Origin of the sequence: Bradyrhizobium sp. HKCCYLS20291 (assembly GCF_051167715.1) — a bacterium.
GTDB lineage: Bacteria > Pseudomonadota > Alphaproteobacteria > Rhizobiales > Xanthobacteraceae > Bradyrhizobium.
Genome location: NZ_JBNPTO010000025.1, coordinates 56,946 through 108,568, shown reverse-complemented (window position 1 = coordinate 108,568; position 51,623 = coordinate 56,946). Strand labels below are relative to the sequence as shown.

Genomic DNA, 51,623 nt, shown 5'->3' with positions numbered 1-51,623 from the left:
ACGCCGGTTGTGTAGGTCCTGCCCGATGCATCGAGGCTGGTGGCCAGCGCATAATTGCCGGCGAGATTGTTGTTGACAGCTTCGACGTCGCTCATGCCGTAGAGCAGCGTGTAGCTCTGGCCGTTGAGCGAGAACGTGCCGCCCTTGTTGGTGGTTCCGTAGTCGATCGAGGCGCCCTGCGCGAAGGTCAAGCCGGTCGAGCTGATGGTCGCGATCGGCTGCGCGTTGATCACGACGCTGCCGGCGCCAGTGATGCTGACCGTGCTGTTGATCGCGACCGCGCCGCTGCCGTTGCCGCTGGTGCCGGCATTCAGCGCGAGCGTGCCGGAGTCGAGCGTGACGGGCGCGGCGATCGTGATGTTACGATAGGCATTCAGTGTCAGCTTGGCGTTGCCGCTCCAGCCGATTGCGCTGGTGACGGTAATGTCGCCCGAGCCACCGCTGCCCGAGACCGTCGTCTGTTCCGTGACGTCGGTGCCGGCATTGAGGGCAGCACTGATGCTTGCGGCGAGCGTCGCGTCGACGACGAGATCATACGGGTCGAGCAGCCAGTTGCCGCCTTTGCCGGCATCGACGCGTCCGGTGACGGCCAGCGCATGTCCGGAAGTTTCGACGAAGCCGCCGCCGACACCTGTGGCGCTGATCGTGCCGGCGAACGACGTCAGGCCGTTCGACCAGACAACGACTTGGCCGCCAGCTCCGCTCGTGCCGTCGGCAAGGACCGTGGCGCCGGCATCGATGGTCGTGGTCTGCGCGCTCGCCACGGGACGATCCAGGAATTTGAGGCTCGCATCGGCGCCGCCGCCGCGATCGCCGCCGATCAGCACGGTGCCGCCGCTGGTGCCGGAGGCATCGATCGCGGCTGATGACGTGAGGTGGACGTCGCCCCCCGTGATCACGACCGTGCCCCCGGAGCCGTCCCGGCCGCGCGCGACGACCAGGCCGCCGACGGTCACGCTGTCGCCTTCGATGACGATGTCGCCCCCGCTGAAGGATCGGCCGGCCTTGGTCGTCGTGGCGGAAGGCGAGGTGACACGTCGTGCCACGAGCTTCTGCGTCGCGACGACCGAGCCGCCCTCTGCGGTCAGAAAGATCCGGCTGCCCTTGCGGGACACGCCAGTCGCCTTGACCACGCCACCCGTATTGCCGGCCAGTGCATAGACATTGCCGCCATTGGCCCGCAACTCGACTTCGGCGGCGCGGATGGCACCTCGATTCAAGACGAGGCCGTCCTGCGCGGGCAGCCGCACCGAGACCTTGCCATTGCCAAGCGAGCCGTCGCTGATCACGACCTCGCTGCCTGACGCCATGGCCGCGGTGCCGTTCCTTGCCGACAGGGTGCCGTCGTTCTGAACCTGGCGAGCGATCAGCACCACGTCGCCATGCGAAGACCCGATCTTGCCGAGATTGACCACCGAGGCCTTGCTCGTTCCGCCGAAGGTCTGCTCGCCGCCATTGAGAAAATTGGCATCCTGAATATCCAGCGCGGAGCCTACAAAGCTGCCTCCGGTCTTGATCACGCCGGTCGGGCCGACCACGATGCCGGCCGGATTGACCAGATAGACGCTGCCGGTCGCCGTGAGCGTGCCGTCGATCGATGAGGGCACGTTGCCGGTCACCCGGTTGAGGGTCGCGCCAGCGCCGTTGTTGAACTGCACCTGGTAGTTCTGGCCGATCGAGAAGCTCGACCAGTTGATGATCGCATTCGAGCTCGACTGGGTGACCACGAGGCTGTTCGCACCGGAGGCGCCGATCGTCGCTGCGCCTTGCGTCACGGTGCCACCGGTCGGCAGCGGATCGGCCGATGCTGGGACTTTGAAGATGGCCACCGAGGACAGCAGAGCCGCCGTCAGAGTTCTCAATCGGGTACCCTGCACGCACCTCTCCCCAGACGCAGACGCCCCTCGGCCCGCACGTTCAAGTCGGTTCTCCTGACCCGCAACCCCTGTCTGATCTGCAGCAAGCCGCTTCGACGACTACCGTCCGGGAGAGCGGCTCGATTTCAACTTAGTTGGGAGCAGGCGGAAGTCCTCAAAGAACTCTCAAAATTTGCCGCTACCGTATCGTATCAGGCCCATTGCGCCAGCCGCGTGACCGGCGCGCCTCGTGCGAAGACGTGCAAAAATCGATACAAACAATCGTCACGGGAAATTTCGCCACCTATTGAACCGCCTGCCGGCCCTTCGGCTGAGCCGGCAGACCAGCCGCGAGGCTGGCCTGCAGAGCGAGTGCGGGTTCGATTTCGGGCAGTTCGGGACTTGCTGACAATCCGACGAGCGCCGGCCCAAGCACCGCATGGGCCTCGGCGCGACGGCCCGTGCCGGCGAGCCGTTGCGCAAGCGAAAAGGCCGCTCGCAGTGTGTAGCTCCGGGCTTGCTGCCGCTGCGCCGCGAGAAGCGCCGCCCGCAGCGCACCCTCCCCTGCATCCGCTGTAGCCGGACCGTTTGCCAGCAAGATCTCGCCGCGCAGACGATGCAGTTCGGCGACATACCAGAGTTCGCCGGCCTGTTCCGCGGTCTTCAGAGCCGTCTCGATCGAGCAGAGAGCGTCCTCGATCTGCCCAACCTCACATTCCGCCCGCGCGCACAGCGACAGCGACCAGGGGAGGCCGAGCGTCTGGCCGTAGGCGCACTGCTTGTCGATGGCGCGCCTGAGCTCATCGAGCGTGCCGTCGCGTTCGCCGGTGCCCCAGCGCGATGCCGCGCGGCAGACCTCGGCGTATGCAATGTGCCGCAGGCCGTGCTCGCGGCACAGCGCAACATGCTGCGGGGAGCGCAGCGCAGCCGCCGTTGCATGGCCGCGGACCAGATCCATGATGAGATGGTACATCGTGACGTACACCATCGTCAGGACGTTGCCGGTTTCCGTTGCGCGCGCAACCGCGTGCTCTCGCAGCCGTCTCGCGCGATCGAGGTCGCCCTCGCACCACAGTGTCGCGGCCAGCATCATCGAGGCCGCCGCGTCGAGATCGGGACCGAAGCGCGGATCATGACCGCGTTCGCCGATCGCGAGGGCCTGTTCGAGCTCCACCCGGGCGCCAGAGAAGTCGGCGCGGTGCCACAGCGTCGTGCCCACGATCCGATGGGCAACCGCAGTCACGTCTGGCCGTGCGCCGCTCCTGGCATCACGCATGAAGGCGTCGGCAGTCTCGCCAGCATAGGTGATTTGCGTAAAGACCAGACTACTGGCCCACAGCCCGTAATAGGTGGAGAGCCGCTCCGACAGGTCGTCGAGCTCGGCGGCGAGTTCGCGGGCGTGGGCGAATGCCTCGACCGTCTCCTCGATCGATCTCGCCCATAGCAGGGCCTGACCGTGCGCGATGTACAGCCTGACACGAAGGCTGCTCGAGGCCCAGGCAGCGCCGGTCCGAGCTGCACCGTCGGCCACCTCGATCGCCTGGCGCAGATGCACGATAGCCTCTTCAAGAGCAACACGCCGCATCGCAATGTCGGCGGCCTGCCCCCAGAGCATGACCGCGTCCTGCAGCGATCCTGCCTCGAAGCGATGGCGCGCGACGATCTCCGGCGGAGTGCCGCCGAGATCGGCTTGCTGCACACGAAGCACGTCCGCCACGCGCCGATGCAGCCCTCGCCGCGCCTCGCGCGGGAGCGTGGCGTAGGCAGCATCCTGGACCAGTGCGTGCCTGAAGAGGAACGTCAGATGCGGCGGTCCGGCATCCCGCGTCACGAGGCCGCTCTCGACCAACCGGTCGAGCATCGCGTTCAACTTGCCTGCCTCCCACCCGGTGACAGCGGCAACGAGTTCAGAGGAGAACTCGCGCCCGATCACGGCTCCGACTTGCGCCAATTCCCGCGCTGGGCCGAGCCGGTCGATGCGGGCGAGCAGCGAGCCCAACAACGTCGGAGGCACCGTCGTGGCCGAAGCGGTCGGCGCTGGCCGTGGACGTGACGGCGGCATGCCTGCCCCGGTGGCTGCCCGTGTCAGCTCCTCCAGGAACAACGGCACGCCGTCACCCCGCGTGACGAGTTGCTCGGTCACTTCGTCGGTCAATCGTGCGGGTCCCGCGATCTGGCCGATCAGCGTCCGGCACTCACCAGCGGTCAGCCGATTCAATGCCAGCTGCGTCAAATGCGCTGCCTTCGTCCAGGGCGATTTGAATTCGGGACGGAATGTCAGCATCATCAGCACGGGCAAGCGCGCCAGACCGGGAATGATCCTGCCCAGCACCTCCAGGCTGCTCGGATCGATCCATTGCAGATCCTCGAAAATGACGATCAACGGCTGCCGCCGGGACACGTTCTCGATGTAGCTGATGAGCGCCCCGATCGTGTGGTCACGCCGCTCCTGAGGCGTTCCCTGAAACGGCGGATATCGGTCGTCCGCCGGGACCGCCAGCAACTCGGCGAGCCGGGCGCGCTGATCGGCTCGCGACTGCACCAGCAGCGCATCGAGTCTGTCCAGGTGGAGCGACGGTTCGCCAGCTTCCGTAAGGCCGGCAGCGCGCCTGAGCTGGCGGATGAACGGATAAAGTGAACTGCTCGAATGCTGCGGCGAGCAGGAATACTGGACGACGGCGTGACGTTCGCCTGCGACCCGATCCAGTTGCGCGCGGGCCAATCGGGACTTGCCGATGCCCGGCTCGCCCGAGATCATCACCACCTGCCCATCGCCACCAACGGCGCGCCGCCACGCGCGGCGCAGCAGCTCGGTCTCCACGCGGCGCCCGACCAACGGCGCCAACGCGGCCCCGCGTAGCGCCTCGAACCGGCTGTCGACCTCGCTGGCGCTCACCACCTGCCATGCCTCGACCGGACCCGAGGCGTTGTCGAGCTGCACCGGCTCGGCAGCCCGGCATTCGAACAAGTCGCCGGCCAGCCGACGCGTTCGGTCATCAATCAGCACGCGGCCGGTCGGAGCCTGCGCCATCAGCCGTTTAGCAAGATGCGGCGTCGCACCCACGGCGTCCAGCTGCGTCGCTTCGCGGCTGGTCCTCTCGGCCATCAGCACCATGCCGCTCGCGACGCCGATACGCATACGCGGCGCCGGGCTTCCTAAATCCATCGCACCTGCGCCGACCGACAACGTCGACATCTCCGCAATCATGTTGAGGCCGGCATGCACCGCGTTTTCCGCATCGTGCTCGCCCGCAAGCGGATAGCCAAAGTAAATCTGCAGGCCGTCGTCCAGCTTCCGTGCGACATGACCGTGATATCGGACCGCGATCGCGGTGCACCGATCGAAGCAGTCGGCCACCGCAACTTGCAGGTCCTCCGGATCGAGCGAGGCCGACAGCGCGGCAACGTCGACCCATTCACCGGCGAGAATCGTCAGCTCACGCCGTTCGAGCCCGCCGGCCCCGGCTGATCGCCGGCCTTCTTTCGCCGGGGGGTGCCCCGCGGCAGCGATCGCGGCAATGGCCGAGCCGGCCGGCGGCTCGCTCGCAGTGCCGGATGGCGATGACAGCGACACCGGCGCCGCGAACACGTAGCCGCGTCGCGCCACGGTCTTGATCATCTGCTGGGCGTGATCACCGAGCGCCGACCGGATCTCGCTGATGCACTGCGTCAGCGATCCGTCGCTGACGGTGACACGCGGCCACACCTCATCCATGATCTCGCTCTTGCGAACAAGACGCCCGGCGTTGGCAACCAGATAGCAAAGAACCTCGAACGTCTTTGGGCGAAGCTCGATTTCACCTCTCGGCTCGAACAGACCTCCCCACCGCAGGTCAAGCTCAAATCTGTCGAACCGGAACTTCGGGCGTTCGTCCGGACGCATCAGGCGGTTCACCATATGATCGTTGTTGCGACGTCGGCGGGGGTGCCTACCTCCCAAGACAGACCAATGTGCCTTCGCTCGGAGATGGGCATCGACAGATGATCATCATCCTATTCCGCGCGGCCACGCGCAAGAGCGGAGTTCCAAACGAACGCAAGCACGATAAAAAACACAACTTTTACGCGAATTCAACGTTGGTTCGGCGTCCGTTGGTAGCCGGCGTCCATCCAACCCAGCCTCTGTCTGCGGGTGATCGCAGACATCAATGAAGACCGAAGTCATGGTCTTATAGCACGACGTGACCGTGCCGGCCCGTTAGTGGGGCGGTCGACGCTACAAGCGGCGTCCAACCCGTTGGCGGGACAAGGTCCGAAACGTTTCCATAGGCCTCACACAAACGGCCTTTCGCGTCTCCCGGATGCGCCGCCTTAGCAGGCGTAGATGCCGCTCGCCACGATATGAGCGTCTTCCAACCGCCGCTTCGCGCGCGCCTAGCTGCAATCGCTTCTAGCATGGACACCAGATGGCGCACGCTGCCGCTGAAGGCTTCACCCAAACGAATCTGTTGCGACCGCACTTCTTCTCCTGCAGAGGCAAAAGACTCGATCTCTATCGGACCGAAAGCATTGGCAATCTTGGCCGGAATCGGGGTGTTGATCAGCGATGTCACGCGAGCACGAGCTACAGTCCCTAGCTGCATCAGTGCAAACACCTCCAGCGCGCGCTGCAAATTTGAGAGTTCTTTGACGACTTTCAGACAAAGCAGATTCAAGATGCCACCCAGGCCCGAGGCTGATACGCGGACAGGGTACAGAAGTGCGTTGTCACCAAGCCACGGCTGAAATGCAGAAATCTCACGGCCTATTGCTTCTCGCTTAAGTTGTACGTGTCGAGTTGGCTTTTTGGCGAGGCGGTTCTCGCTGTGAGACCGCTTGTGAATCGGCCAATCCGGGCAGCTTCCGAGTGGGCCGCAAGGGGGAGCGATGACTGACGAGACACTCGCGCGCGAACTAGGCATCGGTGACGCCGCGCAAGACAAGCAAAACAAGCCCGAATCAAGTAACTTACCTGTCGCGCCAGCGGCGCCGGATTCGCGCAAGGACCTAATGACCGATGGCGCCGTTCCACCGGCACGATATGGTCAGGTGATGGCCTCCGATGGCCAACGCATGGTCATGTTTGGAGGGGCCGTATCAGGATCTGGTGCGACCGTATACCTGAACGATACGTGGATCTTCTCGGGCAGAGTTTGGCAACAGCTCTCGCCGACGACGAGTCCACCAGCTCGCGCATTTGGGGTGATGACTTATGACGGCCAACAGTTCGTGCTGTTTGGCGGCGCCAACGGCGAGCCATCTCATCTAAATGATACCTGGACGTTCGACGGCATCAACTGGACTTCAATCACGTCCAGCTCGAGTCCGTCGGGGCGCATGGGGGCTGGGATGATCTATGACGGCCACAGGTCGGTGCTGTTTGGTGGCTCCGATGGTAGCTTGGAACTTAGCGACACCTGGACGTTTGATGGCATTTCCTGGCGACAACTCAACCCGGTTACGACCCCTCCCGCGCGCTATAATCACGTCATGGGGTTCGATGCAGTAAGGCAGCAAACCATTATTAGTTGCGGCATCGGCTACTTTGATAAAAATGACACCTGGATATTCGACGGTACGAACTGGACGCAACTACAGCCCGTCAACGCTCCGAGCCTTCGCAGCGGAGCCGCTTGTGGTTTTGACGGACAGAGGGTCTTGATTTTTGGCGGATATTTTGGTTCCCAACCGAACTACGACGACACTTGGTCGTTTCAAGACAACGTATGGACCCAACTTGAGCCAACGAACAATCCGCCGCCCCTCTGCTTTGCGAAGATGGCTTGGGACGGACACGAGCTGGTGCTTTTCGGCGGAGCCGATAGCCTTAACCAGACTCAAAATGCAACTTGGCTTTTGAGTGGCAATACCTGGAAAGCTCTTTCGGTTGCGCTGGAATCGGTGACCTTTGATGGCCGGGTCCTCGATCTGACCTGGGCATGCCTAGGCGCCATTCCGTCAGGCACTACTTTCAGTCTCTCGATTACGTCCTTGGGGAGCACGTTGGTCGATGAGAACGTGGGGCCTGCCTATCCCGCCGCAGCTACTGAAAACGCATTTTGCTGGCGGCTTGATCTCTCGGCGCTGCCCCTCTCGGTCCTGAGTATGTCTGCCGTCACGGTCAACCTCGTCGGCACCGGCAGCGGATCGACCTCGATGCCCATCTACATATTGAAGCCACTAATCGTACGAACCGTCTATCAGGGCGGCACGTTAGCGGGCGGTCTGCAATATTTGGTCACCGCGCTGAATCAGGACTACAACGGCCAATCGCCACCGCAGTTCATCGCGACAGTGTCGTGGAACGGCACACCTTGCTACAGCACGTCGATATTGACCAGCACGATGGATCCGTCCGGCAACCCGCAGGTCATGCTGTCACTACCAGCGACGCTGCCGTTCTTCGCCGGCTCGTCCCAGATCCCTCCGGGCCTCGAGCTTGAGGTCTCGCTGGCCCAGGCCAACGGCATCAGCACCGGCCCTGCCGGCCCGGCCGCGAGGCTCCTGATCGCGACGCCGGAATTTGTCACTGTCTCGCAGCAAGACGGATCACTGGCGGTGACGCTCGCCTATCCGCCCGACGGACCGCCGCAGAACGCAGCGCAAGTGACGATCTGGCGGGGCGACGGCACGGTGCTGGCCGTGACCACTGTGGTGGGCACGACCGCGAGCATCCCGGTGGCGCTCAACGCCGGCCCCGGCTACACCGCGACGGTCGCGGCGCTGGCCGGCGAGAGCGTCGGCCCGCCCTCCACGCCGGTCGACCTGTTCTCATCCGCTCCTCAACTGACCACCGTCAGCTACGACGGCACCACCGTTCGCGCCAGTTGGAGTCCGATCGCCGGCGTCCCCGGCATGACCGGCGTCATGGTGAGCGTCAGCAGCGGCGGCGTCGTGGTCGCGAGCACCACCGTCAACGACACCGGCGCTGCCCTTGACGTGCCGGCCGGACCGGCTGGGCTAACCGTACAGACCCGGATCATCGGCCCCCAGGTGCAGGGGCCGGCGTCCCAGGCGGTCGGTGTCTGCACATTGAAGCCGCTGATCGTGCGAACCGTCTATCAGGGCGGCACGCTGGCAACCGGCCTGCAATATCTCGTCACCGCGCTGAATCAGGACTACAGCGGCCAATCGCCACCGCAGTTCATCGCGACGGTGTCGTGGAACGGCACACCTTGCTACACCACTTCGATATTGACCAGCACGATGGATCCGTCCGGCAACCCGCAGGTCATGCTGTCACTACCAGCGACGCTGCCGTTCTTCGCAGGATCATACCAGATCCCTCCGGGCCTCGAACTCGAGGTTGCGCTGGCCGAGGCCAACGGCATCAGCACCGGTCCTGCCGGCCCGGCCGCGAGGCTCCTGATCGCGACGCCAGAAATCACCGCAGCGAACTTTTCCCCATTCGCCGATGTCAAGGCCATCGGTGAACCACAGGACCGCACACGAGACATCGAAGGAACTGCCGACAGCAAGGGAATGCCTGACCACGACCGGTCGACGCCGGCCGCGCAGCCGTTGGCTGCCACCCACACCGCTGGTGCTGCTGGAGGACGGCCAGTGCCGCCGGTGCGCGCATGTCAAATGATGGCCTCGGATGGAAAACATGCTGTCATGTTTGGAGGTACAGGCAAGAGCGACACGTGGATGTTTTCTGCCGGCTGCTGGCAGTCTGTTTCCGTAGAGGCAAGTCCACCGGCCCGTGGCAATGCGGCAATGGCGTATGGCAACCAGCGATTCGTCCTGTTCGGCGGCAGCGAGAGCAGCACTTTTTTCGATGACACCTGGGCCTTCGACGGAAGCAACTGGACTGCGATCCCCACAAGCAAGAGCCCTCCTGCGCGCCACTCTTGCGCGATCGTCTATGATGGCAAGCGCTTCATCATGTTTGGCGGCGTAGGAACCAACAACTCCCTCTTCAATGACATTTGGGCCTTCGACGGGACCGATTGGACAGAGCTGCCAACTACTACACGCCCAGATGCGCGCTGGAGCTTTACAATGGGCTTTGACGGTCAGCGCTGCATCCTGTTCGGAGGCCTGGACCTTCAGGACAACATCTTCAACGATACCTGGGCTTTTGACGGCACCAACTGGACGCAACTGCACCCGCAAAACACTCCCCCGGCGCGTTGGGCATCTGCCTATGCCTGCGACGGTCGCCGCTTCGTCGTGTTCGGTGGCTGGTCGAGCGGCCCTCTGAGCGATACCTGGTCATTTCAGGAGAACCAGTGGACACAGCTTCTCCCAACGGTCAGCCCCACGGCCAACTTCAACGCGGCGATGGCGTTCGACGCACAACAGTTCGTGCTGTTTGGCGGAGAGGTCGGTGACGGCGCGACCTGGCTACTCCGTGATGACGACTGGAGCAAGTGGTGTCCGGATCCAGTGACCGGATCGCTTGCGGTGACGATCGCCTTCCCACCTGAGGGACCGCCACAATCCGCTGCGCTGGTCAAGGTCTGGCAGGGTGACACCGCGGTCATGGCAACGACAATTGTGGGCACGACGGCCCGCTTCCCGGTGACCCTCGATGCAAACGCGAACTATAGCGCGACGGCAGCCATCCTCGCCGGAGAAAGCGCCGGACCGACATCGTCGTCGATCCAGCTGTTGACGTCAAAGCCGCAGCTGACCGCCGTCAGCTACGACGGCACAACCCTCCGCGCCAGCTGGAATCCGATCTCCGGCGTTGCGGGCATGAGCGGCGTCATGGTGAACATCACCAGCGGCGGAATGGTCGTCGCAAGCACCACGGTCGACGACATCAGTGCTGCAGTGAATGTACCCGCTGGCGCGGGCAAACTCGCAGTTCAAGCCAGAATCGTCGGCGACCACGCGGAGGGGCCCAGCGCAAACGTCGAATTGATCACGGTCGTCCCTTCCAAGCTTTCCGCGATCACGGATCCAATCGCGGGTACGACGACAATTTCTTGGATCGCACCAGACGGGTTCACCGTCTTCAATCTTGCCGTGTACACTGATGGTCAACAGACCGGCCAGGTTCTGGCTATCACTGCCACGGAGTATACGTTCCCCAACGCGCTGTCCCCGAATACACACGTTGCGGTCGGGGTCGCAGCGGTCCAGACTTTAGACGCGACGACCGTAACCGGCCCCTACAGCGCCCCATACCAGCTCCCGACCGCGACGCCCGACCTCCTGAGCGTCGAATACGACGGCAACATCGCAACCGTTCATTGGTCACCGTTGGCGGCAGCCAGCGGCTACACGGTGAGCATTCTCGCTTCCGGCGCTGCCGCCCCAATCGCGAGTTGCTCCTCTGGAGCGGCGGTCACAAGCGCCGCAATCGCGCTGACCAGCCCAGACCCTTCAAGACAATACTCCGTGGTGGTCCAAGCGCTGGTTGATGGAAACAGCGGCCCGCCGAGCATTGCAAAGCCTCTTTTCTCACCGGCGCTGTTTCTCTCATCCGCCCCCGCTTCCAAACAATCGCCCTATATCTTTCCTGGGACATCGTTGGCCCTGGCACCATCGGACATACAGCTCTATCTGCCCGACCTTGGACTTGGAAAGGTTCTGACGGGACTTCCAATCACGCAGGGCGCATTTACGTTGGCAAACAATGCCAACCCAAACACCAGCAGCACGTTTCCGTATACGGTATCCATCCCGGCTTCGAGCGAAGCCTGGACATTCGCTGCTGCACCCGTCCGCAGCGAGTTGCAGGCCGATTGGGTGAGCTTCCTTAAAGCCGCCGAGGTTTCCGGCGTGGTCCCCTGGGGAATCTCGGCGCTGCAGCTCGCGGTTTCTCGAGCGATGCCGCAAACGTTCCTGGAAACGCTCTACTACGCGTACGGGCTGGACCTTGGCAGGGGCTATGCCGACCTTCGGCCCGGCATGGTGCTGCGAGTGGCATTCGCCAACTATGTCAACGTGCCGGGATCGCAAGTCCCATCGTGGATCGAAGGTTATGGCGGCGGCTCGACCATCGACTACGATGTCTCAGCTTACGTCAACTCCGGCGGCTGGCGGCTTGGCTTCGATACCTTCACCTCCCAATTGGTGGCCGCAGGCGTGCTCACCGTATCGGCGCCGCCAAGTTCTCCCGGGCCACAGACGGAAGCCGGCATCGCCAACGCGGCCGACCTGTTCTATCCAGCCTTTTGCCAGCCATTCTACCGCCTGTTCTTCCCGAGCGAACTCGTGTCGCCCTCTGGAGCGGGCACCATTCTGACGGCATCTAATTTCGTGCTCGCCGCGGCCCCGAGCTTCACCACGCTGATGAACAGCGTCAACTATCCTGGGACCAACAACGTTGTCGCTTTCTTTCGCGGCAGAGCCGTCGTCACGCTTTGCATTCGGGTCACGATCAACGATCAGGACCAGATCGTGCCGATCGGAACGACTGTAGGCAACATTCTCGAACGGTCGGCACAACGGCCTCCAGGAGCCGCACTGGCGATCAATGGTCTGCGCCTGGAGCGAGTCTGCGGACCCGGCGTGATAGATCCAAGCGCCGGATTCCAAGTTGGCAAGAGCCTCAGGGTTCGTCTCGACTGGACTACGATGTCGATCTACGGGCCAGCCCAGGATTCTCTGTCGCTGCCGCTACTGCACGGCGACCGGTTGACAATCGGGCTGTGACATGGCGCTCGAACCCCTCTATCTGCAGATGGACAAGCTCGCGCTCTACGCGCTGAGCAGCACCGCCGACGCTGGGATCCCAGGGTATTGGGCCGGCTACCGACCCGGCGCGTCGTCGGCATTGCAAACGACAGCCTCGCTGACCTCGGTCTGGCAGGACACCGGCGGGGTGTACCTGTTTCTCAACGAAGCTCTCGCGAACCCGAGCGCGTTTCTCGCAGCCTTTGATGCTCTTCGCACCAACCTGCCATCCACGACCCGGATCCTATGGCTTGCCAACCCGAACGATTCACCCGGAGCCTGGCAGCTGCAAACGCTTGGCGCGATCGCGACGGGGTCGAACAGCGCCATTGCCTGGGCCGTCAGCCGTCAGGCGATCTACGCCCTCGGCACCTATGCCGTCACTATCCAGGCCGGTGCGGCGCTTGCGCAGCTCAATCCCAAACTCGGCTTCGGCATTGGGATTGAGGCCGGCAGGATGGACTTCATGGCTCCGGGCGGCAGCTACCCAGCAGGCGAGAGTTCGGCATGCATCCCCCTTGATGGACCCTCTCTGGGAGCCCTGGTTGCGACGCTTGCGCTCGTCAATGGCGCCGCCGCCCCGCTCGACGACTTCGCCCGACTGGATGTTGGTTTGCGCTATGCCTTTCCTGCTTCCGATATCGCCAGCGGAGCCGTCGATACGTTGCGAATGCCGATCCTTCATCAGGACGGCGCCGCATTGACCGTCCATCTTTCCTTTGATCCGCTGAATCCGCTCATACCGGCACGCACCAATCTGGGATTCTTCGCCCCCGATAGCTCTGGATCGGCGGCGCCCACCCTGGGCTGTAGTCTGGTGACGACATACGGGCACGCCACGACGCTGGCGCCGCAAACCGCAGCGTCGCCGCTGTGGAATGCACGCCTCGTGTTTTGCGCCAGTCCCCAACTCATGACGGACCGGCTCGAGGACGGATACACGGATTACTACCTCGCCCCGGATGGTGCCTTTGCCCTCGCGACAACGACCGCGGCGTCTGAAGCCGCGGAACTCGGCGGTGTATACGCCGATCGATTGACCCTCGGCCTATCCGGACTGGAATATGTCGGCCTTCGCGCTGGTAGCCCAACGGTCGCCCTGTTTCAGGCGGGACAACCGGCGTTCGCCTCCAACCTGCGGAGGGGCAACAACGATCCCAATGATCATGGCGCAGATGGGCCCCTGCTCGATGCGAGCGCCACGACCTCCTACATCGCATTCCTGCCTGCGGCGTCAGGCGTCGCGGGGCTGACCTATTTTGCGCAGCCGCTGCAGGCGCCGCTGTACAAGGCTGACGCAAACCTGGGCGCGAGCTTTTTGGGCTACCATGAGATGCCGGCTGCGACGCTGCCTGCCTGGACCAGCGGCGGCACGCCTCCCGCGACCTTTCCGGTGGGTGCCTACTCCGGAATCGACGGAACGCAGGTCGATGCGGCTCGCCTTTTGGAGCAGGCTGCTCTCGCGCCGGCGCGCCGAGCCGCGATCAGCTCGTCGACGGCGTCGCCGGACGAACGCCAAGACGCGAAATCCACTTACGCCGTGACGCCACAAGGAATGGTGGCGATCCTCTCGGAGGACGGCAACACCCTGGACGGCATTGTCGTCGGGAACCTGCCGAACGCCGAAGTATCCCAACTCAAGTTCACGCGCATCGGCCCAGCCTTTCAAGCAGCTCTTCAATCCAACGAGCTGTTCTTTGTCGTTTCTAACGTCGACACATTCATGGCCTCCGGCTCGGTGGCCTACCGGCTCGACCCGGTCACGCTCGGCTTGTTAGGCCCAGCTGGCGTGCCCGACTCAGTCGTCGACGCGCTGTCCGCGCTCGTCACGTCAATGACTCCTCCATATCCGGTATTCGACACCGAGACCGACTTCACCGAGGCCATCGAGGCGACCGCAGGCGACTTCCTGTCGATCGTGCTGACCGTCGCCGGCCAATTGAAGGCCGAACTGGATGGCTGGACCTTTCAGCTCTCACCCCGGGCGTGGCGCCCGGGCTCTGTCTCGCCGACGGTGATGATCGCCAAGTTCAACAACCGCACCCTGCAACAATGCATTTCTGATGTGAGTGCGTGGGGCTGGCTACAGGCCGCCCAGGATTCGTCAGGCAGCGCGCTGCCTACCCAGAAGATCATCCAGGACATCTTTGCGGCTGCCGCGTCGGCTGCCCCCGGAACGCCCCTGGCCCGCTTCTACCGTGACGTGGTGTGTTCGCCCTACTGGAATGGGATCCTCTTCCTCAACGCACCGGTGTCGGTCGGAGAACTACCGGACGCGCTGCAGTTCCTGTCGGCGGGCATCGACCCTGGCCAATTCTACGCGCATCACATTGGCTTCTCGCTGACGCCGTTCAGCGCATCGGCTGGAACGATCACCCTCCAACAAACCGCCGTGTTCGCGCTGGTCGAGTACAGGGACCCGGAGGATCTCTGTCTCACTTCAAACATTCCATTCGCCTTCAAGACGCTTGCGCTCAGCGCCCGCTTTGCCAATGCGGCGCTGGTCGACTTCGCCGTACAGGTCGAACTGATGCTCAATCGTCTGTTCGGAGTCGAACTCTCGCGCCGCAATCCGGACCGCGGCAACAACCTAGTGCTCGACGGTTCCTATCAGCGAACATCAGGCGCGCCGGCCTACTCCTTCGTCCTGCAGGGTCAGAACATCTACGATACGTCCCGCTCGGCGCTGAAGAGCATCGAGGTGCTCGGCGCTCAGCTCCAGACCGCGACGGGAAGCGGCAATGGCGACCGCGTCGTGACGCGCTTCGTCCTCCGCGGCAATCTCCGCTTCATCGACCTCGATCGGTTCGATCTGTTCTCGTTCGGCCAGGAGCGCGTATTTCCTGCCGGGCAGGCTCCCGCGGACGGCTACCTGCGGTTCGCAAACCTCGTGGTGACAATGAGCTTTCCTTCAGCTGCGCCCACGAGCCAGACATTCAGCGTGGACGAGGCCAGTCTCAGTTTTGATCCGGCCAACAGCCGCGCCCGCCCGCTCTCGTTGGTTGCCAACTTTCCGATGCATTTCACTGCTCTCGTCACCAGCCCCAATATCGCAGCGCTGGGCGAAACACCTCAGGGACAGACCCCCGAAGATCTCGGCTACACCTCGATCTCGGCACCGCTCGCCCAGACACCGCTCTCGTCGCCCTGGTACGGCCTCGTCTTCGCACTCGATCTCGGAACGATGGGCGCACTGGCTGGAAGCGCAGGACTCGTCGTGCGGCTGCTCGCAGCGTGGTCGCCTGGCCTCACCGCCGACGACTGTCCAGTCTACCTCGGCCTTCAGCTTCCCAACGCGCGATCGCTCGGCACCGACTGGCCGCTGGAGGGGGTGCTGCGACTCGGTTTCCGCAGCTTTCAGTTCGAGGCGAACGCGCTCCAGACCGGCGGCCGCGCCTACATGCTGCGTCTGAGACGATTGGCCCTGAGCGTACTCGGATGGAGCTTTCCACCGGGCAATACCGACGTTTTCCTGTTCGGCAATCCGAACGGTGGCAGCTCGGCCGGCAGCCAGGCCGCACTCGGCTGGTACGCGGCCTACGACAATGGCAGCGACACAAACGGCACGCCTGCTGTGCCAGACTCCCGCGCAGGCACCGTAGCACGCAACGCCAGCACGCGCGATGAAGCGTCGGATAAGCGCGCTGGCCAGATTGCTAAGCGACCAGACGCCGCTCGTCGGCGTCGTTCCGGGCGACGCACTCCGCGACAAACATCGGGATTGTAAGGGAGCAAAAGATGGCGGCTGATCTAGTCGTTTGCACAGTGTACGACGTCGGCCAGGGGGCGTGCAATTTCTTCGAGATATATGACTCGACGGATCACACAAAGCCTGCACACACCATGCTAATCGATTGCGGCACCGCCGCGAAGACCTCTGCATGTAACGACGCGGTCGATAAGATCGTAAAGATACTCAAAACGATGGTGTCTCCGACTATCGACACCTTGATACTGACACACAGCGATAAAGATCACATCTCGCACATCGTGCGTCTTATCGAACACTTCAATCCGCCTGGCGGGAACAATTCAGACCTACCAACACTCAATATCAATCGCATCTATTTCGGCGGAGATAGAAATAACTATTCGCTTGGAAGACGAGGCAAAAAGAAAAATGTTGTCAACAAGGCAAGCAAGTACATCAACAAATTGACGCGCGAAGCTTCGGTGAAGAGTCCGGGACCAGATCAAACGGGATACGACGCTTCAAAGAAGACCTGGGACCCTTTTCACGATATCGACGGCGTCAAGCTGTATCTGCTGGCTGGAAACACGCAAAAATCCAACGTCACGATACTTGCAGAAGCACCAAAAGATGCAGCGGGCGGTTACTTAAAAAACATGGTTTCATTAGTTGTTATTGTGGAATTTTCAGGCGTCAAGATTGTTGGCACCGGCGATGGGACCGGCTTGACTATGGCTAGGTGCAACCAAGTACTGTCGCCTTCACCAATAGATTCTTCTTTAGACTATTCATTGCTCGATGAACCGCTAAAGAATGTGTTCATGGTGACGCTTCCGCATCACGGCTCCTCTCTCACAAGCTTTGAATTACTCGGCTTAAGCGATGATAAAAACAGCGCGAAGAAACTCGCAAAGAAAAACGTCGTAAACTTCGCACAAAACATGTCGACAGAAACGATTACCGCCAGCGCCTACAAATACGAACACCATCATCCAGGAACAAAACTAATTCAATGTTTCTCCGAAAATCTGAAGCAGACAGCAGCATATTACGAAGATCCCTGCTTAGCGAAAACGGGACGACACTTTTATACTGTGTATATTCCATCTGGAACTTATAATGCAACTATTAATCAACAAGATGAAAACGCGATGGACATTGAAAAACTCATAAAATGGCCGAACTCCGTAAACTACTTCACAGTTCAAACTCCGAACAACATATTTACAACGATGTACTTTTTGGTCGATCGCCAAAACACCTCCTCGTATGACTGGTGCGCCGTCTTCCCAGCCGGCACTGGCTCACTCTCAAGGGCGCCTCTCGCTAAAGCAAACGTGGAGAACGCTCCGCCACTGCCGCAGTCAGGAATGACCTGGAAGTTCAGCATCGACGGCAAGGGCGGGAAGACCGTCTCCACAGTACCCAATAATTTTTCGCGATTGTCACCACTACCAATTCAAACCCCCGCATTCAATGCCCCCGTCAAGATGAAGCCGGTGACGTCGTCGATGCGACCTTCTGCCAAGCCACGACTATCTTCGATTTCGACTTTCCGAGGGCTGACGTTGGTACCCTAAAATTGACCGTCAGCAAGCAGCTCGGAGGATATCGGACATGTCGCTGACTACGGTCTACGCGGCACTCAACGCCAGCCTAACTGGCAACGCTCCCAACTTTAAAATTGACCTCTACGCCGCGTCTGCGCTTCCAGCTCTGGCATCACTCCGCGGCGTGCTGTCTCTTTTCGGAATTGTCGGGTCCTACGAGCTATCGCAGGCACATCTTCGTCTGGACGTTGGCGGGGTGGTGCTCACAGGCATCGGCAAATTCTGCGTCCCCGGAGCTGACTTTGGGTTTCAGACCGATGTCACCGCGCGCGTTATGGCCACGTCTGCATCGTCCGCGGACGAGTTCGAACTCGCTCTTAGCATAGACAACCCTGGCTGGACTTTTGGACGAACGTTTCCGGTCTTGCCACCATCTCAGCAACTTGAGGGACAGTTCGCTTCCTACACAACATCCTTTTTGACGCTCATGCGCATGGACGCACCAACGTTCACTGCCAGGAGCGTGCCAGGTGCGATGGTGCGACTGACCGGATTGCTGCCATTGCCGCAAGCGCCGCCCGCGCTGCTTCAGCACGTCGACCTGCTAGCTCCATGGCCGCTCCGCGTCGATGGAACCGTTGCCATGCCGATGAACTCCACAGAGCCGCCGGAGCTCGATTTGATTGCGGTCTCCACCGGCCTGCGACTGGAGCTTGGTCCGTTATCGGTCAATGACGTCGGCCTGCAGATACAAGCCTTCCGCGGCCTCGACGAGGAAGAAGCAGGTCTGACGGCTTATTCGATCCTGAAACTCGCGGGTACGTTCTCGATCGGAAGCGGGCCCGGCATTCGCGGAAGGATCTCGACGCCGATCCTGCTCGTCGGCGAATCCTGGCATTTCCTGGCTCAATTCGAGTCCGACGCCAACAGCGAACTCAGTAAGGGTATCGAACCCATTGACGACCTAGTCGGGGTCTCACTTGGACAGTTTCTTCCTCCCGGATTTCTCGATCTTGTTGGTTTCTACGTGTCCGACATCGAACTCGTTGTCGGCCCGATTGATGCCGGCGGAGTTGCCCCTGAGTTTAAGCAGATTGGAGTGACGCTAGCTTCAAAAAAGACATGGAATCCGCCAATTCCGTTCGTGAGCCTTACGAACGTGGCAACCCGGTGGGTCGTAGGCTGGACCCCGATAGCCGGCAAACAGGAGCACTACATCACTGGCTCGATCGGCGGCACGCTTTTGATCGGCGCAGCCAACGCCGGCACGGAAGGACCAGCATCGTCTCCAGATTTGGAGACCGGCGTGTCGGCCGAGCCTACCAGCGTGGCTATCGACGTCACGGCGATGACCCCGCGATTTGTCATAACCGGTAAGTTGCAGGACGACAGCTGGATTCCGCTGGGCGCCGGATTCCGGGCGTTCTTTGGCGATGGCGGGCCTTCAACCAGCCAATCGCTCGCTATCACGGACCTTTCCGTGATGGCGGACCTTCGTAGCCAGACCTACAATGCGGAGGGCACGATCGCACTTGCCCCGCTCGGATTGGAGCTCGATCCGGCCCAGGCTCCGGCCGCCATCTGGACCATTCGGCTTGGTACCAATGTGTACTTACATCTCACATCCCTCCTATTCAAGATCGAAGCCGTCCAAGGAACCGTAACGGGCGGCATCACGGGACAAATTGTGTTGGAAGGAGGAGCTCCGGCGGGCGATCCCGACCCTTACATCGTGATATCGGCAGCTTATTGCGGTAGCGACTCACTTGATGGCTGGATATTCAGCGGACAACTCTACCCGGATTCGTTCCTGGAACTCACCAGCCTGGTATCCAATTTTCTCGGCATCCCCCCCCCCACCGACCTGCCTACGCTCTTGATCGAGCGGCTTTCGCTCACTTTCGCCACTCGCTCCGAGGCGTACTCGCTCTCCGGCACCATGGCGAGCAGATGGTCGCCGCAACTGTTCGGCAGCCAGCTTCATTTCTCGGCCGTCGCGAGCGTCGACGTGGCAAAGGCGGGCTCGGATGTCCCGGTCCGCGGGCGGCTCGAGGGGCGCTTCGCCATCGAGAAGATCGCGGTCGGCGTCGCCATCGACATCGGCGTCGAAAAGCCAACCTATCTCTTCAGTGTCGAATTTGGAGGCGCGAAGCTGTCGGCCGTCACCGGCTGGCACGGCGAGAACCCGCCTCATCAGGTGCTCTCGCTTCAGCTCACCGGCGTCACCCTCGGTGAGATCCTCGAATACCTCGTCGATCTGGCCGCTCCGACTCTCGGTTTCAAGCTCGACCCTCCGTGGGACGTCCTGAACCGGATCGAACTGTCACGTTTCGTGCTGACCATCGACCCAATCGACCGGTCGATCGATCTCGTCTACACCGTCGATTCCGAACTCGTTCTGATGTATATCGACCAGATCGGCGTGCGATACTCGCGCCGGGACGGCGAAGCTGCGGTCGAGTTGATCCTGACCGGACGGCTGCTCAACCGCACATACACCTTTGGCAAGCCGCTCTCGTGGAATGTGGTGAAGGATCCACCGCCTGCCATTCCGGGCGACGGCAATGAACTGGTCGACCTTCGCTACCTCGGCCTCGGACAGCGGATAACACCCAACAGCGAACTGCCGAACACGGTCAGCGAAACCATCACGCTGCTGCGTTCGGCGATGCGACAGCCAGATCAGGACTCGACCAACCCGCTCGATCAGCCGACCGGGGCCGCCATGCGGTTCGCGCCGGAGAGCGAATGGCTGATCGGTCTCGAGGTTGGCCTGCTTGATGCAGTCGATCTGGCTCTCGTCTTCAACGACCCGCGGCTCTACGGTCTGGCCGTTGCTCTCAGTGGGGAGAAGGTCGGGTCGGCGGCCGGACTGCGCTTCGAGATTCTCTACAAGAAAATCTCCGATACTGTGGGCATGTTCCGCGTCGAGCTCCGCCTGCCGGAGGCGTTCCGTCACATCGAGCTCGGCGAAGTGTCGATCACGCTCGGCGTCGTTGCTGTCGAAGTCTATACCAACGGCAATTTTCTGGTCGACCTTGGATTTCCGTACGACCGCGACTACGACCGCTCGTTTACGGTTCAGGTATTTCCGTTCATCGGACGTGGCGGGATCTATTTCGGCCTGCTGGACGGAACGACGTCGCGCCGAGTACCGGCCATCACGAATGGCAATTTTTCACCCGTCATGGAGCTCGGCATCGGGCTCGCGGTCGGCGTGGGGAAGGACATTTCGGTCGGACCGCTATCCGGAGGGGTTTATGTTGAGCTCGAGGTCATTTTTCAGGGCGTTCTGAGCTGGTTCAACCCTGCCAGCAACGGTACGGCCCCGGCGAAGTACTATTGGGGCCAGGGGATCGTCGCGATCCATGGCAGGCTCTATGCGCAAGCCGATTTCGCCGTCATCAAGGTTTCGCTCACGATCGACGCCTACGCGCAGGCAAGTGCGGTTTTCGAGGCCTACCAACCCACGCTGTTCCGCCTTTCGGTTGGCGTCAGCATCGAGGCATCGGTCGAGATCCTGTTCATCGAAGTCCAATTCACGTTTGAGGTCGATCTCGACATCAGCTTCACGGTCGGACGCGCCAGCCCGACGCCGTGGGTGTTGGCGTCCGGTCAGGGTACAACGACGCAGCGACGCCTGCGAAGGAACGTGTTGCCGGCCCTCATGCGTGATCCGGCCCGTCGCACCATGCATCTCCGCGCCGAACACCTCGCTGATCTTCGTCGGACCGGTCGGCTCAGTCCAGCCCTGCCGGCATCCAGATTGACCGGGGTTGACGGGCCATACCTCCTGAACTGGAATCCGAAGCTCGCCGTATTCTCGACTTCTCCACGCAACATCCCCTTGACGATGCTGCCGGCGTTCAGCCTGACCCAGGTGCCCGTAAGCTGGACGGGCGCCAAGCCGGACAACCCGAACCCAAACTATCAGGTCGCATTCCTGTTGTTCGCACCAAACGGGATCACGCCCGGCTCCGCCTCGGCACAACAGACGCTGGCACGCTCCGCCTCCTCGAGCGCACACGCCAACGAAATCGGAGAATTGAGCGCCGACCTGCTCATCGAGGCGTTCCTGCGTTGGGCGATATCCGCAGTCACAGGCTCTGCGGGTGGTGCCGGCAGCAAGATCACGGCGGGCCAGCTCGCACTGCTTGCCGAGCAGATCGATCGATCAGAAACCGCCAGCGACGGCTTCTCGTGGAGCAATCTTGCGACCTTCTTTGCGACCAACCTGACGCTTCAGATCGCTGGTGACCCTGGTGGAAGTCCGGCTGCTCAATGTGGAATGGCGATACCCATCCCACCCGCTTTGACGTGGACCTCGCCGCAGGCAAATGGCGTCGATCTCGCCCAATACAATCTGGTCGGCCCGCTATACGAATGGGGCGTGGATCAATACCGTGCGCAATTTTTTCCCTTGACGCCACAGGTCAGTCCGGCCCCGGCTGACGATCCGAAACAATATGAATCGTTCGCGACCTATCTGTTCTGCGACTGGTGTCTCATGGTCGCGAAAGCCGCTGCGAAAGCGGCTCGCGACACAATGTCCGCGTGGACCTACTCCGCCACGACGAACGTTTCACTCGCGACCGTCGCGGCAAGCTTCCCAAATGTCACCATTCCGTACGCCCTACGCAACGGGGATACAGTCGACAGCGTCGCCGCCGTCCTTGGGGGCACAGCTGCGGAACTCCTCGACCTGAATCCGGGACTGGAAACTGTGCTCCAAGGCGCCCGAGCCGGCGCCACAATTTCGGTGAAACTCGGGGTCTCCACGGAAGCCGTCGCTCTCGCCAACGCCGACGTGTCGCTCGCTCCGTCCGTTCTGCTCCCGCTTGGCGCGATCGACTACCAGGCCACTGCCAGTGACACGCTCCAGAGCATCGCCACAAGCTTTGGCTTCAACCTTGCGGCCGATCTCCTGGCAGGCACGGATCTGGCCGACCATCCTCGGCTCCTGCGCCCGGGATCGAGCTTTTCGACTCCGGCGGCAACGTATACTCCCCCGTCCGGTTTCACCCCGGTCTTGACAGCGGCGGCCTTCTACGTCCGCTGCTTCGGTCGGATCGATATTCCCTCGGCCGACTGGTATGCCCAGACGGTCTTTGATTTCAACGCAACAGCGCTCCGTGGCGTCGGCCATGACAAGCCCATCCCCGCAGGGACGAGCCTTTCTGTACCGGCTTCCAACGGAGATCCTGACCCGAAGAACGCCATCAACTATGTCACCCTTCCGGGCGACACGCTGATGCGAATCGGCGCAACCCTCTCGCTCGCCCAGAACTTTGCGAGCGGATCTGGCCCCGACGCCGATTGGCCGCAATTTCGTAACTCGGTTCAACAAGGGGCCGAAGGTGAGATCACGCTGCCGTCCATCAAGATCGTCATCCTGCCTGGAGAGACCGTCAGACTGCTGGCCTCGCGCACCATCATCCAAACCAACAACCTGAAAGGGCTGATCGGATGGCTGGCGAACGCGGCAGTCCTAGATCCCTTGGCGGTCGTCACCATAGCTGACGCCAAGGTCACGACCGGCACGTCTGATACTCTGTCAAGCGTCGCCACGGCCTACGGGCTGAGCGTCAGCGATCTCGGCCGTCGCATCGAAGCCATGGGCATCTTTTCGGGCAGCCCGACCGCACCGCTCACACTGACCATCCGTCATCTGCCTGTACAGGATATCGACGCGCTTGTTGCGCGGGTGATGACTGGTGCAGCCCCTCCCAGCATCTCAGGCCTGTCATCGAGGCTGCTGCTGTCCGGGCTTCAACTACCAGGACCGGTCGTCGATCAGGACACCAAGCAGATCACTGCCAACGGCCCATTGACGGCGCTCTATGGCCTCACCGGCCAACAATTTACCGGGCCCGCTCCGAACCTCAATCAACCGAACGACACTGCCCTCAACGTCACCTTCACGGCTGATAGCGGCTTCGGTTGGATCGAATTGCAGGATTCCACCACGGTTGGTTCGTCCGAGACACTCGACGCCCTTCTCGCGCGTGTACCACATGCGCACGAACTCAACGGCGCACTGACGCGGCCAGGCCGCGTAGCGCCAGGGCTGGTTGTCCATACGGGGGCGGTCGCCTCGCTCAAGTTCAGCTACACCAATGCAGACCTCGATAAGAGATATCCTGCCAGCGGTCTTGGTCTCTCTCCCGTTGGCGGCCCCGCCCCCTTGGCAATGGCCGGACAAACCCCACGCACTTACGGACTTGACCAACGAGTCGAATTGCAGGCGCCAGAAGCGCTGCCGATTCCAAAGGCCGGAATTACCCCGCTCACTGGCAACCCAAGTCTATGGCCGCTCCCCGATGCGTTGCTTTCTCGCGCACGTCGCTCGGATAAGACGCCCTTCGAGATTGTCAGGGCCGGCAATCGCGTCGATATGAGCGACCAATCAGACACCCTTCTCAACGCGACGTTTGCCACCCACTTCTCCTTCAGCCTTCGTCGACTCGACCCCACTGATCACGTTTATGAGCTGCGCGGGGTCAGCCCCGGCGATCGTCAGATCCTGCTTGCGCTTCGCGCCTATCTCCTCAACCCAGATACGCCATCTGCGACCGCCTACCTGATGATTGCGCCAGCGCCTGACTCCGGCAACACCAGCGGCCTTCGTGTTCTCGCGAACGATCTCAACCAGACGTTCCTGGTCAAATCCAACTTGTCGACCGAAACCGTCCCACCTGCCGCGCGACTATCGACCGATCAGTCTGCAGATGACCCAGCGCCTTTTGGCGCCAAATTGAGCGACCTCTCCGCGTTCCTGTTGCTACTCTGGGAAGGGAGCGTGGTCGGCGGAAGTGGATATTATCTGAGATTTTCGACGCGGCTCGGCGAAGATATTCCCTCCGGCGCCTTTGAGCAGAATGGCGATGTGACTTTGACCTTGCTTGCCATCGTGGGCGAGCAGCAAGTGCCAGCCCCCAGTGGAAGGCAGCTCTTCGCCTTCAATACCTGCGCCCTCGTCGGAGCGGGACTGGACGCCTCGGCACACGCACTATTCGTCGAAGCCACCGACAACTCTGAACTTGTCACCCAGGCACTGGCGCCGCCAGGCACCATCGGGTTTACTCTGGGACTACCCAAGCCGATCCAGACGCAGACCCGATCAGCAGATGTCCAACTCAAACAGCTGTTCAGTCTGCTCACCTACCAACTCTCGCCTGCCACCGGCTCGTCCTTCCAAAGCTCCAGGATCGGGCTACCCGCGGGACCGCAAGCCGATGACGGACTCCAGCTCGCAAGCTGGGAACGGCAACGCTTGGCACGCTGGAAGCGAGCCGGACGAGCCAGTTTGGATCCCCCATCTCCCGGCCAATATTGGCGGTACGATCAGGCGATCCCGATTGCCCGTTTTGGGCCTCCATCGGCAGCGCCCGCAGTCAAGGGACTGCCCGATCCGGATCTCGATCCGTATAGGGGCATCGGAGGCCAAAAGGCTCGGCAGTCGGTTCAGATCCAACTCGGCTTTGCGGATATTCTCGGCAACGTCACTGCCCCGCCCTCCAACAGCAGTGATCCAACTCCGGGCATGCTTCAGCTCATCTGCGGCTATACTGACCCTCTGACGGCACCCGGAAGCTGGCCCGCCGTCACCACTTCGTACATGGTTACAAAGACGACTGACGGAGTGACCCTTTCGATCACACTGGCCGCACAAGCAGGCGTCCTGATGCCGGGACCCGATCAAGATCCCTCAGCTGCATTGGACGCGGCGGCGCGCCAGTCGGAGCGGTCTGTCACGTCCTATTACCAGTTGATTCAGCCTGACGTGACCGCCTCAGTGTTGACAACTCTCTATCAGGCCGTTGACGGATCCCCCCAAGCGATGCCGATTGGCGTTGCACCGCTCTGGTGCTTCGCATCAGCCGGCTATTTGGCGGCGCGCGCGTCCGCGTCACTCGTGCCTGTTCGGCCGGCTGCCTTGAGCCCATTGACGTTGCAGCAGATTGCAGCGAGCTATGGGACCACCTTTGCGGCACTGGCCCAGACAAACGCAAATACCCGGATCTTCGACCTGTTTGGACCAGCAGCGCTGACAATTCCGGCATTCAGGGTTTTTGCGGCAGGCGACACACCCGATGCCCTGGTCGCCAGTCTTCCGTCCGGCTGGCCAACGCCAACAGGCGTCGCTCTCCTTGAGCTATCCGACAACGCCACGGTGCTTCCCCTGCGGTCGGGTGTCATGCTCACCATTCCCTCCCGAAAGATTACAGTTGCCCCAACCATCCCAACGGCATCTCTCGAATATGTTGCGCAGACGCATCACACATCGCCAGCGATGCTGGCCAGCGACAATGCATTCGCGGGCAACGTGCTCGCTGACGGCTTTGTCTTTGAAATTGACGGCGTGACGGTCGAAATCGGCGAGAAAACGCTTGATGGCAACTCCATAAAGACGTTCACCGACGTCGCGACGGCGTTCGAGGCGCTTGGGATCAACCGGACGCTGGGCGAAATTGCCTTCGCAAACGCACAGCGACCGGGGCTGTTCGTGTCCGGTGCCATTCTCGTGACAAATCACTACGTCGCGGCGTCGGACGATACTTTGGCCAGCAACCAAAGCGGAGCCAGCATCTCCGAGCTCGCCGCCAACAATCACAATGTCGCCGACCTGTTCGATGCTGGAGCTCTCATCAGTCTCGGTGCGTTTCCGCAAAGCGCGGTCGTCAATTCAGATAGTCGGGAGACCCTGTTGGAGTTTGCCGATCGGTTCGGTTGTCCCCCTGAGCAACTGCTTGGTGCCAATCCAACGCTCAGCATTCGTCCTGCATCAGAGCTTGTCCTGCCGGGCACACTGGCGATTGCAGGGGACACCACTGGGCTGTTCGTTCCCTACACCGTTCTGGCCGGTGACACGATTGACGAAATCGCGAAAAAATTCGACCTTCCCGAAGATGCCGAACCGACCGACGTCAATTTGGCGCACGCCAACTTGAGAATGCCAGGGACGATCGCGGGCGACCAGAACTTGAGCGTCACGGTCGAGGGAAAGACCTATCAGACGTCCACGCAGGCGGGCGACAGTTTCCAGACTGTCCTGCTTCGCCTTCAGACTCAATCCGCAATAATTCAGCTTGCGGACGTCGTCGAGGCTATCGAAGGCAAGTCCGGCTACTTGGCCGCAGGCGCCCTTCTGGTGTGTCCGCTCGCCCGCCTGCCCGCTTCCGATCAGGACCCGAACTGTGTCTCGCCTGATGCCATCCCAGCCCTCTATGGTGTGAGCGCCGTGTCGTTCGCCCAGACGAACGCGGCGCTACTCGGTTTGATCGCCAAGGGCATCAGCATCTCTGCAGCCGACGGCTCGATTTCGGTTACAACCGGTGAGCACGACACCTTGAACAGCATCCTGTCGCGCTTCGCCAGTCTAGGCATACAGATCGGGATCAAGGATGTCATAAGGGCCAATTATGACACCGCCTTCTTCAACGTAGGCGCACGCGCATTGCTGCCGCCGGCAACAATCACGCTGGCAGCCAACTTGGGTCAGGAAGTCGGCCCGTTCTCGCATCCGGCCTTCCCTCTCTCGGTGTCTCTCAGGGTCGCCCGGAACAAAGCGCTAGTTAGCCCTGAGTTCGCGACGCCAGACCATGACGGGCCTGCCGAGCGCGCCGACAGTATGGTTCCGGCGCCATTGCAGCCGGAGGGTAGCGGCACCGAGGAAGCGCTTACACTTGATGCGTTTTCTGCGTCCCTCAGAATGGCGCTGCCATCGCTCCGACTTGCTACCGGCCGGGTCAAAGGCATAGCAGCCGACCTTTGGGTCGTCGACTTCGGAGAAAAGGGAGTTTCATCAGTCACGGTTGAGCCGGGCGTACCGGCGCCGAACGAGCAGAAGAAGTGGCCGCGCTTTATGGCGCTCCGACCACTCTATAACTATCTTGTCACTCGCGATTCTATTGCGGTTCGCAAATTGAACTCGGATGGCACGCTCGCTTCGACGGCGACTCCTACAAGCTATCAGGCAATTGACATCGAACCCTGGGCAAGACGCTTTCTTACTGACGTTGACCTCTTTCTGACAGCTCCTTACGTGACCCGCACTTATCAACGCGACGGCTCGCGGGCGGCCCTTATGCAGATTCTCACCGCCAAAATGATGCTCTCGGAGGCCATACCGCGGGGACTGGACGCGGTACTAACCCTCAAGGACCCGTCGCTCGAAAGCGGCCGCAATGATGCAGTCCGTCGACTCGCACAGGAGCTGAAATCCACCTTGTCAAGAGCGTACGATACGACAGCAGTGATCCAATATGATGTGGCCGTCTCGTCACCATGGTCCGTGCCAGGCTCGAAGTTGCCACCGGCACGGTTGTTCGGGACTGCGAACCCATTCGTTGCGAGAACGGGACAAGGCGAATCTTCAACCCCGCCCTACGATCTGACGACCGCAAAAGTGTCGCTGGATGCGCCGCAATCATTCGTTACGTTTCTGATGAGGATCGCCGATCCCTCCCGCCACCGGAACGTCCCGATTGACCTCACATACGACATCCTTGATCTTGAGATGAATATCCGCCAGACTCAGGGCGCCAGCGACTATGAAGATTCTGACTGGCTGAGTTTCGCCCCGCCTATCGCGAGCCAGATCATCCCGAGCGGCGTCCAGACGTCGCTCGGCGCCGCGACCGTACCGGTTCCACTACGAGCCTTTCCAGTCCTGCCAGCGTTGTTGGGCCAATCCTATCGCGCAAGCTCTGAGATTGTTGCATCTCTCGGACAGACGATGCAGTGGACATATGGTCTGACATACTCTCATGAGCATGCTGAACAGGACGAATTGCTGGTCACGACGACCTACAACGTCCCGCCAGGGGTGCTGAACCACGCAGCCTGCGCCAAAGACGTTGCAACAGAGCTTGCGAAGTACATAGCCGTTGCTGATGAGCTTTGGGCGATCCTTTCCGGCTTCACAGCCTCAGGCGAGTCGAACAAAGCTGTTCTCGATGCGGCAAGCAAAACGTTCGCCGAACTGATCACGTCTGTGGCAGATGCCTGGGATAGCCATTGGACTGCTGCAATCGTGCCCGATCCCACCAAGAACAAGACTGGCGTAGAGGAGGACGTACCCACTCCACAGCTGACGGCTTTCAAGTTCCGCGTCCGACTCACATCCTACGAAGGCGAGGATGGCTCCTACTACTTGGACGATCTAATCTTGGTGTCAGAACAGTCCAAACCGGGTCCTTCGGGCGACTGGCCAGACGCCTATTGCCGAGCAGCCGACGGCAGCCGTATCCAGTTGGGCCAGGGTAAGGCCGATGGGCAGGTGCAAACCTACCACTTTCCAAGTCTGTCGCCGATCCCCGCCGCCATCTTGCCGCAGATCACACTTGAGTGGAGCGGCCTGGATCTTTGTACGTTCCAGAACGCCCGCGCCTCAACGAGCGTACGCCGAAATCCAAAGCTATTGGGTGATGATGGCCCGGAGACCAACGAAGGCTTTGTTTATCGAACACCGACCATCGAGGCAGCAGAGATCATCACTCCACTCAATACATGGCCAGAACGCATCGACATCACGCGTCTCGGCACATCGGTCGAGCTCGCCTTGGCGACAGCCTTCAAGGCTCTCTTCGGAGCCGCGACGAATGAGATCGTTACAATTGGTGTTTCCTATGGCTATGAGATCGTGCCACAGACGGACCAGAGTGAAGGCCTAGTGTCCTACCTACCTGTTGGACTCTTTTCGAGCCAAACTGTCAGCTCCGGCACCTCCGCCACAATCGCCAACATGTTGGCAGAGTGGGCGAGAGCGAAAAAACCCGCCACGAGGGGTGGCGAGTGGATCTTCTCACTCACCGTGTACTCCCAAATCGAGAAGAGCTGTCGCCGCCCGTTGCTATCAATAGATCGCCTCGTATATCGTCCGACGGAGGCAGGATAGACGGTCGATTCTCGCTGGCGGCAGCTGTGACCGGGTTTTATGAAGGCCTCCGTTCTGACGTCGAACCTTCCCCGCCTGCGCTAGATCCTGGCCTCATCTATCCCATTTCTAGGGCGCGCTGATCTTCGACCAACGGCAAGCTTGTCAGTGCAGAGCTCGGGTGGAAGCTTGTCCGGAATAGAGAGAGGAATTTCACGATGCGCATCGCGACACCCGATCTTCTTAGCCCGCTCGCTTACCATGCGGTTGCCCGCTGTCCTTCGGAGGGCCTCGTCGATCTCGCTGAGAACCTCGTGCAATTCTGATGATATCGACTGGTTCGTCCAGATCATGTCGAAGTCGATGCGTCCGCCAGACATCCATGAAAGACATGCGATCGACCTCATGGTCTCGCCGCACGGTATAGCGCCGCTTCGCGCCGTCAGGATTCACTTGCCAGATACGCGATACACCTTAAGCGTAGCTCTGCGGCCCTCTTGATCGACGCTTGACGTCTATTTAGCTCGCGTGGCGCGTCGCCGCGGTTTCCATTTGTCGCACAATGCCTTGACGGCGGCTTCGAGCGCCTTCCGGTCGACGACGTTAGGATCGAACTGCTCGGGGCCCCAGCGGCGCATATGTTCGTGCTCTGGATGAGCAGATGAGCAGGGTCGCTGATGGCGTCCAGACATTCTGGCATAACCCGGAGCACCGTGGACGTCTTCCGGAGGACAACGAGCGGCAGCCTCGAGCAGGAGGGGACAGGCAATAACGCGCTGCGGTCTGCGCCGCCCCAATCGAACACGTACAGCGCATTCGGTTCCTCCGGGTTTGAAAGCCCCGGGTCGAACGTTGGGTTGCGCGATATCCATTGGCGTATACCTGCGATCGCAGAGTCCGGCACGGAATGTCGACGAGTGGAGGTTTTGACCAGCATATTCCTTACCTTTTGCATGATCAGAGGTCCAGCACGTGGTTGTGGTATGCGAAAAGCCGCATCGTCGCGACGACGCAGCTCTGCTTGCAGACACCCCGAAGATGTTCATCTCGGACTGCTCCGGCGTCCTCCAAACGTTCTCGATGACCCGTCAAAGTTTCATCAAAGCTGCAAATCCTATTCGGCTGCATGACCGATGGCATCGACGATGCCGGATTGATTTGCAGACAGTGGCGCCAGGGGGGGCCTGAGAACGCTCCTGCACTTCTAAGACGCAACCATGCACAGGATGGCCTAAGCTAGTGTCCTGAACCAGAAGTTCGCAACATCGGGGGGTGTTTTGCCGGGGCATTGTAACGGCAGAAGCGCTCGATGGATGCAAGGATGTCATCGGCGGATTTGGTCCATCGGAACGGTTTGGGATCAGCGTTGTGTCGTTCGATGAAGGAGGCAATGTCCGCTCCAAGGGCGGCCACGCTGCGATAGACGCCGCGCCTGATCTTCTTGTCGGTCAGGAGCGCGAAGAAGCGCTCGACTTGGTTAAGCCATGACGAACTGGTTGGGGTCAGGTGCACGTGCCAACGCGGCCTTTTGGCGAGCCATCTCCGGATCATTGGAGTCTTGTGGGTGACGTAATTGTCCATGACCAAATGGACGTCGAGCTCGCGCGGCACGGCAGCCTCGATCTCGTCAAGGAACTTGCGGAACTCAGCGGTGCGGTGGCGCCCGTAGCACTTGCCGATGACTCGTCCGGTCGCAATATCGAGGGCGGCGAACAGCGATGTCGTGCCATGTCTTTTGTAGTCATGGCTCCTTCGGGCCGCTTGGCCGGGACGCATAGGCAGCATCGGCTGGCTGCGGTCCAGCGCCTGGATTTGGGACTTTTCATCTACGCACAGAACGATGGCGCGCTCCGGCGGCGAAACGTAGAGGCCCACGACATCCCGCACTTTGGCCACGAAATTCGGATCGGTCGAGAGTTTGAACGTCTCCATCCGATCTGGCTGGAGCCCGAAGGCCCGCCAGATACGTTGTACCGTCGATACTGATAGGCCGCAGATCTCCGCCATGTCGCGGGAGCGCTCCAATGGGTAGCGTTCTCAGGGCAGCTCTCCAACGTTCTCACGATCACGGCTTCGATGCGGGCGTCGTCGATCGTGCGCGGTGCGCCAGAGCGTGGTTCGTCATGCAGCCCGGCCATGCGCTGCGCCATGAAGCGCCGCCGCCACTTGCCTACGGTCTGCCGGTCCAGCCCGAGCTTGGCCGCCACTTCCGTGTTCCGACCACCTTCCGCACAGGTCAGCACTATACGGGCTCTCAGAGCCAGCGCCTGCGCCGTCTTCCGCCGCATCGTCAGCGACGTAAGTTCGGCACGAACATCATCGCTCAGTGTCAGTGGGGCAAGTTGCCGGATGGCCATTGGAAACTCCGTCGCCGTTTGCCTCCATCCGTGGCACGGCAACGCGAATCTACCGCGAATCTATGATTGCGAACTTGTGACTCAGGACACTAGCAGGACGTAGCCGGAGCATGACTTGCCGCATGCGCTACTACTTCCGCCGCGACGGACGGCGAACACCCTTCCCGGCTTACCCGGCTGTCGTGAATTGACACCTAAGAAATCAACAGCTTGGCCTGAAAATGGCGCTCCCTAGGGCGACCCCCTACTCGCCTTGGAGCGCGATCGCCGCATAGCTAGCCGCACCAGTTTCGCACCAGAAACGACCTGAAAAGGCCGCGACAAACGCGATCGAAACCGAACGAAAACCCAGAAGAATCATCGAACCCGATTAATATCCTCCCGCTCATAACGGTCTGGTTGCAGGTTCGAGTCCTGCCGGGCCCACCAGCGAGATCAAAGAGTTAGCTGCTCTTCAGCTCGCAGCCAGTGGGCCACCGCACCAAAAACGCCTCGCTTCGTTGTTCGAAGTTGAATTCAGCAGTCCGGAAGCAACCTCTCTGTCTTCGATCTACCTACGACTTCTCCGCGTGATCACAGTTTCGCACTACGAATCAATGCAACCCGTTGTCATTCCCTCATCGGAACGGTATTTCGACGGGTCGAGAGATTGCGAGCGGAACGTGTAAATCGATGGTGTCGAGCTGGCGCTCCGCTCGCGGATACAAGTACTGGCAGCATTCAGGAAGATCTTTGCAACAAGGTGATAAAGAGAGGGCCCAGACGAGCGGGCCCTCTTTGATCAGCGAGGCCGGTATTTCAGAAGAGGTTGCCGAAGGGCTTACGGAAGACGCTGTTTGAGCCACCGAAGATGCCATCCTTCTTGATGGCCTCCGTGCTGATGCCAGTGGCTGCTTTGACGCCCTTCGCGACTTCGCCGCGTTCGTCCTTTGCTCCCTCGACGTTAGCCTTGGCGCGATCGATCGCCACCTCGGCTGCTGCAGCCGTGACAGCATCGACAGCGCGGGCGGAAGGGGCACCAGCCGCAGCGACGGCAAGCGTGGTGGCGACGATGACAGAGTATTTCATGTTCAATCTCCGTGGAGTTTACAATTTTGGGTTGATGCGATTTCAGATGCCGGTGCGCAGCTTGCCGCTCGCCTTCAGCTTCAATCCGAGCTTCCCGGCCCCGAGATCGACGAACTGGAGTTCGGAGACCTCGACACCGGCCTTCAGCAGCTCAGCCGGAATGGCGGCCTTCAACTTTTCCTGGAGCGCCTAGTTGAGCTTGTCGTTCAGGAACGACTTGATCTGACCCGTGATTTTCAGACGGCCGAGCAAGCCATCCGCATCGGCGGTCACCACCTTTGCGGAAGCCGTCACGACGCCATTTGCGATCACCGGCGTTACATCAACGGCCAAGTGAGCCGCCTGCGACACCACGGTGGTCTCGCCGACGACGCGGTCCTTCATCCGCATGTGGAATGGGCCGTGCCACTCCGGCACGGTCACGATAGCACACTTGTTGAGGAAGTAGCGCGCCTGCAGATCGACGTTGATTGCGGCACCGTTCGGCATGACTTTGGCATCCCAAACATTCCAGTTGTCGGCGCAACGGCTGACCTGGCGAATGTTGTTAAGCGTGGTCTGCATGGCGGCCTGGAACTCGCCCAGATCGACCACGATTTCGGTTGTGAACGGAGCCTCGATGCGCGGCATCTCTGTCGCAACGGAGGCAGTGGCAGACATCAGCGGTAGAGCGGCGGTAGCGGCAAGCGCCGCGGCCAAAAGCTTGGTAATCATAGATCTTCCTCCGGTAACGCCGCGGGCCTTTCCCTGGGCGGTCATCTCGTGACGGACCGGATTTGCGCAGAACCAAAAAAAGGCCCGACGGCCATCTTGCGGGCACACGATTTGCTCTTGGGCGGTAGACTAATTTTTGGGGACCTGTTTTACTGCGCCGGGGGATAGCCCAAATTTTGGGGCAGCCCCCAAAATTTGGGGTACAATGACCAGCGGGGCCGAAGACATTGAACTGGTCTGTCTGGGCGCGTTAAGCGACGCTCGCGCCGACTTTTTTGGCAACCTCGTTGCCCATGCGGAAAAGCACAACGCGAAGGAGCCTTTGCGCGAGGAGGACCTAGAAATCCTGCGGGCTGACGAAGCCTTTCAGATAGCAAAGTTCTATTACTTGGCAGAGAAACATGGTCTCAACTCAGACAAAGAAGCGCTGCGGTCGTTCCTCAACCGTCACAACGAGGCACTGCAATCGTACCTTGAGGACGATGCGAAAATTAAAGCCCTCGATCTTTCAAAACAACGGCTTCGGAACGATGGTCTATTTTCGGAGGATGCCATCGAACAGGTTTGCGAACTGTCGACGGGGAAGTTGCGACTGGACCAGGCCGACCTCGGACGGCTGCTGTCGCCGCTGTACTCCGCAGAGACGATCAGGAAGGCGGTCCTCGCCCTGGCCAAAGGAGGCCTGTTGATCCGGGCTCGCGGCAAGCAAGCATTTATCACATCCAATGGCGCTCTTGAAAACTATTTTGCACTTTATCTGCGATTGATCGTCGACCGGATCAAGGAAGCCGCAGACAGGAGGGAAACGTGAAACGCTACCTTATCGGATCAACAGCAATACTTCTCCTTACATGCACGATCGCGACACTCGCACGCGCCGCCAGCGTTCAGGCGTACACCAACCGCGAAGGCAACCGCATAGAGCAAGAGGCGAAACGGATCTCATCACAGGCAGATCTGATGCGTTCAGAAAGCCGCCGGCTGAAAAAAGAAGCCGCTGAACTTCGGCAACGCGCCGATTTTCTCGACGGACTGTGGAGTGTGGCTAATCAAGCCGCTCCACTTAAGTTTCCGGACTTTGCTGGGCGCGACCAAAGCCAACAAAAAATGCGATCCGACGCCGATAGAGAAAGCCGAGACTCTGCTTCTTTGATTGATGAAGGTGTTCGTCTCGATGCGGAAGCTAAGCGGTTGCGTGATCTGGCCGTTGCTGTCAACGCGGAGGCGGAGCGAGAGTGGAGCAATCGGTTCTGCTGCAAGAAAAGCGATCTTCGCCCTCTGCGGCTCAAAATTATCCAAATGGCTCGCTCTCTCGGACTCAACTACACGCCGAGCCACCCCTAGCACGACACGGGCCTAAGCCCCACGCCCAGTTGGGCCTGACCTCCAATAGCCACGCACCAGGAGATCTGCTGAGGCCGTGCCCCTTCACCTCGATCACCAGAAGCCGACGCTGACCTTCGACCATAAACATTGTTCGAGGGGCGATCTCTGCAGGGTTGTCGATCCCAAGCCGCCGTGGGAATCAACGAAAGTCAGACTTCGGCTCTCCTCTTGATCGAGGTTTGTTGCATGCAACTTTTACTTCAGCACAACACCTCCCCTTGCAATCTGCGCACGACTATGTCGCTAGTGTGCAGTCAAACCGGTTTGAATAGATTCATTTCCACGCGTGCCCCGACGCGTAGTGCTTTGCGCCCCTGCGTCATGTCTTCGATTGTCAGGTTACAACGGGGAGACCTATGAGCCCGCTAGCAAAGGTTTGGACATCGATCGGCCAAACGTTCGCTCCTCTTGCCACCGGATGGGCAGTGTACGTGCGCGGAGGCCTTTCGAGTGATCATCTCGAAGAAGGCGTATTGATCTCCCGCGGATACTGGGGGCTGCTTGTCTCGCTCGTCGCTGGCACTGCCCTTTTGGTCGTAGCCGCGCTTTACGTCCGGGAGGCGAAGCGAAGACGCAAGAAGTCGTGGATTCCGACAAACACGACCTTCGACGAAAAGGATCAATATCTACTGATCTCTCGCGTGACTTCTGTGGCGTTTGCCCTGTCGGTTTGCGCCGCGTTATTTATCTTCGGTAGCAGGTACGCTGATAGCAGGATCTACGCTTGGGATGGGACGTCGCCGCTCGCGGCAGGATTCTTGACAAGCCGAGAGTTCGCGCATACGGCTGGCTGTCCTCGCGAACCGTGTTTTGCTGTAGCGCAGCGAATATCTCCCGGGCACTCCATAACAGGCGTGAACGAGTACGTCCTGTACTGGACGGACGGCAGCTTAGCAGTCATGGCCGTGGCGTTGCTCTGCAGTCTTTTTTTTCTGATCGTTTGCTGCTTGAGGGAAGATGCGCCGCCCGCCAAGCGACGGTGACGCGATCGTTGGCTTCAATCCTCCGCTGACCCGCCCGCTCGCGTTGCATGGTTCAAGCCGGGTGATCCGCGACAATGAGTGGGTATCTTGCCTGAAGTTTGCACCGCCCTTCAGAACGATACTTGTCGGCCAAACTCATTTTTCGTGATGAAGAGTGTAGTCCGCTTCAACCCAGCTTCTTCCTTGGCCTATGCCTTTGCCTTGGTGTCCATGTGTAAACTGCAATACCGTTTGACGTCGCTCCCATAACCGAGGCCCGGTCCCGCGTGGCCGGAAACGCAGCGGACGTATAGAGGAACGACAGTATCCTTATTTAGGTCGAGGCTATGATGCCCTCCTCGCCAGCGCGATCGACTTTTGGGACAATTGCCATGGGCACCCGGCGCGAGTGAGGACACTAGGCCCAACGTATTCGCCCCCCTCCAACGATCGCACGCGATCGCGCCGATGGAACTGGCCAACCGCACTAGTTTCGCCCAGAAATAACCTAAAGGAACCGAAACGGGACGCGATCGAGATCCAGCAAAGACGCAGCAAAATCAACGAAACCGCCTGCTATTTTCCCGCTCAAGGGTCTGGTTACAGGCCCGACGAGTATAATCCCGTTTACGCAATCTTCCATCCAAACAGTCCGCCCCAGTTGCGCCCAGGACGCCTATTTGGACCATCTACTCCTTCAATGGTGCTCGCGATCGGTCTTTTCGCGTTTATCGAAAGGTGGCTGCGGTCAGAGGCGGAAAATCTCTACCAACACGCCCGCCTTTTTGCACGCTGTAGACGCCAAATTCTCCCTGCATTGACAGCTAACCTTTTGGCGACCAATTCCCGGCCTCTGATATCGCCCGTGCTTGACGGGGCATAATCGTGAGCTCTCCGAGGAGAGACCGCACCGTGCGAAGCACAGACTTTTCGAGCGCAGGTCAGCTAGCTTCCTGGAGCAAGCGAACAACATGAACATGCGCGGCAATCCTTTCGCAGCAAGTGCCTTCCGAGGGCCTAACTCGTGGCACGTCTGAGACGGCTGGCAGTGATCCCTGTGGGCTGCTGGCCGCGACGCATGCGGGCGTCTCTCGCAGCCGGTTACTGCGGCGAAACGACGATTGAGGGCTTCCTCAGCCGTGTCGGAAAAGAGTATCCTCGACCCAGGATTAGAGAGGGTCGCCGACAGCTATGGCTCCGAGAGGACTTAGACCGTGCAATAGCACCGACGCCGACCGAGTACGACGCCGCCGAGGATCTGTAGTTGTGGCGTTAAAGCTTCCCCGGAACGTCATCCCTAAGACGCTCGCCGGCGGTCAGCAAGCATTCTACTATAACGTTCCGACCCATTTCCGTAAACTGGGCTGCCCGATCCCAAACGAAGCCCTTGGCGACTACATCACGGCGTGTGGCACTGATGGTGAAGGCGGTCGCGCGGCCGTCTTGAATGCGCTATTCGACAAATGGAACCAAGATCGAAAGGGCGTGATCTACGCGAAGGCTTCTATAGCGCGCGTCGGGTCGCTTGACTGGCTTTTCCGCGAATTTAAGCAGACGAAGGCCTATCTTGAGAAGGTCTCGAAGCGGTCGCGGCCAGGCTATGAACACAGCATGCAAGCCATCTGCGATGTGCGAAACAAAAAAGGTGAGCGCATCGGATCGCTGCCGATCGAGAGTATCACCCCGCGCGCCGCCGATAAGCTCTACGAGATATTCATCAAGAATGGCGCGGGCGAAAGTGTCCTCTTTCGGCGCTGGGAGAAATTCGTCGGCCTATGCCGCAAGGCATGGCGCGTAGTTCACCGACTGTACCCGGCCGAGTTCGCCAAGGATATTCCGAACCCTTGGCCCGGAGTTACGATGAAGACGCGAACGAAGGCGACCAAGCACGCCGTCACCCGCGAGCAAGTTTATACCTTTGCACAAGGCTGCGTGGAACGCGGCGAGGTAGGCGCTGTGCAGCTGCCGTCATCTGCTTTGAATGGCTGCAGCGCCCTGAAAACGTCTTGGCAGGGCACATCAAGTGGACGGGCTACAGGCAGACCACCCCGCCGACCATCCAGATTGAGCATCACAAAACTGGCGCAAGGATCGACCACCCGCTTGAAGACGTACTCGACGACGGCACGGCTATCCCACTCTATCTGGAGGCAGAGGCGATCCTGGCGAATCTGAGACGTTTGGGAACGCCGATGATCCTGCGCGAGGTGCTGCCGCCCACGGATAAACGATTTGTCCGTCCCGGCGCCAAGACCGTCAGCAAGCCCTACTCGTTCTCCGGCATGCAGAAGATCGTTCAACGGATGCGAAAGGAAATCGGCCTGCCCGTCACGTTCACACTAGACGCTTGCCGGCACGGCGGGATGACCGAACTTGAGGAAGCCGAACTTACCGAGGGACAGGGCCGCGCCCTGTCGGCGCACCGCACAAGGGAAAGTTACGCCGGCTATGCCAAGCGGACAGCTCCCCGCATCCTTGCGGCCACACGCAAACGACGAGCTCACGTCTTGGCGAACACAACAAAAACAAAGTTTCAGAATGCGGCCTCTGGCGAGTTTCAGAACAACAAAATCGTGAAAATGTAAGATACTGGCCGGGCTTCAGAAACCTGGCTGGGGCGGGAGGGATCGAACCTCCGAATGGCGGAATCAAAATCAGTTTGATTATTCAATCATCTCAGTGCCCGTTTGGAAAAAATCGCCGTATTGGCCACTAGAAATATCAATAGCTTAGCCGGAGTTTCCAAACGGATCTCGTGCAAAGAAATCGGCGAAACCAACTACAATGGAGGCGCTCTTCTCTCTTCCCATGCCGGAATGTAGCTTTACCGATCTCACGCACTAGCGTGCGCCAAGCAGCCGCCACGTTTTTCGAGGCCGCGCATGCACGCGCCGTAAACATTTAAACTCTGCGCTTCCCACAGAAGCCGCTGATTAAGAGGCCAACGATCTAGCATGAAAGCTAATGTTCATTCCGACAACTGGACCGTCAGACCTGCAATGAACCCCCAGCAGATAATCTCGTTGTCGGACTGACGAAGTCTCGGTTGATCAGCGCAAGGAGGAGAGCTCATCGTCAATAGTCGAGAGTTGGAGTCAGCGTCCGCTATATGGCGAAACCCACTATTTTATCCGCCATGTTCCCAACCGGCGGGCGAACGAACTTCTGGAAATGAACTCAGAAGACTTTGTCCAAAACCATCTTTCGTAGGCAAGTCTTCGGCGTGCATGGTTGCATGCCAAGCAGGTCCAACTCAGAGAGACGAAACCAGCAATTCCGACATTCGCTTTCCGTTGCCATCTGAGGAGGACGGTCGGTGCCCAGGGCGGAATCGAATATCCGCTTATCTAGCTGATCTTAACTCATTTTTGCTGATCAGCTTTCACAATGTACCCATCAGTGTACCCAAAGCTTTCTGCATGCGTGCATGTTCACAACTTGTTTCAATCGTCTCGTTGGCTGAGATTCCCAAAGCGCACCTGCTGGACGATCCGATCCAGCGTAGGCACTTCGCAACACGCCCACTCGGACGATCGGGGCGGCCGACGCAATGAGTTTGGGGCGTTCACGTCGCCCGGCACGGAGAGCGCCAAGCTCCTGGCAGTTGGCCATAGATCCATAGATGCTCGCAGCCATCGTATCGGCACGGGCAAGCTCGAACGGCGGTGGAATACCCGATACCCCTGGAATCGCGCTGTATCACTCGAGGAGAACTCTATCGGATGGTCTGGGACCGACCGCTGACCAGACCCGCCGGAGAATTTGGGCGTCACCGGAAGCGACATGGCCAACCACTTCAAGAGGCTGAACGTGCCATATCCTCCGCGCGGCCATTGGGCCAAGAAGGAGGCTGAAAAGCCAGTCGTTAGACTTGCGCTTTCACGCAGACTGGATGGCGCCCCCGACACGATCGACATCCGAGCCAGGCTCCGAAAGCCTGACCAATCCTCGCAGGTCGAAGAGACAGTAACGACCCTGGCCGAGCGTGTTCCTGACTTTGCGAGTACACCCTCCATTAGGAGAGCAAACCGAGACCCTGACGACGTGCCGCCATTTGGCCGGGACACAATCTGGGCACACAGCGAATCTCAGCGATCGGCATCGCCTCGTTTACCTTTGGTCCCCAGAGCGCACATGTTGCACGATCCCGCAGAGGTGCTCTGTAAGACGCTCACGCGTGCGTCGGGGTGGTGGACGCGAGGATCTTGGACTGCTCGTCTGAAGGTCGGTAGCCCCTCCATTGCCGAAATTGGCCGGTTTCTCCGCACACATCACAACTTCCGTCTCTCGCACAGTGTTCATTGCAATATGGGGTTGAACCAGAAATAATCGGTTGTGAACGCTCGACTTCCTGTGAGGTCATCAGGCAGCGACGATCATGTCCGGGCCGAGGAAATGGACAATGGGAGACATTCGCGCCACGAGACATCGCTACTCCTTCTTCGCGCGGTCCCGGCCGAGCCGGTCTATCGCGCGATGATCAGGATTCTGTCCGAAGACGGAGAAGCTTTGGTACCTTGCACCGTTACCGAGGTGCAAGCGGAGAGCGATGGCTTCGCGCCTATCACGGAGCCGACGAATTCCGCAGGTACATACACCCTGCGCGACCCAACCAACACGCGCTGCCTGAAGATAGAGCCCCATGACGGTCACTGGGGCATGTTCGTGGAACTTGCATCTCCTGACGATGATATCGAATGCATATCGATGGGTGATCCGGACCTACCATGGTGGCAGGTAGCAGTCGGAGCGAAACACCCAGCAGTCCACTCGGCGCGCGGCATCAGGATCGGGATCATCGATGTCCTGTTCAGGCCGGGACCGCACTTCGGGCAATTCAAGCTGGTCGAACCGGAACGTCTCAAGAAGTTCTCGTCCGTTTCCGCCGACGGGCATGGGCGCCAAGTGAGTGCGATCGTGCAGGGACGGGGCCCAGGCGGTTATCACGGCCTCGCCCGCGACGCCGACGTTTTCTTCATCGATGCGTCCGTGGCGGAAGAAGACGGAACGTTGTCGGAGACGAAGTTGGACCGTGCGCGGGTCATCGACGGAATCCGAAACCTTTGGGAGACCTACCAGGTCGACATCATCAATCTATCCTGCGGCTTCGGCCCGCTGGAATTTCCAGACCTTGAAGACGCCGTCGAAGAGGCAGCGGACAACGGGGCGATCTGCATCTGTGCTGCGGGCAACTCGGTCACGATTCCGATCGAGGCCCCGGCCCGATACGAGGCGGCAGTCGCGGTATGCGGCGTGGGATTCACGGGGGTGGCCGCCCATCCGACGTTCCTGGGGCGCCTCGTCGAGAGGGCCCGACGCGAGAATACGCCGGTCGGATGCGCAGTGCGGACGTGGCGCCACGGGGTCCCGTTCCTACACTCCGGAACGGCTTGGGGGCCGGAACTCGGGGCTTTTGCGCCCAGCTTGGGGATCAACTTGCGGTCGGAAAACGGCCGCATTCGGGAGTATTATGGAACTTCATATGCCTCTCCCATCGTTGGCAGCGTCCTTGCCTGCGAGCTCTCGCGGGACCAGATATATCGAGACCTCTCCGGCCGCGACCGGTATCAGCATGCACTTCGGCGGCTCGGGCAGATTTCATCCCCCATAAATCTGGCATTCGGAGGTTCCGCTGCGGGAATGCCCTTGCTGCAGCGTTAAGGCTTCTGTGGTACAAATCGGATCGGCTCGGCCTAAGCAAGTGAGCAAAAAGCGGTCAGTGAGCGCCAAAATGCAGGAATACGTAGTGTCGCTCCGTCGCGGGGTCGACATGAAAGCAGCGGTTCCAAACGGGTCTTTGACGGACGCCGTGAAGGAAACGCGAGTCCGCATCATGGAGGTCATGCCCACGGGAAAGACCGTCGTCGTAGCCATCAACAGTCCGCGGGAACTCGAGCTCCTGCACGCACGCCTCGACCGCATTTGTCATGTCGTCGAGCGGACGATGGGTCACGTCCTGAGCGGTAGCTCCTCCGCCAGTCGCTGACCGGTCTCGATTTGAGCTGCGAGCGGATCTCGGCCGGCACAGCGATCTCACTTTCTAACGGCGGTCCAGCTGGCCGCCGTCGGTTTCGAACGATGCTCGCTCGACGAACGATGCGCGGCGCCGATGCTTCGGGCTTGCGGAACGCTCGAAACTCGCGGTATCAAAGATCGCTGCAACCTACGGCCATGCCGATTTCGCCGTACACGGCGACGTTGATCGTCGCGGTTCTGTGTGAGGTTGGATCCGATGTCTTCGCCGGCTCCGAATTCGTCCACCGTCGTGGTCACTGCGGATGAGGCCTTCCGGGTCTTCACCGGTCGAGAAGCGATTGGAAACATCCAGGAAGTTGCCGCGACCGACGACACCGTCTCAGATGTCGAAAAGGCGGCGGTCTTGGCCGGCTTGGGAAACACTTTGGACAAGTTGCGCCGGGCAGAAAAAGCCGCCGGAGCGAAGGTCCTCAGCACTCCGAACGATGGACGGGCAGCGAGGCTGCAAAGTCTCATCGCTTCCGGAGAGGCCGCCAAACTGCTTCTGCATCCGTTGACGAGCGGAGGACTCGAGGCGATCTTCGATACCGATGACTGGAGCGGCTGGGCCACCGTCGCCTGGGCGAAACTCACCAACCCCATCAAGCACAGACAACCCGTTCCCGGCACCCTGATCCCCGACCCGCTCGCCGAACGGGCGCGGGTCGCGCTGCTCGGCGACTGGGGGACGGGAATGTATGGAGCCCCCCACATCGCAGACGCCGTGAGGAAGGACGGCGACGGGTTCGAATTGCTGCTGCATCTCGGCGACGTTTACTATTCCGGCACGGTCGACGAGATCAACGGCCGATTCCTCGCCCTCTGGCCCACCCGGCAAGGAGCGACGAGCCGGGCGCTGAATTCGAACCACGAGATGTTTTCCGGCGGCAAACCCTACTTCACCCGGACGTTGGACGCGTTCGGACAGAAGAGCAGCTACTTCGCGTTCCAGAACGCGAACTGGACGTTGATAGGTCTCGATGTCGCCTATATCGACCACGACATCGACGACGAGCAGGCCTGGTGGGTAAGCGAGGTCGTGCGCAACGCCGGCAGCCGAAAGGTCGTCCTCTTCTCGCACCACCAACTCTATTCCAACATCGAAAAGGCCCAGGGCGACCGCCTATGGTCGCATGCCACCTTCGGCGCACTGCTGCGCAGCAGACGCGTGTTCGCCTGGTACTGGGGACACGAGCACAGGTGTACCATCTTCGAAGAGCCCGACCGCGAATTCGGAATCTACGGCCGCTGCATCGGTCACGGCGGGATGCCCCAGGCCCGAGACCTCACCAAGGGTCTACCTCGTTCTGCGCACTCCCGCTACGCGGCAGCAGACTGGCGCGTTTGCGACGAGATGGCGGTCGGCCCCACGGTGCTTTCGCGCGCCGTGGTCCTCGAAGGTCCGAACCCTTTCATTACCGGTGAGGAGGAGAAATTCACGCCTCACGGATACTCCGTTCTCGAATTCGACGGGCCGCACCTTCGCGAGGACGTCCGCGATGCGAACGGAGCGGTCATCTACTCGAGGCAGCTCTGCTGAGATCCCGCATGACTTTCGATCCAGCCAAACTGCTGACGCGCGCCCAGCGGGCGCTAGGCAAGAACTCCGCTTCCGGCGCGGTAGGCAAATTCCGTTCGATCGTCGGAACAAGGAAGATCCCGGTCAGTGAAGAGAACGCGCAGATCGCATTGGACACCCTGCTCGAGGGCGGGACGCCGACGCCCGCGCAGATTTCAGCCCTTGAGATGGTCATCCGACTGATGAGGCCGGTCGTGGTCACCGCAAGCGCGGTGTTGGGCGATCTACCCGAGACGAGCAACAAGGATCTGCGACCCGAGTCGTTGAAGTCGGCATGGAGCGACTTCCGCCGAGTTGCCACCCCGCTCATCGGCTCGATCGGACGCATCGAGGATTCGTCGGGCAATCACGTCGGAACCGGCTTCGTCGCCGGCAAGAATGTGATCGCGACGAACCGACACGTGCTCTCGGTGCTCACCTACGGCGGCAACGTTCTCGGGCCCTCGCAAAGCCGCATATGCTTTAAGCAGGAATCGGGTCTGACGAATGCCAAAACGGACTACGCCAGCATCGACCGGGTGATCGACGTCCACCCGCGCCACGACATCGCGCTGCTCGAATGCGACGTCGGCGACAGGGTTATTCTGGATTTCGAGGACGACCTGCCGGAGGCAGGTGCCCCCGTCTGCACGATCGGATATCCGGGCGAGGACAAGAAGAACAATCCGTTGTTCCTCACGCCCGTCTTCAACGGTGCCTTCGGAGTGAGAAGCGCTTCCCTCGGCGAAGCCCTCGACGGCTCGGAGGACGTCGACCTCTTCCACGATTGCTCGACGACGAGAGGAAATTCGGGTTCGCCCGTTTTCGCGCTTTCGACCGCCAAGGTCGTTGGAATCCACATGTCCGGATTCTTCATGTACAGGAATCAGGCGCTGTCGGCGAAGGCAATCCGGGCCATGGGCCGGCCAAAATGAGCCGACGCGCGCTGATCTTCGCGATCGAGAAGTACTCGCTGGTGAGCGACGGAAGCGTCGAAGCCGAGCTGGAGCGGACGGTCGCCCGTGCGCGCCTTTTCCGCTTCTGGCTGACCCGCAAGTGGAAGCGAGAGGGCGTCCCTGAAGCCGATCAGCATGTCATCTTCTGTTCCGAGCCGAAGATAATCGGCGGAAGGGGCGCATCGATCGGCGACCTGACGACCGCGCTACTCGAGTTGAAGAAGTCCGGCCGCAACATGACGGACGAACTCTACTTCTATTTCAGCGGCCACGGCTTCACCTTCGACAGGAACGTCACCCGATCGAGCATCCTGATTGCTGCCGATTACAGGTCGATGGAAGAATCGGGTCGCCAGTGCGCCAATCTCGATTGGATCGTTCTTTGGCTGACGATGAACATGGGTACGGGACGACACTACTTCTTCGTCGACGCCTGCCGCAATCTCATGGACTCCGCGTTGATCCAGCCGACCGACGCCTTGCTGAACAACAATCCGGACACCACGGGAGAACCCGACTCGTTCCTTCTGCAATCCTCCCGGGTGGGGGAGGTGTCTCCGGCCGACGGCACTTTCGCAGATGCATTGCTTGCCGGCCTAGCCGGTCAGGGCACCGCCAAGGTCTGGGACCGAAGCGATCCCGGTGCGATGGTCGTGCGGTTCGACACCCTCAGGGACTTCGTCAGGCAGAAGATCAAACGCAAGATCCATCAGAACGTGACCGGCGACGGCGGCGACGCTTCGGGTCTGATCCTCACGATGAAGCCGCCGCCGATGTCGCGCTGCACGATTCGGCTGACGGACGGAAAAGCTGCGGGTACCGCATTCTTCGAAGGAGAAAGAACCCATTTCTCCAAGCCGATGGAGGAATCGCCGGCTCACTTCGACGTACCGCCCGATACTTATCGGATCACGCTGGATGTGGGCGGAGCCGACACTTTCCCGAGGGAACGCGTTCTCTTGCTCTACGACGACGCGGAGGCCACGTTCTCGCTCGATCCGACGGTGTCGGCTCCGGTTCATTCTCCGCAGACGACGGTCGTTACCGTCCCGCTGGACACTTCGCTCTCCATTCGAGACCTGAGCGGTCGGACCTTGCGGACGCTCCCCGAGGGCACGCACCGGCACGTCCCGCGCGGAACGTACGGCGCCGTGCTCAGCGACAAGACCGGGAAAAGGGTGATCAGGTCGGACGAACTCGTCCTCACCGACGTCGGATCCGTCGACATCGGGGAATGGACCCGAGGCGCGATACGAAAGGCCATCATCGACAGGTTTCCGAAGGATCCGAACGGCCGCCTGTCTCCCGTTCTGGAGCGGGCGCTCATTGACACCGATCTCGACATCCTCCTTTCGCTCCTGGGCGCCGCAAAAATACTCGAAGGCGATCCGCGCGTCCCGACAACCGAAATCGGACGACTGCCGCTCGACGATTTCGCGTCGGAAAAGGAAGGGGCTTCGCCGGTCTTCGTCTTGGCCGCGTTCGACGACGACGAAACCGGATTGGAGGTCTCCGTCCGTCGCACCGGTGCACCGGTCTGGAGATCGGCATCCCGACCTGAGATCGGATCGCTGCGCGACTTCCGCGCCAATCCAGACGCCGGTCCCCTGCATGTCTCGCTGCGGAAGAAGGGCGACGACGCAGCCTATACCTTGAAGTCCATCGCCCTTCGCAACCGTGTCACGTTGATCACGGTCACCCAGGACGGCGACGGTGGGTTCATCGTCGGACAACACTTCATTCCGATCGGACGTCTCGCCGCGAAGTTCGAATACCCTACGGCCTCCCTGCATGGAGACCCCTTCCTGGATGTGCTTGCCGCAAGCAGGATGACGCGCTCGTTCCGGAGACGCAAAAGCGTCATGAGCGATCTGCAATTCTATCCCGGCCGGGATCTCGTCGCGGGAAACTGGAAGGACCCATTGGTGATTCTGCTCGCGGCCTACGAATCCCTGCGCCGCGGGCGACAAGAGATCGATCTTCCGATTCTCGTCTCGACCCTCGAGAACCTGTTCGGCGATATTCCGGACACCAAAATCTTGGCAGCGAGACTTCGGGGCGCGACGCCACGGCTCGGAAATGGAATTCCGATCTTCAAGGACGGCTTCGTCGCGGCCGGCGGGTCGGTATCCGACCTTCCACCGGGCTCTTCGCTCGACTACTCGTCGATCTGGACCGCATGGCACGAGTTTCCGTCTCGGGTCTGACTTGAAACTCGCGATCGAACACGCCGCTTACTTGCGTCGCGATCTTCTGCTGGACAAGGCACGCGCTCGCGACGTTTCTACCGCGCCACGCCACATGGTCCATGGACTCCTGGAGTCGAGACGACTCGCATCGAGGGGCGACGGCAGTTTCCTGGCAATCGAAAGAAGCTCCACGCCGTCCAGGAAGAGTGGAGCACCAGGCGAAGCGGCGACGTCTCGTCCGAAGAACGCCGCAAGCCCGGCTCCGTACAAAAGCTCGGGGAAATATCTGTTCAGGTTCGAGGCGACCTCGCTCCAGGCCAGACGCCGCTGGCCCCCCTACTGATCAGCTCGTAGCACGCCAATGTACTAGTGACAGATATCGTCACGTAGCCTTCGCAAGTCTTATCGCTCCAAAGCCGACAGCGCGGATGTCACTTACTGTAACTATTTTTGGGCGTTACGCGTGTCGGCAGTCTCTGACTTACTGAATTTCCAGCCAATCAAATGCGCGCCGCGTATACTCAGAACTCTTTCGAAGCGGCGGCGATGATGGATGACTTCACCTTCTACGCTGCAGTAGCTGGGTATCATCAGGCCGACCTACCGAACATCTCTAGTCAGCGCTAGCATCAAGCGCTGCGCGATGTCCGCAGCTCCGGTTCCCCAACGCCGGATGAGCACGTCCTGCGTCGGGAGAGTCATCGAAGCATGACCTGCAAGCCCCCCCGACCCGGCATTTACCTGAGCGGCGCTTGCCACGTGATTCGATATACCGCAGCTGGAGGAATATTGCAGGACTGTCCCTGCAATTCGTCTGGCTCTGAGCCCAAGTCGATCGAGTATGGGACGAGGCACAGGATACCAGACGCTGTGCGGGGATTGATAGAAGCTTCCGCCGGCCCGGAGATGCCCGAATGCGCCGGAAAGGATGGACATCACTTTGCGCGGCCGCATCGATAGCAGCGGCAGGCCGCTCACGACAGCGACTGCTTTTTCTTCTGGAAATAGATCACACTTCGCGAGGTGTGCAGCGTCCGTCCGGAGGACCCTTGCGCCCGGAAATCGGAATTGCAGCATGCGCATGAAATCGGAGCCATACTCTACGAGGGTCAAGTCCCTTTCGCGAATGCCGCGAGCAGGAAAAACCCCGGTAAACACTCCGGTTCCGCACCCAATTCGAGTATCGGCCCCTCTTAGGGAGGATTTCACTCGTGACGGAACGACCGGAACAATGAAGGACCGATACAGCGGCTCGCTATGAGCTCGCTCGATTCGGCAGTCTTGGATAATCAATGTAGCCCTCCGCGCTTCCGCCGTAGAATGTGGCGGTGTCCCACTTGTTCAGAGGCACTCGTTGCGCGAGTCGTTCGACCAAATCCGGGTTGGAGATAAACGGCCTTCCGAACGCAATCAAATCAGCAGCGTCTTTCGAAAGCGCCTCGGTGCCGAGCGCCAAATCATAGCCGTTGTTCGCGATATAGGCGCCCGAAAAGCACTTCCGTAGCGAAGCATAGTCGAACGTCGCCACATCGCGCGAACCACCCGCCACTCCCTCGATCACGTGAAGATAAACAAGATTTAGCGCATTCAGCCGTTTCGATATATATTCAAAAAGCGACTGAGGATTGGAGTCCGACATGTCATTTGCCGGCGACACCGGAGAAATGCGGACACCTGTGCGTTCGGGGCCAATCTCCCCCGCCACGGCCTCCGAGACTTTCAGCATGAGCCGTGCGCGATTCTCGATCGAACCACCGTAAGAATCCTGGCGCTCGTTTGCGCCGTCCCTGGCAAACTGGTCGAGAAGATAGCCGTTAGCCGCGTGAATCTCGACACCATCAAAACCTGCTTCACGGGCGTTCAAGGCCGCTCGTTTGAACTGGTCGATGATCAGCCGGATCTCGGCTAACTCTAAAGCTCGCGGCTCAGACACGTCCGCCAAGCTGCCGCCGATGAAGGTCTTGCTTCTGGCGCGAATCGCCGACGGCGCGACCGGCGGTGCTCCGCCAGGCTGCAAAGACGTGTGCGAGATCCTGCCGGTATGCCAGAGCTGAATGAAAATGCGCCCGCCCAACACGTGCACGCGTTCGGTGACGTTGCGCCAGGCAGCGACCTGCTCCGCGGAATAGATTCCCGGCGTATCCTGATAGCCTTGACCTTGCTGCGATACTTGGCTCGCTTCAGTAATCAGCAGGCCCGCGGAAGAACGCTGGCCGTAGTAATCGACCGCTAGCGGGTTTGCCAACATGAGGGGCGCTACCGCCCGACTTCGGGTCATGGGCGCCATAACGACGCGGTTGGGAAGGAGGTTCGGGCCCAGCCTGAACGGCTCAAGCAAGTTAGTTAAAGTGTTCATTCTCTCACCGATTGCGCATATTGAGGCTTACTTGGCCAACTGCCTTGCCTTCCGCTTGAGGGGCGGCCTCGCGTGTGTGCCGTCCTTTTCGGCGTACACTCCTCTGATCGTTCCGCCCCGCCCGCCAGACAAATTGCACGATTGACTCTATCACTTGTTTATTGTTTAGCAAATATTGCGGTGCCGCCTGCTCTGTTCTCTCAGAGTTCGCGCCACCGTGTCCGCGTCAAATTGGATCTGCGCATGACAGAAATGCCCGCATACGTGACCTATGAAATGCGAGGAAACATCGCAATCCTCAGCTTGAATCGGATCGATAAGCGGAATGCGCTCAGCAACCAGGTCGTCGAGGAAATTTCAGCTGCTGTGGAGCGAGCCCGAGGCGAAGCCGGAGCTGGGGTGATCTGCGGCAAAGGCGGCCACTTCTGCGCTGGGCTGGACCTCGCCGAACACAGGCTCAAGACGCCCTTTGAAGGCATGCGGAGCTCGCGTCGGTGGCATGAGGTCTTTGGTCAGATCGAGTTTGGCCCAATTCCTTGGTTTAGCGCCTTACATGGTGCTGTCATCGGAGGCGGCCTCGAATTGGCGGCTTCAACCCATGTTCGAGTGGCGGATAATACAGCGTTTTTCGCGTTGCCCGAAGGACAACGCGGAATATTCGTTGGCGGCGGCGGGTCAGTCCGAGCGGCTAGGCTGATGGGCGTTGCGCGAATGACCGATCTGATGCTGACGGGGCGAACAATCGACGCTCAACAAGCTGAAAGATGGAACATCGTGCAATATGTTGTACCCGCGGGGACGGCTCTGGACGCCGCATTCGATCTCGCCAAGCAGGCCGCCAGCAACGCAGAGCTATCGAACTATAGCATCGTCAACGGCTTGCCAAGGATTGCGGAAATGAGCCGCGATGACGGTCTTTTCGCTGAAAGCTTCATCTCGGCCTTCACTGCCACAAGCCCGGACGCTGAAGCTCGCATGACAGCCTTCCTCGATAAACAAGCGCGCAGGTCGAGCCCCGCGAAGGAAGCATGATGGAGTTCGCGTCGTCAATTCAGCACCGGCCGAACCTATGAAATCCTATTGCACATCAGTGATGTGGTCATCATTTACGCCTCAAGAGGAGCGCCATGTCGACTGATCCGATCGTCATCTCAGGCTCCGCACGAACGCCCATCGGGAGCTTCCAGGGAGCACTTTCGTCCCTCAGGGCGACGGATCTAGGGGCAGTGGCAGTGCGCGCGGCAACACAACGCGCGCGCGCAGCATTCACTGCCATCGACCGCATCTACATGGGATGCGTTCTCTCGGCGGCGCTGGGGCAAGCGCCCGCAAGACAAGCGGCTCTCGGCGCGGGCCTGTCAGAATCGGTGCAAGCGACCACCGTGAACAAGATGTGCGGATCAGGAATGCAGGCAGCAATAATGGCTGTCGAGACTCTCCAGGCGAACGCTGCGGATATCATCGTGGCAGGGGGTATGGAGAGCATGACCAACGCGCCATACGCACTTCCGAAGCATCGTAATGGCGCCCGTATAGGCCACGATCGTGTGATCGATACCATGATGATGGACGGACTCGAGGACGCTTACGAGCCTGGTAAGCCGATGGGTGCATTCGCTCGAGATGCAGCCGACTCATACCGCTTCAGTCGCCAGATGCAAGATGCCTATGCCAGCGGAGTCTTTGCCGCAGAGATCGCGCCAGTCGCGGTGACCAATCGTACCGGTCCTGTTCTTGTCGATACTGACGAGCAGCCCGGTCACGCGCGACCCGAGAAGATTGCATCTCTCAAGCCCGCGTTCTCGAACAGCGGGACCATTACTGCCGCGAGTTCCGCCTCAATATCTGACGGGGCCGCCGCTCTCGTCCTGACGCGGCAAAGCGTTGCGCAAAGATTGGATCTGGCAGTGGCTGCGCGGGTCGTCGGCTGTGCAGCCCACGCCCAAAGTCCTGCTCTCTTTACGACAGCCCCGGTGGGGGCAATCGGCAAATTGCTCGCCGACATTGGTTGGACCGTCAATGACGTCGACCTTTTCGAGATCAACGAAGCGGTTGCTGCGGTCGCCATGATTGCCGCGCATGACCTCGGAATTCAAGAAGACCGGCTGAATGTCAACGGAGGCGCGACGGCGCTGGGCCATCCGATTGGGGCGTCCGGTGCTCGCCTCATCGTGACGTTGCTGGCTGCTCTCAAGAACCGCGGCCTGCGCCGAGGCGTCGCCAGCCTGTGCATCGGCGGCGGAGAAGCGACCGCTATGGCTATCGAACTCATTTGAGGGATCCATTTCATGAATATCGAGGGCGTCTCGGCAATCATCACCGGCGGAGCATCCGGTCTGGGAGCGGCGACGGCGGAGCAGCTCGCTCGAGCAGGCGCTCAAATCGCCATTTTCGACCTCAACGCGTCCGAAGGAAACGAAACCGCTAAGCGGCTTGGTGGCAGCTTCCACAAGGTCGACGTCGCCGACGATCAATC

General features: G+C 60.4%; 23 protein-coding genes and 2 pseudogenes (1 of these 25 only partly in view). 15 read left to right on the top strand and 10 right to left on the bottom strand.

The annotated features are described in order from the left end of the window. The 3 genes from ACQR07_RS34665 to ACQR07_RS34655 all read right to left on the bottom strand — a co-directional run. The coding region (locus ACQR07_RS34665) for a filamentous hemagglutinin N-terminal domain-containing protein (protein WP_434906528.1) at positions 1-1,877 on the bottom strand (1,877 nt) is incomplete at its 3' end. 283 nt (positions 1,878-2,160) lie between these two features. Continuing rightward, the gene (locus ACQR07_RS34660; protein ID WP_434906527.1) at positions 2,161-5,751 is read right to left on the bottom strand and encodes an AAA family ATPase; all 3,591 of its coding nucleotides are present in this window, start codon (positions 5,749-5,751) and stop codon (positions 2,161-2,163) included. Between the two features lie 274 nt (positions 5,752-6,025). Then, a complete protein-coding gene (locus ACQR07_RS34655) occupies positions 6,026-6,511 on the bottom strand; it encodes a hypothetical protein (RefSeq protein WP_434906526.1) in 486 nt (161 codons plus the stop codon). A 211-nt stretch (positions 6,512-6,722) separates the two neighbouring features. On the opposite strand from ACQR07_RS34655, the gene ACQR07_RS34650 reads away from it, so the two are divergent. The 4 genes from ACQR07_RS34650 to ACQR07_RS34635 are packed head-to-tail and all read left to right on the top strand — an operon-like array spanning position 6,723 to position 29,607. After that, entirely contained in the window at positions 6,723-12,446 is a 5,724-nt protein-coding gene (locus ACQR07_RS34650) for a Kelch repeat-containing protein (RefSeq protein ID WP_434906525.1), read from the top strand. A 1-nt stretch (position 12,447) separates the two neighbouring features. Continuing rightward, positions 12,448-16,194, top strand: a complete 3,747-nt coding sequence (locus ACQR07_RS34645; RefSeq protein ID WP_434906524.1) for a hypothetical protein — start codon at positions 12,448-12,450, stop codon at positions 16,192-16,194. A gap of 11 nt (positions 16,195-16,205) precedes the next feature. Continuing rightward, positions 16,206-17,738: a hypothetical protein gene (locus ACQR07_RS34640; RefSeq protein ID WP_434906523.1), complete on the top strand. Its 1,533-nt coding sequence runs from the start codon at positions 16,206-16,208 to the stop codon at positions 17,736-17,738. Positions 17,739-17,775: 37 nt separating this feature from the next. After that, positions 17,776-29,607 (top strand): hypothetical protein, encoded by an 11,832-nt coding sequence (locus tag ACQR07_RS34635; protein ID WP_434906522.1) that lies wholly within the window; start codon positions 17,776-17,778, stop codon positions 29,605-29,607. Between the two features lie 494 nt (positions 29,608-30,101). On the opposite strand, the gene ACQR07_RS34630 is transcribed toward ACQR07_RS34635, so the two are convergent. The 5 genes and pseudogenes from ACQR07_RS34630 to ACQR07_RS34610 all read right to left on the bottom strand — a co-directional run bounded on the left by ACQR07_RS34630 (position 30,102) and on the right by ACQR07_RS34610 (position 33,725). After that, positions 30,102-30,458 carry an IS1096 element passenger TnpR family protein gene (locus tag ACQR07_RS34630; RefSeq protein WP_434906521.1) on the bottom strand — a complete coding sequence of 119 codons (357 nt, stop codon included), beginning with the start codon at positions 30,456-30,458 and terminating at the stop codon, positions 30,102-30,104. 364 nt (positions 30,459-30,822) lie between these two features. Next, positions 30,823-31,943: pseudogene (locus ACQR07_RS34625) on the bottom strand (IS630 family transposase). A gap of 798 nt (positions 31,944-32,741) precedes the next feature. After that, entirely contained in the window at positions 32,742-33,011 is a 270-nt protein-coding gene (locus ACQR07_RS34620) for a hypothetical protein (protein ID WP_434906520.1), read from the bottom strand. Between the two features lie 42 nt (positions 33,012-33,053). After that, positions 33,054-33,185, bottom strand: a complete 132-nt coding sequence (locus ACQR07_RS34615; RefSeq protein WP_434906519.1) for a hypothetical protein — start codon at positions 33,183-33,185, stop codon at positions 33,054-33,056. Positions 33,186-33,200: 15 nt separating this feature from the next. Then, positions 33,201-33,725: a hypothetical protein gene (locus tag ACQR07_RS34610; RefSeq protein WP_434906518.1), complete on the bottom strand. Its 525-nt coding sequence runs from the start codon at positions 33,723-33,725 to the stop codon at positions 33,201-33,203. 205 nt (positions 33,726-33,930) lie between these two features. Between ACQR07_RS34610 and ACQR07_RS34605 the strand changes: the two genes are divergently transcribed. The 8 genes from ACQR07_RS34605 (at position 33,931) to ACQR07_RS34570 (ending at position 46,809) form a co-directional block, all read left to right on the top strand. Further along, complete coding sequence (locus tag ACQR07_RS34605; RefSeq protein WP_434906517.1) at positions 33,931-34,536, top strand: hypothetical protein; 606 nt, start codon at positions 33,931-33,933, stop codon at positions 34,534-34,536. After that, the gene (locus tag ACQR07_RS34600; RefSeq protein WP_434906516.1) at positions 34,533-35,069 is read left to right on the top strand and encodes a hypothetical protein; all 537 of its coding nucleotides are present in this window, start codon (positions 34,533-34,535) and stop codon (positions 35,067-35,069) included. The genes ACQR07_RS34605 and ACQR07_RS34600 overlap by 4 nt, the downstream gene beginning before the upstream one ends. Positions 35,070-37,339: 2,270 nt before the next feature. Next, positions 37,340-38,248 carry a hypothetical protein gene (locus ACQR07_RS34595; protein ID WP_434906515.1) on the top strand — a complete coding sequence of 303 codons (909 nt, stop codon included), beginning with the start codon at positions 37,340-37,342 and terminating at the stop codon, positions 38,246-38,248. Between the two features lie 17 nt (positions 38,249-38,265). Further along, positions 38,266-38,658: a hypothetical protein gene (locus ACQR07_RS34590; RefSeq protein WP_434906514.1), complete on the top strand. Its 393-nt coding sequence runs from the start codon at positions 38,266-38,268 to the stop codon at positions 38,656-38,658. Between the two features lie 2,074 nt (positions 38,659-40,732). Continuing rightward, positions 40,733-41,734, top strand: coding sequence for a S8 family serine peptidase (locus tag ACQR07_RS34585; protein WP_434906513.1), 1,002 nt, complete (start codon positions 40,733-40,735; stop codon positions 41,732-41,734). A gap of 571 nt (positions 41,735-42,305) precedes the next feature. Further along, positions 42,306-43,628: a metallophosphoesterase family protein gene (locus ACQR07_RS34580; protein WP_434906512.1), complete on the top strand. Its 1,323-nt coding sequence runs from the start codon at positions 42,306-42,308 to the stop codon at positions 43,626-43,628. Positions 43,629-43,636: 8 nt separating this feature from the next. Beyond that, a complete protein-coding gene (locus tag ACQR07_RS34575) occupies positions 43,637-44,581 on the top strand; it encodes a trypsin-like serine peptidase (RefSeq protein ID WP_434906511.1) in 945 nt (314 codons plus the stop codon). Beyond that, positions 44,578-46,809, top strand: a complete 2,232-nt coding sequence (locus ACQR07_RS34570; protein WP_434906510.1) for a hypothetical protein — start codon at positions 44,578-44,580, stop codon at positions 46,807-46,809. The genes ACQR07_RS34575 and ACQR07_RS34570 overlap by 4 nt, the downstream gene beginning before the upstream one ends. Before the next feature lie 725 nt (positions 46,810-47,534). Here the strand turns inward: ACQR07_RS34570 and ACQR07_RS34565 are convergent. Together ACQR07_RS34565 and ACQR07_RS34560 are read right to left on the bottom strand one after the other, a co-directional pair. Further along, positions 47,535-47,984, bottom strand: a pseudogene (locus tag ACQR07_RS34565) (class I SAM-dependent methyltransferase); the annotation flags it as partial. Between the two features lie 62 nt (positions 47,985-48,046). Then, positions 48,047-49,147, bottom strand: a complete 1,101-nt coding sequence (locus ACQR07_RS34560; RefSeq protein WP_434906509.1) for an alkene reductase — start codon at positions 49,145-49,147, stop codon at positions 48,047-48,049. A 243-nt stretch (positions 49,148-49,390) separates the two neighbouring features. On the opposite strand from ACQR07_RS34560, the gene ACQR07_RS34555 reads away from it, so the two are divergent. From ACQR07_RS34555 to ACQR07_RS34545, 3 genes are all read left to right on the top strand, one after another. Next, complete coding sequence (locus ACQR07_RS34555; RefSeq protein ID WP_434906508.1) at positions 49,391-50,179, top strand: crotonase/enoyl-CoA hydratase family protein; 789 nt, start codon at positions 49,391-49,393, stop codon at positions 50,177-50,179. 95 nt (positions 50,180-50,274) lie between these two features. Beyond that, the gene (locus ACQR07_RS34550) at positions 50,275-51,423 is read left to right on the top strand and encodes an acetyl-CoA C-acyltransferase (protein ID WP_434906507.1); all 1,149 of its coding nucleotides are present in this window, start codon (positions 50,275-50,277) and stop codon (positions 51,421-51,423) included. Between the two features lie 12 nt (positions 51,424-51,435). Beyond that, positions 51,436-51,623: the start of an SDR family NAD(P)-dependent oxidoreductase gene (locus tag ACQR07_RS34545; RefSeq protein ID WP_434906506.1), read on the top strand. The gene runs 574 nt beyond the window's last position; only the first 188 of its 762 coding nucleotides appear in the window; it begins with the start codon at positions 51,436-51,438; its stop codon lies beyond the right edge, outside the window.

Bases quoted from the DNA above. Each gene is read 5' to 3' on its own strand.
- ACQR07_RS34610 (WP_434906518.1), bottom strand. From the start codon at position 33,725: ATGATTACCAAGCTTTTGGCCGCGGCGCTTGCCGCTACCGCCGCTCTA.
- ACQR07_RS34630 (WP_434906521.1), bottom strand. From the start codon at position 30,458: ATGGATATCGCGCAACCCAACGTTCGACCCGGGGCTTTCAAACCCGGA.
- ACQR07_RS34605 (WP_434906517.1), top strand. From the start codon at position 33,931: ATGACCAGCGGGGCCGAAGACATTGAACTGGTCTGTCTGGGCGCGTTA.
- ACQR07_RS34560 (WP_434906509.1), bottom strand. From the start codon at position 49,147: ATGAACACTTTAACTAACTTGCTTGAGCCGTTCAGGCTGGGCCCGAAC.
- ACQR07_RS34575 (WP_434906511.1), top strand. From the start codon at position 43,637: ATGACTTTCGATCCAGCCAAACTGCTGACGCGCGCCCAGCGGGCGCTA.
- ACQR07_RS34590 (WP_434906514.1), top strand. From the start codon at position 38,266: ATGATCCTGCGCGAGGTGCTGCCGCCCACGGATAAACGATTTGTCCGT.
- ACQR07_RS34640 (WP_434906523.1), top strand. From the start codon at position 16,206: ATGGCGGCTGATCTAGTCGTTTGCACAGTGTACGACGTCGGCCAGGGG.
- ACQR07_RS34580 (WP_434906512.1), top strand. From the start codon at position 42,306: ATGTCTTCGCCGGCTCCGAATTCGTCCACCGTCGTGGTCACTGCGGAT.
- ACQR07_RS34650 (WP_434906525.1), top strand. From the start codon at position 6,723: ATGACTGACGAGACACTCGCGCGCGAACTAGGCATCGGTGACGCCGCG.
- ACQR07_RS34635 (WP_434906522.1), top strand. From the start codon at position 17,776: ATGTCGCTGACTACGGTCTACGCGGCACTCAACGCCAGCCTAACTGGC.
- ACQR07_RS34585 (WP_434906513.1), top strand. From the start codon at position 40,733: ATGTTCGTGGAACTTGCATCTCCTGACGATGATATCGAATGCATATCG.
- ACQR07_RS34645 (WP_434906524.1), top strand. From the start codon at position 12,448: ATGGCGCTCGAACCCCTCTATCTGCAGATGGACAAGCTCGCGCTCTAC.
- ACQR07_RS34620 (WP_434906520.1), bottom strand. From the start codon at position 33,011: ATGAAATACTCTGTCATCGTCGCCACCACGCTTGCCGTCGCTGCGGCT.
- ACQR07_RS34550 (WP_434906507.1), top strand. From the start codon at position 50,275: ATGTCGACTGATCCGATCGTCATCTCAGGCTCCGCACGAACGCCCATC.
- ACQR07_RS34555 (WP_434906508.1), top strand. From the start codon at position 49,391: ATGACAGAAATGCCCGCATACGTGACCTATGAAATGCGAGGAAACATC.
- ACQR07_RS34570 (WP_434906510.1), top strand. From the start codon at position 44,578: ATGAGCCGACGCGCGCTGATCTTCGCGATCGAGAAGTACTCGCTGGTG.